Annotated in this window: 59 protein-coding genes (2 of these 59 cut by a window edge); 32 read left to right on the top strand and 27 right to left on the bottom strand. The window is 67.1% G+C overall.

Going from position 1 to position 56234, the window contains the following annotated elements; translation table 11 throughout:
• The 11 genes in view from ACN27E_RS00575 to ACN27E_RS00525 are tightly spaced (at most 12 nt apart) and all read right to left on the bottom strand, a layout consistent with a single transcriptional unit that may run on beyond the window.
• On the bottom strand, window positions 1-601 hold the 5' end (the start) of the coding sequence (locus ACN27E_RS00575) for an MCE family protein (RefSeq protein ID WP_422746067.1). It extends 782 nt beyond the left edge of the window; only the first 601 of its 1383 coding nucleotides appear in the window; it begins with the start codon at window positions 599-601; its stop codon lies beyond the left edge, outside the window.
• 5 nt (window positions 602-606) lie between these two features.
• Window positions 607-2154, bottom strand: a complete 1548-nt coding sequence (locus tag ACN27E_RS00570) for an MCE family protein (RefSeq protein ID WP_422746065.1) — start codon at window positions 2152-2154, stop codon at window positions 607-609.
• Window positions 2138-3241 (bottom strand): MCE family protein, encoded by a 1104-nt coding sequence (locus ACN27E_RS00565; RefSeq protein WP_422746064.1) that lies wholly within the window; start codon window positions 3239-3241, stop codon window positions 2138-2140. The genes ACN27E_RS00570 and ACN27E_RS00565 overlap by 17 nt, the downstream gene beginning before the upstream one ends.
• Entirely contained in the window at window positions 3241-4266 is a 1026-nt protein-coding gene (locus tag ACN27E_RS00560) for an MCE family protein (protein ID WP_422746062.1), read from the bottom strand. Before ACN27E_RS00560 ends, ACN27E_RS00565 begins: the two co-directional genes overlap by 1 nt.
• Window positions 4263-5456: an MCE family protein gene (locus ACN27E_RS00555; protein ID WP_422746060.1), complete on the bottom strand. Its 1194-nt coding sequence runs from the start codon at window positions 5454-5456 to the stop codon at window positions 4263-4265. Before ACN27E_RS00555 ends, ACN27E_RS00560 begins: the two co-directional genes overlap by 4 nt.
• Before the next feature lie 8 nt (window positions 5457-5464).
• Window positions 5465-6322 (bottom strand): MlaE family ABC transporter permease, encoded by an 858-nt coding sequence (locus ACN27E_RS00550; protein WP_422746058.1) that lies wholly within the window; start codon window positions 6320-6322, stop codon window positions 5465-5467.
• 10 nt (window positions 6323-6332) lie between these two features.
• Window positions 6333-7127 carry an MlaE family ABC transporter permease gene (locus ACN27E_RS00545; protein WP_422746056.1) on the bottom strand — a complete coding sequence of 265 codons (795 nt, stop codon included), beginning with the start codon at window positions 7125-7127 and terminating at the stop codon, window positions 6333-6335.
• Window positions 7117-8286: a thiolase C-terminal domain-containing protein gene (locus ACN27E_RS00540; protein ID WP_422746054.1), complete on the bottom strand. Its 1170-nt coding sequence runs from the start codon at window positions 8284-8286 to the stop codon at window positions 7117-7119. The genes ACN27E_RS00545 and ACN27E_RS00540 overlap by 11 nt, the downstream gene beginning before the upstream one ends.
• Entirely contained in the window at window positions 8283-9476 is a 1194-nt protein-coding gene (locus ACN27E_RS00535) for an OB-fold domain-containing protein (RefSeq protein ID WP_422746052.1), read from the bottom strand. The genes ACN27E_RS00540 and ACN27E_RS00535 overlap by 4 nt, the downstream gene beginning before the upstream one ends.
• Before the next feature lie 12 nt (window positions 9477-9488).
• Window positions 9489-10700, bottom strand: a complete 1212-nt coding sequence (locus tag ACN27E_RS00530) for a CaiB/BaiF CoA transferase family protein (RefSeq protein WP_422746051.1) — start codon at window positions 10698-10700, stop codon at window positions 9489-9491.
• Entirely contained in the window at window positions 10697-12202 is a 1506-nt protein-coding gene (locus tag ACN27E_RS00525) for an aldehyde dehydrogenase family protein (protein WP_422746049.1), read from the bottom strand. The genes ACN27E_RS00530 and ACN27E_RS00525 overlap by 4 nt, the downstream gene beginning before the upstream one ends.
• 252 nt (window positions 12203-12454) lie before the next feature.
• Here ACN27E_RS00525 and ACN27E_RS00520 point away from each other — a divergent pair, with 252 nt between their 5' ends.
• The 5 genes from ACN27E_RS00520 to ACN27E_RS00500 all read left to right on the top strand — a co-directional run bounded on the left by ACN27E_RS00520 (window position 12455) and on the right by ACN27E_RS00500 (window position 16302).
• A complete protein-coding gene (locus ACN27E_RS00520) occupies window positions 12455-13156 on the top strand; it encodes an SDR family NAD(P)-dependent oxidoreductase (protein ID WP_422746048.1) in 702 nt (233 codons plus the stop codon).
• 30 nt (window positions 13157-13186) lie between these two features.
• On the top strand, window positions 13187-14062 hold the full coding sequence (locus ACN27E_RS00515; protein WP_422746046.1) for a mycofactocin-coupled SDR family oxidoreductase: 876 nt from the start codon (window positions 13187-13189) through the stop codon (window positions 14060-14062).
• 61 nt (window positions 14063-14123) lie between these two features.
• Window positions 14124-14318, top strand: coding sequence for a ferredoxin (locus tag ACN27E_RS00510; RefSeq protein ID WP_422746044.1), 195 nt, complete (start codon window positions 14124-14126; stop codon window positions 14316-14318).
• A 40-nt stretch (window positions 14319-14358) separates the two neighbouring features.
• Window positions 14359-15732, top strand: a complete 1374-nt coding sequence (locus ACN27E_RS00505; protein ID WP_422746043.1) for a cytochrome P450 — start codon at window positions 14359-14361, stop codon at window positions 15730-15732.
• Between the two features lie 222 nt (window positions 15733-15954).
• Window positions 15955-16302, top strand: a complete 348-nt coding sequence (locus ACN27E_RS00500; protein ID WP_422746041.1) for a hemophore-related protein — start codon at window positions 15955-15957, stop codon at window positions 16300-16302.
• Window positions 16303-16333: 31 nt separating this feature from the next.
• On the opposite strand, the gene ACN27E_RS00495 is transcribed toward ACN27E_RS00500, so the two are convergent.
• Together ACN27E_RS00495 and ACN27E_RS00490 are read right to left on the bottom strand one after the other, a co-directional pair.
• The gene (locus tag ACN27E_RS00495; RefSeq protein WP_422746040.1) at window positions 16334-17509 is read right to left on the bottom strand and encodes an acyl-CoA dehydrogenase family protein; all 1176 of its coding nucleotides are present in this window, start codon (window positions 17507-17509) and stop codon (window positions 16334-16336) included.
• Window positions 17493-18491 carry an acyl-CoA dehydrogenase family protein gene (locus ACN27E_RS00490; RefSeq protein WP_422746038.1) on the bottom strand — a complete coding sequence of 333 codons (999 nt, stop codon included), beginning with the start codon at window positions 18489-18491 and terminating at the stop codon, window positions 17493-17495. Before ACN27E_RS00490 ends, ACN27E_RS00495 begins: the two co-directional genes overlap by 17 nt.
• 254 nt (window positions 18492-18745) lie before the next feature.
• On the opposite strand from ACN27E_RS00490, the gene ACN27E_RS00485 reads away from it, so the two are divergent.
• From ACN27E_RS00485 to ACN27E_RS00470, 4 genes are read left to right on the top strand one after another with little or no spacing between them, the layout of a single operon-like run.
• Window positions 18746-19834, top strand: coding sequence for an amidohydrolase family protein (locus ACN27E_RS00485; protein WP_422746036.1), 1089 nt, complete (start codon window positions 18746-18748; stop codon window positions 19832-19834).
• A gap of 53 nt (window positions 19835-19887) precedes the next feature.
• The gene (locus ACN27E_RS00480; RefSeq protein WP_422746035.1) at window positions 19888-21030 is read left to right on the top strand and encodes an amidohydrolase family protein; all 1143 of its coding nucleotides are present in this window, start codon (window positions 19888-19890) and stop codon (window positions 21028-21030) included.
• Between the two features lie 5 nt (window positions 21031-21035).
• Window positions 21036-21443 (top strand): Rieske (2Fe-2S) protein, encoded by a 408-nt coding sequence (locus ACN27E_RS00475; protein ID WP_422746033.1) that lies wholly within the window; start codon window positions 21036-21038, stop codon window positions 21441-21443.
• Complete coding sequence (locus ACN27E_RS00470) at window positions 21440-22348, top strand: alpha/beta fold hydrolase (RefSeq protein WP_422746032.1); 909 nt, start codon at window positions 21440-21442, stop codon at window positions 22346-22348. The genes ACN27E_RS00475 and ACN27E_RS00470 overlap by 4 nt, the downstream gene beginning before the upstream one ends.
• A gap of 7 nt (window positions 22349-22355) precedes the next feature.
• Here the strand turns inward: ACN27E_RS00470 and ACN27E_RS00465 are convergent, their stop codons facing one another.
• The gene (locus tag ACN27E_RS00465; protein ID WP_422746030.1) at window positions 22356-22829 is read right to left on the bottom strand and encodes a hypothetical protein; all 474 of its coding nucleotides are present in this window, start codon (window positions 22827-22829) and stop codon (window positions 22356-22358) included.
• Between the two features lie 39 nt (window positions 22830-22868).
• Here ACN27E_RS00465 and ACN27E_RS00460 point away from each other — a divergent pair, with 39 nt between their 5' ends.
• The 9 genes from ACN27E_RS00460 to ACN27E_RS00420 all read left to right on the top strand — a co-directional run bounded on the left by ACN27E_RS00460 (window position 22869) and on the right by ACN27E_RS00420 (window position 31444).
• The gene (locus tag ACN27E_RS00460) at window positions 22869-24176 is read left to right on the top strand and encodes an NADH-ubiquinone oxidoreductase-F iron-sulfur binding region domain-containing protein (protein WP_422746029.1); all 1308 of its coding nucleotides are present in this window, start codon (window positions 22869-22871) and stop codon (window positions 24174-24176) included.
• Window positions 24173-24499 (top strand): ferredoxin, encoded by a 327-nt coding sequence (locus tag ACN27E_RS00455; RefSeq protein ID WP_422746027.1) that lies wholly within the window; start codon window positions 24173-24175, stop codon window positions 24497-24499. The genes ACN27E_RS00460 and ACN27E_RS00455 overlap by 4 nt, the downstream gene beginning before the upstream one ends.
• Before the next feature lies 1 nt (window position 24500).
• Window positions 24501-26156, top strand: coding sequence for a thiolase C-terminal domain-containing protein (locus tag ACN27E_RS00450; protein WP_422746026.1), 1656 nt, complete (start codon window positions 24501-24503; stop codon window positions 26154-26156).
• Between the two features lie 56 nt (window positions 26157-26212).
• Complete coding sequence (locus tag ACN27E_RS00445; RefSeq protein ID WP_422750148.1) at window positions 26213-27052, top strand: alpha/beta fold hydrolase; 840 nt, start codon at window positions 26213-26215, stop codon at window positions 27050-27052.
• Window positions 27052-27870: an NAD(P)-dependent oxidoreductase gene (locus tag ACN27E_RS00440; protein ID WP_422746025.1), complete on the top strand. Its 819-nt coding sequence runs from the start codon at window positions 27052-27054 to the stop codon at window positions 27868-27870. Before ACN27E_RS00445 ends, ACN27E_RS00440 begins: the two co-directional genes overlap by 1 nt.
• Window positions 27871-27886: 16 nt before the next feature.
• Window positions 27887-28687, top strand: a complete 801-nt coding sequence (locus ACN27E_RS00435; protein WP_422746023.1) for an NAD(P)-dependent oxidoreductase — start codon at window positions 27887-27889, stop codon at window positions 28685-28687.
• Window positions 28688-28808: 121 nt separating this feature from the next.
• Complete coding sequence (locus tag ACN27E_RS00430; RefSeq protein ID WP_422746021.1) at window positions 28809-30011, top strand: cytochrome P450; 1203 nt, start codon at window positions 28809-28811, stop codon at window positions 30009-30011.
• 4 nt (window positions 30012-30015) lie between these two features.
• Window positions 30016-30216 (top strand): ferredoxin, encoded by a 201-nt coding sequence (locus ACN27E_RS00425; protein ID WP_422746019.1) that lies wholly within the window; start codon window positions 30016-30018, stop codon window positions 30214-30216.
• A 10-nt stretch (window positions 30217-30226) separates the two neighbouring features.
• Window positions 30227-31444, top strand: coding sequence for a cytochrome P450 (locus ACN27E_RS00420; RefSeq protein ID WP_422746017.1), 1218 nt, complete (start codon window positions 30227-30229; stop codon window positions 31442-31444).
• A gap of 25 nt (window positions 31445-31469) precedes the next feature.
• Here ACN27E_RS00420 and ACN27E_RS00415 read toward each other — a convergent pair whose 3' ends face one another.
• The 3 genes from ACN27E_RS00415 to ACN27E_RS00405 are packed head-to-tail and all read right to left on the bottom strand — an operon-like array spanning window position 31470 to window position 33258.
• Window positions 31470-31757: a DUF1330 domain-containing protein gene (locus ACN27E_RS00415; RefSeq protein WP_422746016.1), complete on the bottom strand. Its 288-nt coding sequence runs from the start codon at window positions 31755-31757 to the stop codon at window positions 31470-31472.
• Window positions 31758-31774: 17 nt separating this feature from the next.
• On the bottom strand, window positions 31775-31966 hold the full coding sequence (locus ACN27E_RS00410; RefSeq protein WP_422746014.1) for a ferredoxin: 192 nt from the start codon (window positions 31964-31966) through the stop codon (window positions 31775-31777).
• Complete coding sequence (locus ACN27E_RS00405) at window positions 31963-33258, bottom strand: cytochrome P450 (protein WP_422746012.1); 1296 nt, start codon at window positions 33256-33258, stop codon at window positions 31963-31965. The genes ACN27E_RS00410 and ACN27E_RS00405 overlap by 4 nt, the downstream gene beginning before the upstream one ends.
• A gap of 258 nt (window positions 33259-33516) precedes the next feature.
• On the opposite strand from ACN27E_RS00405, the gene ACN27E_RS00400 reads away from it, so the two are divergent.
• The 6 genes from ACN27E_RS00400 to ACN27E_RS00375 all read left to right on the top strand — a co-directional run bounded on the left by ACN27E_RS00400 (window position 33517) and on the right by ACN27E_RS00375 (window position 39393).
• Window positions 33517-34302, top strand: coding sequence for an emopamil-binding protein (locus ACN27E_RS00400; RefSeq protein WP_422750147.1), 786 nt, complete (start codon window positions 33517-33519; stop codon window positions 34300-34302).
• Between the two features lie 76 nt (window positions 34303-34378).
• Entirely contained in the window at window positions 34379-35278 is a 900-nt protein-coding gene (locus ACN27E_RS00395) for an NAD-dependent epimerase/dehydratase family protein (RefSeq protein WP_422746011.1), read from the top strand.
• 11 nt (window positions 35279-35289) lie between these two features.
• Window positions 35290-36030 carry a hypothetical protein gene (locus ACN27E_RS00390; protein WP_422746009.1) on the top strand — a complete coding sequence of 247 codons (741 nt, stop codon included), beginning with the start codon at window positions 35290-35292 and terminating at the stop codon, window positions 36028-36030.
• A gap of 65 nt (window positions 36031-36095) precedes the next feature.
• On the top strand, window positions 36096-37409 hold the full coding sequence (locus ACN27E_RS00385) for an acyl-CoA dehydrogenase family protein (RefSeq protein WP_422746007.1): 1314 nt from the start codon (window positions 36096-36098) through the stop codon (window positions 37407-37409).
• 32 nt (window positions 37410-37441) lie between these two features.
• A complete protein-coding gene (locus ACN27E_RS00380) occupies window positions 37442-38431 on the top strand; it encodes a phosphotransferase family protein (protein WP_422750145.1) in 990 nt (329 codons plus the stop codon).
• Complete coding sequence (locus tag ACN27E_RS00375; protein WP_422746006.1) at window positions 38428-39393, top strand: NADPH:quinone oxidoreductase family protein; 966 nt, start codon at window positions 38428-38430, stop codon at window positions 39391-39393. Before ACN27E_RS00380 ends, ACN27E_RS00375 begins: the two co-directional genes overlap by 4 nt.
• Here the strand turns inward: ACN27E_RS00375 and ACN27E_RS00370 are convergent.
• From ACN27E_RS00370 to ACN27E_RS00335, 8 genes are all read right to left on the bottom strand, one after another.
• Entirely contained in the window at window positions 39390-39902 is a 513-nt protein-coding gene (locus ACN27E_RS00370; protein ID WP_422746005.1) for a hypothetical protein, read from the bottom strand. The genes ACN27E_RS00375 and ACN27E_RS00370 overlap by 4 nt on opposite strands.
• Before the next feature lie 14 nt (window positions 39903-39916).
• Window positions 39917-40549, bottom strand: a complete 633-nt coding sequence (locus ACN27E_RS00365; RefSeq protein WP_422746004.1) for a TetR/AcrR family transcriptional regulator — start codon at window positions 40547-40549, stop codon at window positions 39917-39919.
• Window positions 40550-40683: 134 nt separating this feature from the next.
• The gene (locus tag ACN27E_RS00360; RefSeq protein ID WP_422746002.1) at window positions 40684-41832 is read right to left on the bottom strand and encodes an acyl-CoA dehydrogenase family protein; all 1149 of its coding nucleotides are present in this window, start codon (window positions 41830-41832) and stop codon (window positions 40684-40686) included.
• 36 nt (window positions 41833-41868) lie between these two features.
• Entirely contained in the window at window positions 41869-43017 is a 1149-nt protein-coding gene (locus ACN27E_RS00355; protein WP_422746001.1) for a thiolase family protein, read from the bottom strand.
• A gap of 19 nt (window positions 43018-43036) precedes the next feature.
• Complete coding sequence (locus ACN27E_RS00350; RefSeq protein ID WP_422745999.1) at window positions 43037-44245, bottom strand: CaiB/BaiF CoA transferase family protein; 1209 nt, start codon at window positions 44243-44245, stop codon at window positions 43037-43039.
• The gene (locus tag ACN27E_RS00345) at window positions 44245-45006 is read right to left on the bottom strand and encodes an SDR family oxidoreductase (protein WP_422745998.1); all 762 of its coding nucleotides are present in this window, start codon (window positions 45004-45006) and stop codon (window positions 44245-44247) included. Before ACN27E_RS00345 ends, ACN27E_RS00350 begins: the two co-directional genes overlap by 1 nt.
• An 8-nt stretch (window positions 45007-45014) precedes the next feature.
• Window positions 45015-46181: an acyl-CoA dehydrogenase family protein gene (locus ACN27E_RS00340; RefSeq protein ID WP_422745996.1), complete on the bottom strand. Its 1167-nt coding sequence runs from the start codon at window positions 46179-46181 to the stop codon at window positions 45015-45017.
• Between the two features lie 120 nt (window positions 46182-46301).
• A complete protein-coding gene (locus ACN27E_RS00335; RefSeq protein ID WP_422745995.1) occupies window positions 46302-47600 on the bottom strand; it encodes an amidohydrolase family protein in 1299 nt (432 codons plus the stop codon).
• A 260-nt stretch (window positions 47601-47860) separates the two neighbouring features.
• Here ACN27E_RS00335 and ACN27E_RS00330 point away from each other — a divergent pair, with 260 nt between their 5' ends.
• From ACN27E_RS00330 to ACN27E_RS00300, 7 genes are read left to right on the top strand one after another with little or no spacing between them, the layout of a single operon-like run.
• Complete coding sequence (locus ACN27E_RS00330; RefSeq protein WP_422745993.1) at window positions 47861-48388, top strand: carboxymuconolactone decarboxylase family protein; 528 nt, start codon at window positions 47861-47863, stop codon at window positions 48386-48388.
• A 20-nt stretch (window positions 48389-48408) separates the two neighbouring features.
• On the top strand, window positions 48409-49761 hold the full coding sequence (locus tag ACN27E_RS00325; RefSeq protein ID WP_422745991.1) for an aromatic ring-hydroxylating oxygenase subunit alpha: 1353 nt from the start codon (window positions 48409-48411) through the stop codon (window positions 49759-49761).
• The gene (locus ACN27E_RS00320; RefSeq protein ID WP_422745989.1) at window positions 49754-50083 is read left to right on the top strand and encodes a hypothetical protein; all 330 of its coding nucleotides are present in this window, start codon (window positions 49754-49756) and stop codon (window positions 50081-50083) included. Before ACN27E_RS00325 ends, ACN27E_RS00320 begins: the two co-directional genes overlap by 8 nt.
• A 1-nt stretch (window position 50084) precedes the next feature.
• A complete protein-coding gene (locus tag ACN27E_RS00315) occupies window positions 50085-51350 on the top strand; it encodes an amidohydrolase family protein (protein WP_422745987.1) in 1266 nt (421 codons plus the stop codon).
• Entirely contained in the window at window positions 51331-51762 is a 432-nt protein-coding gene (locus ACN27E_RS00310) for a nuclear transport factor 2 family protein (protein WP_422745985.1), read from the top strand. Before ACN27E_RS00315 ends, ACN27E_RS00310 begins: the two co-directional genes overlap by 20 nt.
• Entirely contained in the window at window positions 51759-52880 is a 1122-nt protein-coding gene (locus tag ACN27E_RS00305) for an acyl-CoA dehydrogenase family protein (RefSeq protein WP_422745983.1), read from the top strand. Before ACN27E_RS00310 ends, ACN27E_RS00305 begins: the two co-directional genes overlap by 4 nt.
• 2 nt (window positions 52881-52882) lie before the next feature.
• Window positions 52883-53695 (top strand): acyl-CoA dehydrogenase family protein, encoded by an 813-nt coding sequence (locus ACN27E_RS00300; RefSeq protein ID WP_422745981.1) that lies wholly within the window; start codon window positions 52883-52885, stop codon window positions 53693-53695.
• A gap of 81 nt (window positions 53696-53776) precedes the next feature.
• Here ACN27E_RS00300 and ACN27E_RS00295 read toward each other — a convergent pair whose 3' ends face one another.
• Together ACN27E_RS00295 and ACN27E_RS00290 are read right to left on the bottom strand one after the other, a co-directional pair.
• Window positions 53777-54559, bottom strand: coding sequence for an enoyl-CoA hydratase (locus tag ACN27E_RS00295; protein WP_422745979.1), 783 nt, complete (start codon window positions 54557-54559; stop codon window positions 53777-53779).
• 10 nt (window positions 54560-54569) lie between these two features.
• The gene (locus ACN27E_RS00290) at window positions 54570-55757 is read right to left on the bottom strand and encodes an acyl-CoA dehydrogenase family protein (RefSeq protein WP_422745978.1); all 1188 of its coding nucleotides are present in this window, start codon (window positions 55755-55757) and stop codon (window positions 54570-54572) included.
• Between the two features lie 118 nt (window positions 55758-55875).
• Between ACN27E_RS00290 and ACN27E_RS00285 the strand changes: the two genes are divergently transcribed.
• On the top strand, window positions 55876-56234 hold the 5' portion of the coding sequence (locus ACN27E_RS00285; RefSeq protein WP_422745977.1) for a TetR/AcrR family transcriptional regulator. The gene runs 358 nt beyond the window's last position; only the first 359 of its 717 coding nucleotides appear in the window; it begins with the start codon at window positions 55876-55878; its stop codon lies beyond the right edge, outside the window.

Here is a 56234-nt window from a genome sequence, read left to right as displayed (position 1 = left end):
CGCGTTGGGCATCGAGGGTGCCGACAAACCGATCCAGCCGGCCGAGCAGTTCGCGCGCGTCGCCCTCCCGCCCGCTCAGCGCGATGTTGAAGTTGTGGATGATGTCACCGAGCTGCCCGAGGCCGCCACCGTTGACAACCACCGACAGCGACGACAACGTCTGTTCGGTCGACGGATAGCTCATCGACCGGCTCAGCGGAATCGTGGTGTTCGGAGCGAGCCGCCCCTGCGGCTCCTCTCCCAGCGGCGGGTTGAGCGCCAGGTGCATCGAGCCCAGCAGGCTGGTCTGCCCCACCGTCGCCACGGCGTTCGCCGGCACCACGACGTCGGGCTGCACCGATACCTCGACCACGGCGTGCCAGTCCTGGACCGTCATCTTCCCGACGCTGCCGACGGCTACGTCGTCGATGAGGACCGGTGAATTCGATTCCAGCGTGCCGACGTTGGCCACCTCGACACGGTAGGTGACCGCGTCGGGGCCGCGGCCGTCGGCGCCCGGCAGCGGCAGTGAGTTGACGCCCTGGAACGAGCATCCCGTCACCGACGCCACCACACACGAGCCCACAACGACGAATGTGCGAGACCAGCTGTGCCACCTCATCCTCATCACGGTGTGCCTCCGGGCGGCGGTGCCGCTTCGGCGGGCAGCGGCGCCCCGGGCGGGGCGGGCGCGGCGCCGGGAGCCGGCGGCGGCAGGTGATCGACCGGCGGAGCCAACGGGGTGCCTGGCGCTCCCGGCGGCGGCAGCCCGGGCACCGACGCCGGCGGCAACAGCAGCTGATCCGACGTCGTGGGCACGTTCGGCGGCACGATGGCGGGCGCACCGGGAAGCAGTTGCTGCGCGCCGGGGGCCGGTTCGCCGGGCAGCCGTCCGGTGTACGGCTGCGGCGGCAGACCCGGCGCCGGATACGGATTGCCCTGGAATCCGGTATAGGCCGACGTGGCAGGCGGCGGTTCGGGCGGTTGCACGGGCCCGCGCCCGTCGGTGGGCCGCAAGCGCTCCTCGGAGTACTCGATGTCCTGGGGGCTGGCCGAGGGCATCAGGTACAGGTTGAGTGGCACCGGAACATAGTTGAAGTTGATCAGGCGCAGGGCGGGCCCGAGGTATTGCGCGCAGAGCTTGGCGGTCTCGGGGGCGGTGGTGTTCTCGATCGACCCGATCGCCGAGCAGATGAGCTGCACCGGGCTGGAGAAGTTGTTGATCACGAACGCGCCGAGCGCACTTCCCGTCGTCGGGTTGTAGATGTTGTAGCCGTTGGCGAACGCGTTCGGCGCCACATGCAGCACGTTGAGCAGATTCGTCTTGTTGTCGACCAGGTTCTGGGTGACGTTGCCCAGGCGCTGCACCTGTTCGGCCGTCTGGTTGCGGCTGCCCGCGACAAACCGCTGCACCTCGCCGACGGCCACCGACAGGTCATTGAGCGCCGCGTCGAGATCCGACCGGTTTCCGTCCACGACGCTGGTCAGGGTGGCCAGCCGGTTCTCGAACGCCACGATCTGTGCGCTGCTGTCGCGCAGGGCCGTCACGAAAGTCTGCAGGTTCTTGATGATGTCGACGATGTCGCCGCTGCCATTGGCGAGAATGCGCCCGACGCCGGACAGCTGAGCCAGTGTCTCGCGCAACTTCTTCCCGTTGCCGTCCATCGCGCTGGCCGCACTGTCGATGAAGCGGGCGACCGACGTGTCCGACACTCCCGCTTTGGGTCCCAGCTCCGATGCCAGCCGCATGAGCTGGTCCTTGACCTCGTCCCACTCCACCGGGACCGCGGTGCGGTCCAGCGGGATCACCGCCCCGTCGCCCAGCGTCGGCCCGGACGTCCGGTACGCCGGCGTCAGCTGGACATAGCGTGCCGCCACCAGATTCTGGGCGACGATGACGGCCTTGGCATCGGCCGGGATCGGCACCCCGTGGTCTACCTCGAGCACCATCTTGGTCTGGGTGCCCTCGGGCTCGATCGACTCGATCTTGCCGACCTCGACGCCGGATACCCGGACCTCGTCCCCGGGGTAGATCGCGGTTGCCGTCGTGAAGTAGGCCGTGATCGTCTTCGGCCCGAAGAAGGTCTGGTGCACCAGGAACGTCACGCCGGCGAATAGCACGACGGTCAGCACCACCGCAGTGATGCTGACGAGCCGCTTACGGGTTGCCATCATCGGGAAGATCTCCTGGTATCGGAATCCCGTTGTAAGGGAAGGGAATCTCGGCGCGCGGTCCGGCGTCGTCCGGCGGCTGCCCGGCGTCCACCCCGCGGCGGAAGCCGAAGGCATAGTCGAAGAACGGCTGGGTCAGCTCGGAAATGGTCAGATTGGGCACGAAGGCGTTGTAGTAGGCGCCGCTGGCCACCGTCTCGCCCTGGGTGATCTGATAGTTCTTGAAGCCGACCAGCGTGGTGCTGATGTTGTCGCGCTGGCGCTCCAGCATCTCGGTCACCCGGTTGAGTCGCTCCAGCGTCGGCGCGAGCTCCGCCTCGTTGTCGGCGACCAGCTGGGTCAGCTGTTGGGACACCGCCGAGGTGTTGGCGAGCAGGTCGACGATCGCCTGCCGGCGGTCGTTGAGCACCGCGAGCAGGTCGTTCGCGTTGAGCAGCAAGGCGTTGACCTGAGAGCTGCGTTCCGAGAGGATTCCCGACACGTCGCCGGCCGTGCGGAGCAGATTGGCGAGGTTCTCGTTTCGGCTGTTGAGCGATTTCGACAGGCGGCTCAACCCGTCGAACGTCGGCCCCAGCTGCGGGGCGATCTGATCGATGGTCTCCGACAGCGTGTCCAGCGACTGGTTCAGCGACTCGGTGTTGGTCTCGGCGGTATTGGCCGCCAGGTCGCCGACCGCGTCGGTGAGCGAATAAGGAGACGAGGTGCGCGACACCGGGATCGGCGTCGAGGAGTCCAACGACCCGCTTCCCGCGGACTCCAGCGTGAGGACCCGCTCGCCCAACAGGGTGCCGGTGCGGATGTGGGCAGTGGTCTGCGAGCCGAGGCGGTAGCGGCCGGCGATCGTGAAGTCGACCAGCGCATCGCCGTTCTGCAACCCGATCCCGCTGACCGATCCGACCTTGATACCCGAGAGCGTCACGTCGTTGCCCACGACCAGGCCGCCCGCCTCGGAGAAGAGCGCCTGATAGCGAATGGCCGTCGCCCACTGGGCGAGCTTGTCCGGCGACAAGCCGACGGCGATGACCAGCATCGCAAGCACGACACCGATGAATCCGGCTTTGACGAGATGGGTTCCGCGGTACTTCAGCATCAGGGCTCCATGCACCTTCCGGATTCCTGCTTGATCCAGGGGAACACCGCGGTGCGGCCCTCCAGATCGGTGACGCGCAGCGACAGTCCGCAGATGTAGTACATGATCCAACTGCCGTAGGCGCCGAGCCGGCGCAGCTTCTTGTAGTTGTCCGGCGCCTTGTTCAGCGCGGTCTCCAGGCTTGCCTTGTCGGAGTCCAGCAGCACTGCCAGCCGGTTGAGCTGATCGACGCTGCCGGCCAGCGGCGGCCGCGCCTCGTCGAGTAGGTCGGCGATCGATGCGGTGCCGTTGTCCAGAGAGGTGATGGCCTCACCGATCGGATCCCGGTCGGCGGACAATCCGCTCACCAGCTGTTCGAGGCGGTCCACCGTGCCGGAGAACCGCTCGCCGTCTCTGGAGAGCGTGTCGATGGTGGTGTTCAGGTTGTCGATGAGCTGTTCGACCACCTGCCCGTTGTCGGCCAGGGCGTTGGTGAACGAGGAGGTCTTGGACAGTAGCGAGTCGAGCGTGCCGCCCTGCCCCTGGAAGATCTGGATGAGAGACCCGGTGAGTGCGTTGACATCCTGCGGATTGAGGCCCTGGATGACGGGCTTGAGGCCCCCGAGCAGCAGATCGAGGTCGAGAGCCGGTTGGGTGCGCTCGACCGGGATCTGCGCGCCCTTACCCAGGAGCCGTGTCGAGCCCGGCGCGTCGCTGAGTTCCAGATAGCGGTCGCCGACCAGGTTGAGGTACCGGACCGCTGCGGTGGTGCCCGTCGTCAGCGCCACCGACCGGTCGGTGTCGAATTCGACCAGCACCGTGTTGTCGTCGCGCAGACTCACCGAGTCGACGGTGCCGACCCGGATGCCGGCCACCCGGACCGAATCGCCGGATTTCAGCCGCGACGCATCCTTGAAAACCGCCGAATAACCCTCGGTCGACCCGCCGCGGTACTCGCCAAAGACCATGAACAGGAAGCCGGTCAACACGAGCATGATGACGGCGAACGAGCCGATCTTGGCCAGGGTCTTGGGCAGGCTGCTCATCCGGGCTGTCCGATCTGCGAGGTGTTGCGCGGTGGCCCGGCGATGGGTCCGAACAACAGCTGCTTGAGGCCGTCCGAGTTCAGCAGGATGCCCTGATTCCCGTATTTCCAGGGATTGGTACCGGTGTCGGTCACGAGGTAGGGCGGCCGGGATTCGAACGGCAGCTTGGGCAGACCCTGGCTTTTGCAGTGCGGTCCGCCGGTCGCCGCGACCTTGGGCAGATCCGTGGGATACCGATAGCGTTCGACGCCCATGGTGAAGCTGACGTTCACCGCGACGCCGGGATCGGCGGCCGGCGGCTGCTTCAGCTGCACGAGCATCCCGAGCAGGCTGCAGGTGATGCCCTCGTTGTACTCGTTGAGCAGGTCGGTGGTCGGCGTCAGCTGGTGCACCACGTCGGTCAGCGCCGCCCGGTTGCTGCTCACCACGTCGTTGCCGATGTCCGCCAGGCCGATGCCGCTGATCAGGAACGCGTCGAGCTCCTGCTGCTGGTCGACGACCGTCTGGCTCAATCGAGTGGTGTTCTCGAACGTCCGCATCAGATCCGGCGCCGCGTCGGCATAGGCGGTGAACACCGGTGTCGAGTACTCGACGTCGCGCGTGAGGTTGGGCAGACTCGGTTCGATCTCGGCGAGGAACGCGTTGAAGTCGGTCAGCGTCTGGCCGATCTTCTCGCCGCGGCCGTTGAACGCGTTGGCGATCGCGCCGAGCGTCTCGTTCAGCTTCTGCGGCTCGATGCTGGTCAGCACCGAATTCAGCTGCTGGAACACGGTGTTGATCTCGACGGTGACGTGGTCGCCCTGCAGAATCTGGCCGGCCCGCAGCGGCTCCGACGAGGGGTCGACGGGCGCAGCGAGCTGCACGAACTTCGCGCCGAACACCGTCGATGACGCGATGTCGACCTCGACGTTGCCGGGAATCAGCCTCATCTGATCGGGGTTCATTGCCAGCGTGAGCTCGGCGGTGCCGTCGGGGCGGTAGGCGATGTTGTCGACGCGGCCGACCTCGACGCCCCGCATCTGCACCTTCGCGTCCGGGTTCATCACCAAACCGGCCCGCTGGGAGATCACCGTCACCGGAACGGTGGGGGTGAAGCTGCCCCGGAACAGGGCGACGGCAAGGACGAGGACCAAGACCAGAACCGCCAGGGTAGCGAGCCCGGTGACGGGGCGAATATAACTGCGCGACAACGGAACTCCTATCCCGACAGGTTGAAGTTGCCGTTGGAGCCGTAGACGGACAGCGAGACCAGCAGGGTGACCGACACCACGATGATCAACGACGTACGCACGGCGTTGCCCACAGCCACGCCCACCCCCGACGGCCCGCCGGCGGCGAAGTAGCCGAAGTACGTGTGCACCAACAGAATCGTGATGGCCATCAACACCGCTTGCAGGAATGACCACAGCAGGTCGATCGGATTGAGGAAGGTGTCGAAGTAGTGGTCGTAGAGGCCGCCGGACTGGCCGAAGATCACAGTGGTGGTGAATTGGCTGGCCACGAAAGACAGGATTACCGCGATCGAGTACAGCGGTGTGATCGCGAGCATCCCCGCCACGATGCGGGTGCTCACCAGGTACTCGATCGGCGGGATACCCATCGACTCGAGCGCGTCGACCTCCTCGTTGATCCGCATGGCACCCAGCTGGGCGGTGACGCCCGCACCGAAGGTGGCGGCCAGCCCGATGCCGGCGACCACCGGCGCGAGGATGCGCACGTTGATGAAGGCGGCGAGGAAGCCGGTCAGCGCCTCGATCCCGATGTTGCCCAGCGAGCTGTACCCCTGGACGGCCAAGGTGCCACCGGCGGCGAGAGTGAAGAAGCCGACGATCACGACGGTGCCGCCGATCATCGCCAGCGTTCCAGCACCCATGGAGATCTCCGCGACCAACCGGATGATCTCCTTGCGGAAGTGAACCGCGGCGTGCGGCGTTCCGCGGAGCGCCCGCAGATAGAAGAGCGTGTGGTCGCCGAGACGGCCGAGGAAGTCGACCGGCCGCCCCGCGTAGCGCACCGCCCGTGGGAAGCGGGACTTGAGGATCGTGGTGGTACCCATGCCGCCCCGCCTAGCCCGTCGTCATCCGGATGCCGATGGCCGTGACGATCACGTTGATCGCGAACAACGCCATGAATGCGTACACCACGGTCTCGTTGACGGCGTTGCCGACCGCTTTCGCGCCGCCACCGGTGATGTTCAGTCCGCGATAGCAGGCCACCAGACCTGCGATCAGACCGAACAGGGCGGCCTTCACACACGAGATGACGACCTCGGGCACGCCGGTGAGCAGGGTGATGCCGGCCGCGAACGCCCCGGGGTTGACGTCCTGGATGAAGACCGAGAACGTGTAGCCGCCGAGGATTCCGATGATCACCACCAGGCTGTTGAGTAACAGCGCGACCAGTCCTGAGGCGAGCATGCGCGGTGTGACCAGGCGTTGCACCGGATTGATGCCGAGCACCTCCATGGCGTCGATCTCCTCGCGGATGGTGCGCGAACCGAGGTCCGCGCACATCGCCGTAGCGCCCGCGCCGGCGACGATGAGCACGGTCACCAGCGGGCCCACCTGGGTGACCGCACCGAACGCCGCGCCCGCGCCGGAAAGGTCGGCCGCTCCGAGTTCGCGCAGCAGGATGTTGAGGGTGAAGCTCACCAGCACGGTGAACGGAATGGCCACCAGCACCGTGGGCGCCAGGGACACCTTCGCGACGAACCAGGACTGCTCGAGGAACTCCCGCCACTGGAAGGGTCGCCGGAAGACGAACCGGACGGCGTCGAGCGACATCGAGAACAGACCCCCGACAGCCTGCATCGGCTTGCTGCCGCGGCCCAGCGAGATGCCGGCCGACCACCTATCGGCCATCGGTCCCACTCCCCTCGAGAATCGTGACCGCCGCGACCGCAGTCGGGCCGCCGACGTTGTGCGCCAAGCCGACCCGGGCACCGTCGACCTGATTGACCGCCTCACCGCGCAGCTGTCCGAACAACTCGACGCACTGCGCGACCCCCGTCGCGCCCGGCGGATGGCCCTTGGCCTTCAGGCCGCCGCTCGGGTTGACCGGCAGCGCGCCCCCGACGCTGGTCGCCTCCGTCTCGACCAGCTTGTAGGCGCCGAAGCGTTCGGCGAAGCCGAGATCCTCGTAGCTGATCAGCTCGATGCCGGTGAAGTAGTCGTGCACCTCGGCGACGTCGATGTCCGACGGCGTCATCCCCGCCATGGCGAACGCCCGCCGGGCCGCCCGCACAGTGGCCGGGAACGTCGTCATGTCCGGCTTGTGTTGATGCATCACTGCATCCAGGCCCAGTCCGACGCCGCGAATCCAGACGGGGCGATCGGTGAACCGGTCGACCACCTCGTGGCCGGCCAGGATCAGCGCCGCCGCGCCGTCGCTCTGCGGCGCACAGTCGTAGAAGCCGAACGGGTCGGCGACGATGGGCGCGCTGAGTGCCTGCTCGACGGTGATCTCGAAGCGCAGCCGGGCCTTCGGGTTGTTGACCGCGTGCCGGTGGTTCTTGACCGCGATCATCGCCAGGTGTTCACGGGTGGCCGGCGACTCGTGCAGATAACGGCGGACGTGCAGCGCAAAGCCGGCCGGCGCCACCAGCCCGAGCGGGTAATCCCAGGCCATGTCGCGCGCGGTGGTCTCCCACCCCCACAACATGTCCTTGGTCGCCACTTCGCGCAGCTTGTCCGCGCCCATCACCAGCGCCACGTCGACCGCACCGGAGGCGATCCCGTACACCGCGTTGCGTACGGCGTCATTGCCGGTGGCACAAGAATTCTCGATGTGGGTCACCGGACGGTCCGGCAAACCGAGGGTGTCGGCGAGCACACCGGAGGGAAATCCATCGGTCGTACCCATCGCACCGAACCAGACCGCGTCGATGTCGGATTTCGCCAGGCCCTTGTCCACGCTGGCGGCGCATTCGGCGAACGCGACGGGCAGCAGGTCCTTGATGCCGAGGGCGAAATGCTCGGCGAACGGCGTCATCCCCGCGCCGACGACCGCGACACTCCTCATGCGGCCGCGTCCGCATCCGCTGCCGCGGCGAACGGCTCGAAGGCATACCCGTAATCCGGAACACCTGAGCGGATGGCAATGCGGCGCAACACCATCCGGCCCCGGTCCCCGATCCGTACCGAACCGGGCTCGGCACCGGTCACCTTGACCAGCGCGCGCACGTCCACACCGTCGAGCTCGACGATCGCCAACGAGTAGGGCGATCGCAGACCGGGCACCGGGATCTGGACGGTCACCTCGGTGTACACGGTTCCGGTGCGGGGCAGGGGAACCAGCTCGTAGTCGGTGTCCAGGGTGCAGTCGGCACGCACCTGGTAGCGCGGCGGGTAATGCAGGGCGTCACTCCCGGCATGCCGGCCCGCCTCCCACCGCACCTTGGCCTCGAAGGCCCGCTCGTACGCGGCCAGGGAGATCGGTAGATCCGCACCCGGGGTGAGCGTGCCATCCGGAACCGGGCGGGCCGCGGGTTCGAGCCGTTTCACCTGAGCGTCGCCGTGTGCGACTGCGATACCCGACAAACTCGCCTGCTCGACGGCAACCAGTGGGCCGATGGTGTTCGACTCCGCGAGGCTCGCGAGGGCGAAGAGACCCGCACTCGCCCCGTCGGTCGGCAGCCGCGTCGGTGTGCCCGCGCACAGCTCGACGACCTTGTCGTGATCGACACCGGCGACCTGCACGGGGGTGTCCAGCCAGGCCGCCGACAGCGACGCCAGCAGACCCCGCTCGTGCAGCAGGCGGGGATCCCCGTAGTCGTGGACGACACCCACTGAGTTGCGGGTGCGCACCGGCAGACTGCGTGCGACGCGTGCCGCGGTCCGCACCTGCTTGCCGTGGTCGGAGGTCAGGATCGCCGCGGCCCCGGCTGGGTCGATGTCCACCCCGATGACGAGCGAGCGCGGACGCGCCGAGCTCACGGCGTCCAACGTCGCCGGCGCGCCGCCGAGGCGCTCGTCGACCTCGAGTTCGGGGTCCAGTCCGAGTCCGGCCAGCAGCACTGCGGCATTGCTGCTCTCGGTCAACGGCAGATCCCGGCTGACCAGCACCACCCGCTCGACCGAACCGCCGGCCGTCAGCGCCGCGCGACCGGCTTCGACGGCGAGGGTGATGGCGTCCTCGTCGTCGCCGGTGGTCCGGTGATGTGGTGTGCCCCAGCACGGGAGATAGGTCCCGATCGAAGCGATGAACGGCATGGGTGGGTCCTGTCAGGTGACGGCGCCGGCCGTCTTGAGCTCGATGATGCGGTCCCAGTCCAGTCCGAGTTCGACGAGGATGTCGTCGGTCTGCTCGGCGAAGCCGGGCGCCGGTCCGGCACTCGGCGCGGTGACGTCGAATTGCACCGGATTGGCCACGAGCTCGAGTTGGCCTGCCGTGACGAGGTATTCGTTGGCACGCACCTGGGAGTCCTGCGCCGCCTGCAGGGTGTCCTGCACCGGCGCCCACGGGCCGGCCAGCGTCGCGAAGCGCTCGCTCCACTCGGGCAGCGTTCGCTTCTGCATCGCCTGGGTGAGGATTTCGTTGGCAGTCGCGGTGTTCTCGGCGATCGACTCCGCCGTGGCGAAGCGCGGGTCATCGGCCAATTCGTCGAGGTCCATGTGCCTGCAGACGTCCGCCCAGAACTTGGTGGGCTGCATCATCACGAAGGAGATGTAGCGGTCGTCGGCGGTGGGATACAGCCCGACCAGCGGATTGAGCGGTGAACCCTGAGTGCCCGGAGGGAATGCCTCCATCCGCTGATTCAGGTGGTTGGTCAGTGCCACCGTGTGGCCCATCGACCACAGGCCGCTGCCCAGCAGCGAGACGTCGACGACCGACGGTTCGCCGGTGCGCTCGCGTTTGAGCAGGGCGGCCGCGATCCCCCCGGCCAGGTTGGTGCCGGAGATGGTGTCGCCGTAGGCCGGCCCGGGTGGGCCGATCATGCCCGGCATGTCGGGCGGGGTGATCGTGCGCGCCGTGCCCGCCCGGCACCAGAACGCCGTCATGTCATAGCCCCCCTTCACCGACTCCTCGCCGCGCGGTCCCAACGCGCTCCCCCTGGCATAGATGATGGACCGGTTGACCGCCCGGATGTCGTCGATATCAATCCCGAATTTCTTACGGTGTCCGGGCAGGAAGCTGGTCAGGAAGACGTCGGCGCGGCGCGCCAGTTCGAGCAACACCTCGCGGCCCTCGGGCACCGACATGTCCAGTCCGATGCTGCGTTTGCCGCGGTTGGCATGCTCGATGTTGGGGTTGGGGTCGCCCTCGACGCGCAACAGACCGGTCTGGCGCAGACCGCGCTGGGGATCTCCGGTGACCGCATGTTCGACCTTGATCACGTCGGCGCCCCATTCGCGGAGGACCGCACCGGCGGACGGGACGAATCCGTACATCGCGACCTCGAGGACCCGGATCCCCTCCAGCGGACCCGAGCTCATGAGCTGACCACCGTCGCGAACGTCTTCGACTCCAGGAACTCCTCGAGTCCGGCCGTGCCCATCTCCCGGCCGATCCCCGACTGCTTGTAGCCGCCGAACGGGGTGTCGGGGCTGAAGTAGTTACCGCCGTTGATCGAGAACGTGCCGGTCCGGATCCGCCGGGCCACGGCCACCGCCCGGTCCTCGCTGCCGAAAACGGCACCGGACAGGCCGTAGATCGAGTTGTTGGCGATGCGGACGGCGTCGTCGTCGTCGGTGTAGGTGATCACCACCAGCACCGGCCCGAACACCTCCTCCTGGGCGATCTCGCTGTCGGGGTCGACATCGGCCAGCAGCGTCGGCGTGTAGAAGTAGCCGGGTCCGACCTTTTCCCCACCGGTGACCAGCGTGGCGCCGGCCTCGACCGCGCGCTTGACCATGCCGTCGACCTTGTCCCGCTGCTTCTCGCTGATCAGCGGGCCCATGTAGGTCTTCGGATCGGCCGGATCGCCGTAACGAACCAGGCCGAAGTTGTTCTTGATCAGCTCGACGATCTGCTCCTTGTGCTGTGCGGGCACCAGCAATCGCGAGGTGAGCGCGCAGCCCTGTCCCGCATGGGTCACCATCGAGAACGCCGAGAACAAGGCCGCGGTGTTGAAGTCGGCGTCATCGAGCACGATCGCCGCGGACTTCCCGCCGAGCTCGAGGAACACCTTCTTCAGCGTCTCGCTGGCGGCGGCCATGATCCGCCGGCCCGTCGGAGTGGATCCGGTGAAGGTCACCATGTCCACGTCGGGGCTCGTGGTCAGCACGGCACCCACCTCGGGATCGGCTCCGGAGAGAATGTTGACGACCCCGTCCGGAATGTCGGTGTGGGCGGCGATCAACTCGCCGAGGGCCAGCGTGATCAGCGGCGTGTCGGGCGCCGCCTTGAGTACCACGGTGCAGCCGGCGGCCAGCGCCGGGGCGAGCTTGGCCAGCGCGAGTTGATTCGGATAGTTGTAGGCGATGATCGCGGCGACGACGCCGGCCGCCTCTTTCTCGACCCACCGGTGATGCTGCATGCCTCGGCTCTCGATGTTGCCGAGGTCCTCGGTCATCGGATAGGTGCGCAGCAGGTCGGCGTAGTAGCGCACGATGCCGATCGGCTGATCGAGTTGCGCGCCCTGACACAGCGCCTCGGTCGCGCCGACCTCGGCGATGGTCAGGGCGGCCAGCTCGGCCCGATGCTCGACGAGGGCGCTGTGCAGCTGGTCCAGGCAACGGATGCGCAGCTCGGTGTTGGTGGACCAATCCGTGTCGTCGAAGGCGCGGCGGGCGGCGGCGACCGCCGCTTCGGCGTCGGCGACCGAGGCGTCGGGGGCATGCCCCAGTACCTCGCCCGTGGCGGGATTCAGCGACGGATAGCTGCGCCGGGCACCGCGCAGTTCGCCGCCGATGAGCAGGCGACGGTCGACCGCCGGATCCGTGGACGCGGTGTCGGCCGGGGCTGGGTTGTCTGTCGCTGCGGGCGCCTGTCCCATCATCCTCCTTGATGTGATGGAAATTGCATTCTCATCAGAGGCGAATCATACATTCGACAGATGAGAACTCAACCAACCGGAGATCAGCTCGTCGTGGGCTCACGACACCGCTGTGGAGCATAGGACGGCGGTAGCGCGCCGCGGCTGAAATCTTGCAGAATCACGCGTAACGAGATTATCGTTCTCATATTCGGAAGGAAGATTCTTGATCCCTGGAACGGCCGCGATGCCGCCAACGGCGGAAGGTGCCAAGTGAAGAACGCAGTCGTCACCGGCGGTGGCTCGGGCATCGGGCTGGCCATCGTCGAACGCCTTCGCGCCGACGGACTACACGTCGCCACCATCGATCTCCACCCCGGCGACGACGAGTTCGGCCATGCCGCCGATGTCACCGATCGAGCGGCTGTCGATGCTGCCTTCACGGCGATCCGGGCTCAGCTGGGGCCGGTCAGCGTGCTGGTCAACGCCGCCGGCCTGGACTGCTTCAAGCGCTTCACCGATGTCTCCTTCGAGCGTTGGCAGAAGATCATCGACGTCAACCTCAACGGTGTCTTCCACACCATCCAGGCGGTGCTGCCCGAGATGATCGAGGCGGGCTGGGGCCGCATCGTCAACATTTCGTCGTCGAGCACCCACTCGGGCGCGCAGTTCATGACGCCCTACGTCGCCGCCAAGTCCGCGGTGAACGGTCTGACGAAATCGCTGGCCCTGGAGTACGGGGAGTACGGCATCACCGTCAACGCCGTCCCACCGGGTTTCATCGACACCCCGATGCTCCGGGCCGCCGCGGAGCGCGGCTACCTCGGTGACATCGAGAAGAACATCGCGGCCACGCCGGTGCGGCGCATGGGCAGACCCGAGGACATCGCTGCGGCGTGCTCCTTCCTGGTCTCCGAGGACGCCGGGTACATCACCGGTCAGATCCTCGGCGTCAACGGCGGCCGAAACACTTGATGGACAACCGGATATACGAGAGGACACGCTGTGGGAAACGCTGAGGGACGCGTCAAGGGAAAGGTCGCCTTCGTCACCGGCGCCGCACGCGGGCAGGGCCGCAGCCATGCGATCCGGTTGGCCGAGGAAGGTGCCGACATCATCGCCGTGGACATCTGCCGCGATATCGACAGCATCGGCTACCCGATGGCCACCCCCGAAGATCTCGAGGAGACAGCACAGTTCGTCGAGAAGACCGGGCAGCGCGCCTTTACCGCGCAGGCCGACGTGCGCGAAGCCGGCCAGCTGCGCGAAGCGTTGGAGAACGGCATGGCCGAGCTCGGCGACCGGCTCGACATCGTGGTCGCCCAGGCAGGTGTCGCCGGCATGAAGGGCAAACCACCGCTGCAGGCGTGGATCGACGTCATCAACACCAATCTGATCGGCACCATCAACGCCATTCAGGTCGCACTGCCACACCTCAAGGAGGGTGCATCGATCATCGCCACGGGATCCACCGCGGCCCTGATGGACACCAGCAAGAAGGACAACCCCGGCAACGACCCGGGCGGAATGGCCTACGTGCACTCCAAGCGGGCCCTGTCGAACTTCGTCCACGACCTCGCCACCGAGCTGACTGCGCGCGGTATCCGGGCCAATGTCGTGCACCCGACCAACTGCAACACCAACATGCTGCAGAGCGAACCGATGTACCGCTCGTTCCGGCCCGACCTCGAGCATCCGCAACAGGCCGACGCCGAGCCGGTGTTCTACGTCCAGCAGGCGATGAAGGTGCCGTGGGTGGAACCCGAGGACATCAGCAACGCCGTCTTGTGGCTGGCATCCGACGAGTCCCGCTTCGTCACCGGTGCGCAGTTGCGCATCGACGCCGGCGGATACCTCAAGTGGTACGACTACCAGAAGTGACGAATGTCGCGGCCCTACAACGCATCAGGTTCGCGAATCCACCTCGGGAGGGGCTGCAGCAGTGAAGGTCCGGGTAGACAGCCAGCGGTGCCAGGGGCACACGCTGTGCTCGATGATCGCGCCGGAGTCGTTCGAACTCGACGATGTCGACGGCACGGCGTCACCGGCCAACGACGTGGTGCCGGCGGATCAGGAGGACGCGGTGCGCGAAGCCGTGCACTCCTGCCCCGAACAGGCGATCTCGATCGACGACTGACCGCCGTCCGGGCGACCAGAGTGCAGAACGGAGAGGACATTTGAGCACCGTCGACGGCCTCCGCGGCGATCCGGCAGACAGCGAGCGCAAAAAGAATCGCTACCACTTCGACCGGCACACCCCGGAATACCGGATGCAGTTCGAGAAGATCACCGAGGAGATGCAGTCCAGATGCCCGATGGCGTGGACGGACGTCTACGACGGCCATTGGGTGGCCGCGGACAGTAAGCACGTCTTCGAGCTCGCCCGCTGTCCGGTGGTGTCCAACCATCACGACATCAGCGGTGAGACGCCCTTTCAAGGCATCACGATCCCGAAGGCCAGCCGCGCCACCGTCGTCCGCGGCGGCATCCTCGAGATGGACGAACCCGAACACAGCATCTACCGCGGTGCGCTGAATCCGTATCTGTCGCCCGCGGCGATCAAGCGCTGGGTGCCCTTCGTCGACGAGATCACCCGCGCTGCCCTCGACGAGCACATCGCCTCCGGCCACATCGACTTCGTCGAGCATCTGGCCAACGTCGTGCCCGCCGTGTTCACCCTGGCGATGATGGGCATCGACCTGAAGAAGTGGAACGTCTACAGCGAGCCGACCCACGCTTCGGTCTACACCCCCGAGCACGCCCCGGAACGCGAGAAGATCAACGAGCAACACCGTGAGATGGGCATCGACCTCATCACCAACATGATGGAGATCCGCGAGAACCCACGTCCCGGACTGGTCAACGCGCTGCTGCAGCTGCGGATCGACGGCGAACCCGCGCCAGACATGGAGATCCTGGGCAACCTGGGGCTGATCATCGGTGGCGGATTCGACACGACCACAGCGCTGACCGCTCACGCACTCGAATGGCTCGGCGAACATCCCGACCAGCGGGAGCGGCTCAGCTGTGAACGTGACACGCTCCTGCATCCCGCCACCGAGGAATTCCTGCGCTACTTCACCCCCGCCCCCGGGGACGGTCGAACGTTCGCCGAGGACGTCGAGGTCGAGGGCCATCGCTTCAAGCAGTTCGAGCGGTTGTGGCTGTCCTGGGCGATGGCCAACCGCGATCCCGCCGTCTTCGAGGACCCGAACGAGATCATTCTGGATCGGAAGGGCAATCGGCACTTCAGCTTCGGCATCGGGATGCACCGCTGCGTCGGCTCCAACGTCGCACGCACGGTGTTCAAGTCCATGCTCACCGCGGTGCTCGACCGGATGCCCGACTATGTCTGCGACCCCGAAGGCGCCGTGCACTACGACACCATCGGGGTGATCCAGGGCATGCGCAACCTGCCCGCCACGTTCACCCCGGGCCGACCCCTGGGCCCTGGGCTGGACGAGACGCTGGAGAAGCTGCAGCGCATCTGCGACGAGCAGGAACTGGCCCGGCCGATCACCGAGCGCAAGGACGTTGCGGTCATCCCCTGACGCCGCCGCCGCGTTGAGTTTGCTCACAGATCGTCCGAATCGCCAACCCCGCGATCTGTGGGCAGAGTCAACGCTCCGCGCGTTCGCTTCTGGCTGAGCCGCGTTTGTCGGAAGGACTATTTGGTAACAGTCCGGTTGTTAATCTCGACGTATTGATCACCGGGGTGAGTGCTGCCCGGAATGCGAGTCCGAGAACGTCGTCGAAAAGCTAGGGGAAAACACATGCGCAAGCTGTCGCGTACCACTTTGGCCGTCACGCTCGGCGGCTTCGCCGCGGCGCTGCCGATGTCCATGTTCGTCTCGGCGGGCGCTGCGTCCGCCCAGGATCTGAGCCCGATCGTCAACACCACCTGCAGCTACGAGCAGGTCGTCGCGGCGCTCAACGATCAGCAGCCCGCCCTGGCCAACCAGCTGGCGGCCCAGCCGACCAGCCAGGCCATGCTGCGCAGCTTCCTGGCCTCGCCGCCGCCGCAGCGCCAGGCCACGGCCACCCAGCTCGCCGGCTACCCGGGCGCGCAGTCGGTCATCGGGCCGCTGCTCGGCATCGCCGGTTCCTGCAACAACTACTGATCCGCGGTGTGCCGGGGTTGCCGCAGGGTGCTCACCCCCGCGGCAACCCCAGCACCTGTGTGGCGATGATGTTGCGCTGGATCTCCGACGTGCCGCCGGCGATGGTGCCCGAGAAGCTGCGGGCGTAGCGCTCGAACCAGCTGGCGAAGTAGTGGTCGAGATTCATGTGCTCGTACCGTCCGGTGGTCGACGGATGCACCAGCCCCGCTGAGCCGGCGGCGGTCAGAGCCGTGTCCGCGGCCCGCATCTCGGCCTCGGACCCGAACAGCTTGAGCACCGACACCGATGCGGTGTCCATCTCCCCGCGGGCCGCCCGCGACAACGCGACCGAACCCATGGCGCGCAGCGCGTGATAATCCATCACCGTCGACGCGTACTGATCGCGTTCGAGCTCGGAGTCCGGCCGGAAGTCGGCGATCATGTTGTCGATCCGGTCGGCGAAGCCCAGCCACATCATCGTGCGCTCGTGGCCCAGCGAGCCGTTGATGACCTTCCAGCCACCATTGAGCGGCCCGACCAGGTTCTCGCCGGGCACCCGCACGTCGGTGAAGAACACCTCGTTGAAGTCCTTGTTCTCCTCGCCGCACAGGTCGGCGAACGGGCGGCACACCACACCGGGCAGATCGGTCGGGATGATGAGCGCGCTGATGCCCTTGTGCTTGGGAGCGTCGGGATCGGTCCGCACGAACGCCAGCAGGAAGTCGGCGTCGTGGGCGCCCGAGGTCCACACCTTCTGACCGTTGACCACGAACTCATCCCCGTCGCGGGTGGCTCGGGTGCGCAGCGATGCGAGATCGGAGCCGGCACTCGGCTCGCTCATCCCGAGCGACGCCGTGCGCTCGCCACGCAGCACCGGCACCGCCCATCGATGCTTCTGTTCGTCGGAACCGAACGAGATCAGGGATGCCGCAACAATGTTCACCCCTTGCGGGTTGAAGCTGTGGTAGATCCGTCTGCGGCAGAGTTCGTCGAGGTGCACGAATGTCTGCAGGACATTGGCGTTGCGACCGCCGAACTCCGGCGGCTGAGCGGGCAGCAGCCAGCCGTTGTCGAACAGCAACCGCTGCCAGTCCCGCGCCCACTGCGGCATGTGTGACACCGACCGTGGCCGTTCCTGCGTGGCGGTCTCCGGCGGCAGGTGTTCGTCGAGGAACGCCGAGAACTCGGCCCGGAACTGCTCGACCTCGCTGTCAAAAGTCAGCTGCATGAAACTCCTCCGCGATGACGGCGCGATGTTCGGCGGCGCCACCGAGCAACAGCTCGCCGGCCTTGGCCCGCTTGAGTGCGAACTGCAGATCGTTCTCCCAGGTGAAGCCCATGGCGCCGAAGAGTTGCAGGCCGTGGCGGAACACCAGCGACTGGCACTCCCCCGCGGCCGCTTTGGCCATCCGGGCGGCCAGTCGCCGGCGCGGATCGTCGGCGGCGATCGTCAGCGCGGCGAAGTAGCACAGCGCGCGGGCACGTTCGGTCGCCACGTGCATGTCCACGGCCTTGTGCTGCACGGCCTGGAAGGACCCGATCGGCACGCCGAACTGCTGGCGCTGTTTGACGTGGTCCAGCGCCAGATCCAGGATGCGCTGGCAGGCGCCGACCATGGTGATCGCCATTCCGGTCAGGGCCAGGTGATGCGCGCGTTCGGTGTCGGTGGCCACCCGGTCGGCATCGGACACCACCGCCCCATCGAAGGACACCTCGCCGACGTGCAGCACCGGATCGAAGATCGGGCTGCGCCGGGTGCGGGCCGCCGTCGCCTCGACGACGAACACCCCGGCGTCGGTGACGACCGCCAGCCTTTCAGCGCGGTCGGCGTCGAGCACGAAGCGCGACGTTCCGTCGAGCACCCAGCCGTCGGCGACCCGGTGTGCCGTCACCCCGGAGTGGACCGCGGTGCCGGACTGCTGGGCGTCGTAGCGGTCGCCGGCCAGCGGTGCGTACTGGGTCAGGGTGGCCAGAAACGGTGTCGGGTCGGTCGCCCGGCCCATCTCCTCGAGCACGATGGCCAGTTCGACGGCGTTCTCGGGATCGCTGAGTTCGGTCCACCCGGCGTCGAGGTAGCCCTGCCACAGTGGCATCGGATCGGCCCCGTTCTCCGCGATGTCGCGTATCAGCGAGGCTGGACACTGTTTGGCGACCGCGTCGCGGACCGTCTCCTGCCACAACCGCTGGTCAGCATCGAACTCGAGCAGCATTGCGCGCCTCCTGGGTGCGATGTCCGGCGCGTGGGCTCCGGCCCCGCGCCCGAACGAGAATAGCATTCTCGATAAGCGGCGACAGATTCTCTTCGAGCGACGGACGGATTACCGGAGCCACCCGCTGCGCGACTGACCAGCAAACACGTTCACCTGGGCAGATGCCGGGACACCCGATCGAGAACGAAATTCTTGAAATCGAAGAATCAGGACATACACTCAGGATCACCGGACTTCGGAGGTCAGCTTTGGTCATGCAGCATCCGGACGGGAGCACCACACCCGTCATCGACGCAAGCGTGCACATCTTCAGCACGTCCAACAAGGACCTGCGCAAGACCTTCATGCGTGAACCGTTCCGCAGCCGCGGCTTCCCGGATTACGAGATGGACTGGTACGGCGCACCGGGCGGTGAATACGCCCCAGGGACCCAGGGTCCCGACGGTCAGTATCCGGGTTCGGCCCCTGAGGCGGTCGCCCGCGACCTCTTCGACCGCCGCGGCGTGGACGTCGCGATCCTGCACCCGATGACGCGCGGCGTCATGCCGGACCGGCATCTGGGCACCGCCATCGCGTCGGCGCACAACGACATGATGGTGACGCGCTGGCTCGACCACCCCGAGTTCGGCGAGCGCTTCCGCGGAACTCTGCGCGTCAATCCCGACGACATCAGCGGTGCGCTGCGCGAGATCGACCGGTACCGCGACCACCCGCGCATCGTGCAGCTGGGCATCCCGCTGCAGACTCGAGAGCTCTACGGGAAGCCGCAGTTCTGGCCCTTGTGGGAGGCGGCGGTCGAGGCCGGACTGCCGGTGGCCGTGCACTTCGAGGTGGGGTCGGGGGTGATGCTGCCGCCGACGCCCAACGGCGTCACCCGCACCTACGAGCAATTCGTCGGGTTCACCGCCCTGAACTACCTCTACCACCTGATGAACATGATCGCCGAGGGCGTGTTCGAGAGGCTGCCCCAGCTCAAGTTCGTCTGGGCCGACGGAGCCGCCGATCTGCTCACCCCGTTCATGTGGCGGATGGACTGCTTCGGCCGGCCGCATCTCGAGCAAACCCCGTGGGCGCCCAGGATGCCCAGCGATTACCTGCCGGATCACGTGTACTTCGTCGAAGGCATGCTCGACGGCCCCGGCGACGTCGAATTCGCCGGCGAATGGGCGGGATTCACCGGCAAGGACGACATGGTCATGTTCGGTTCGAGTTATCCGCACTGGCAGCTCAACGAGGTGTCGGTGCCCGGCGCGTACAGCGCCGAGCAACGCGACAAGTACTGCTGGCGCAACGCCGCCGAGCTCTACGGCATCGACGTCGGCGCCGGTGTGCCGACGGTATAGCCGCACAGTCCACCGAATCCGGCACGAGACGAGCACGAGACGAGAAGGCCACGATGACTGTCACAGCCACAGAACGTAAGCCGGCCACCGAGCGCGTCGCGGTCCGGTGCGTCGATTCCGACGTCCACCCCGCTCCGCGCACCGGTGAGCTCGGCCAGTACCTGCCCGAGCCGTGGCGCAGCAGGTACTTCGGCACTCACAAGGTGGGCGATCAGATCTATTACGATGCACCGGACTACGCACACTCCTACGCGATGCGCATCGACGCCTTCCCGCCGGATGGCGAATTCGCTTGCAGTGATCCCGATCTGGCGTTCAAGCAGCTGATCATGGAGGCGGGCGCCGACATCGCGATTCTCGAACCCGCGGCCTATCCGGCGCGGATTCCCGAGGCGCAGCACGCCATGTCGGCCGCACTCAACGACTGGCAGGCCAATCATTGGCTGGACAGCCACAACAACTGGCACGAACGCTGGCGCGGGTCGATCTGCCTGGCGGTCGAGACGCCGCAGGAGAGCGTCGCCGAGATCGAACGCTGGGCCGGACATCCGTACATGGCCCAGATCCTGATCAAGGCCGAACCCCGCCCGGCGTGGGGGAATCCGAAATACGACCCGATCTGGGCCGCGGCGACCAAACACGACATCACGGTGAGCTGCCACCTGTCGCGCAGCCACTACGACGAACTGCCGATGCCGCCGGTCGGGTGGCCCAGCTACAACCACGACTTCATGGTCACGTACTCCCTGCTGGCGGCGAACCAGGTGATGAGCCTGATCTTCGACGGCACCTTCGACCGCCATCCCGACCTGCGGATCGTGTTCGTCGAGCACGCGTTCACCTGGATCCTGCCGTTGATGTGGCGGATGGACCGGCTCTACGAGGCGCGCAAGTCGTGGCTGGACATCAAGCGCAAGCCCAGCGAGTACGTCAAGGACCACATCAAATTCACCACCCAGCCCCTGGACTACCCCGAGGACAAGACCGAACTGTCCCGGGCGTTCGAGTGGATGGAGTGCGAGAAGATTCTGCTGTTCTCCAGCGATTACCCGCACTGGACGTTCGACGACCCCCGCTGGCTGGTCAAGCATCTTCCCGAGCATGCCCGTGAGGCCATCATGTTCCGCAACGGCATCGCGACCTACCATCTCCCCGAGACCGTGCCGGCTCTCGAGGGACAGGTCCGGGTGTTCTGACATCCATGACCGAGAACACCGAGGTGACCTCGACAGGTCCGAAGCGACTGGCCCAGGGACGTGAACACGTCGTCGCCACCGTCGACGAGATCCCGCCGGGTTCGCACAAACTCGTGCCCATCGGACGTCACGGCGTCGGCGTCTACAACGTCAACGGCACCTTCTACGCCATCGCGAACTACTGCCCCCATGAAGGGGGTCCGCTGTGTTCGGGACGGGCCCGTGGCCGCAACATCGTCGATTCCAGCGTGCCCGGTGACGCGGTGATGGTGCGCGACAAGGAGTACATCTTCTGCCCCTGGCACCAGTGGGGTTTCGAGTTGGCCACCGGGACCACGGCGGTCAAACCGGAGTGGAGCATCCGCACCTACCCGGTGCGGGTGGTCGGCGGCGATGTCCTGGTGATGGCATGACCACCACCGAGTCGCCAGGGCCCAAACTCAAACGCGGCGAGAAGTCCATCGAGATCAACGGTGGCAGGGTCGTCTACGAAATCTTGGGCACCGAAGGCGATTACATCGCGCTGACACCGGGCGGCCGGTTCAGCAAAGACATCCCCGGATTGCGGCCACTGGCCCAGGCACTGACCAAGGGCGGTTACCGGGTATTGCTCTGGGACCGGCCCAACTGCGGCAAGTCCGACGTGCAGTTCCACGGCCAGAGCGAATCCCACATGCGCGCCGATACGCTCTATCGGCTGGTCACCGAACTCGGTATCGGACCGTGCATCCTGGCCGGCGGTTCCGGCGGGGCGCGCGACTCGATGCTGACCACCATGCTGCACCCGGAGATCGTGACCAAGCTCGTCGTGTGGAACATCGTCGGCGGGGTCTACGGATCGTTCGTCCTCGGCTCGTACTACATCGTTCCGAGCATCCTCGCGGTCCGCGGCGCCGGCATGAAGGGCGTCGCGAATGTGTCCGAGTGGCGCGAGCGCATCGAGGAGAATCCGGCCAACGAGGCGCGGATCCTCGACCAGGATCCCGGAATGTTTCTCAAACTGATGTTGCGCTGGCTCAACGCCTTCGTCCCCAAGCCCGGGCAGACCATCCCCGGTGTCGAGGACGAGATGTTCGACAACATCACCGTGTCGACCCTGATCATTCGCGGCGGGGAGAACGACCTGGACCACCCCAAACGGACCTCGCTGGAGGTCAGCTGCCTGATCAAGAATTCGACGCTGATCGACCCGCCGTGGCCCGAGGACGCCTGGGAACGCGCCAGCGAGAAGCGAGCACAGGGAAAGGTGAAGCGGTTCAACATGTTCGACACCTGGGTACAGGCCGCCCCGCCGATCCTGGATTTCTTGAAATCGTGACGCCGCCTCACCGGAGCACGATGCGCACCTCACAGTTGAGTGAGGCCTCCAATGCGGTGTGGATGCGGCTCTCGGGAATCCGCTCGAGATCGCCGCGGTCGAGCGTGACCTCGACGATGTCCCAGCCTTGCTCACCGGGGCGGCGATCGATGTCGCCGGTGATGCCGAAGCCGGCGAGTACGCCGAGAGCGTCGTCGTCGGTACCGCGGCTGATGAAGGTGACCACCCCGGGCGCCGGCCGGGTTCCGAACGCCTCTGCGCACATCGTGGCGGCGATGCGGATGAGTTCCGTGGCGTCGTCACCGGTCAGCAGCACTTCCACCTCGCGACGGGCGGGCGGCAACCCCGCCAGGTCGCTGGCCACCACGTCGGCACCCGCGCCGCGGGCGCGCTCGCGCAGCGCCGCCACCCCGTCGGTCAGTTGTGCGGCGGTCAGCTCTCCGGTCGGGTCGACGGCCATGCGCACCACCGCGGTTCTCATGCCGGCCAGCCTATCGGCGGGCCGAGAGGAGAGGCACCCGTGAAAACAACCGCAGCACCAGTCGAACTCACCGTCGCCGTGTGGCCGGGCATCGAGGGCCGGCTGCTGCGCCCCGATCTGCACACCGGGACCGAGGGCATCACCGACTACCTGGCGGGCGGCGGCTATCAGGAGCTCCCTGATCCCGACGCCCTGCTCGAGCAGATCGACCTGGCCGGCCTGACCGGTCGAGGCGGCGCGGCGTTCCCGATGGCGGTCAAGCTCCGCACCGTGCGGGACAACGGCGTCCGAACCGGTGGCGCGTTCATAGTGGCCAATGGTGAAGAGGGCGAACCCGCGTCGGTCAAGGATCGCTGGCTGCTGCGGCACCGGCCCCATCTCGTGCTCGATGGGTTGCGGCTGGCCGGACGCATCGTCGGCGCCGACCGCGCCTACCTGTACATCTCCGATCAGCGCGCCGCGCAGACGGCCAGTGATGCGCTGCGGGAGACCACCGGGCGGTTCGACGGTCCGCCGGTCACGGTGGTTGTCGTCGACCCCGGCTATGTCGCCGGGGAGGAATCCGCCGCGGTGCGGGTCATCAACGGCGGACCGGCCAAACCGACCGACAAGCCACCCCGGACCTTCGAGCATGGCGTGGCCGCGCTCCCGACTGCGGTGAGCAACGTCGAGACGCTCGCCCATCTGCCCTATCTGCTCCGGCACGGCGCGCAGACCTACCGCCGCGTGGGTACGTCCACCTCCCCTGGTACCTTCCTGGCCACCGTCACCGGTGGCGGTCGACCGGCAGCACTCTACGAGTTGCCCTACGGCACATCGTTTCCCGAGCTGCTCGACCGCTACGGCATATCTCGCGAGAACCTTCGAGGCGTGCTGATGGGCGGCTACTTCGCCGGATTGATGAACAGCGAGGTGCTCGACACCACACTCGACCACGAGACCATGCGCCGCCTCGGCAGCGGGCTGGGGTGCGGGGCGATCGCCCTGATCACCGACGAGTGCCCGATCGCCGTCGCCGCCGCGGTGATGGCGTACTTCGACCGCGAGAATGCCGGGCAGTGCGGATCGTGCTTCAACGGCACCGCCGCCATGGCCGCGGTGACCGGCGCATTGCGCGACGGAGCCGCGACCGCCGAGGATCTCACCCGGCTCGAACGCTGGTCGGTGATCCTGCGCGGCCGGGGCGCCTGCGCAACCCTTGACGCCGCCACCAACGTCGCGGCCACGCTGCTGCGTAGCTTTCCTCAGGAGGTGGCACGCCACCTCGAGAACACCTGCAGCGCGTGCGCATCCTCGGTGTACAGCGCGAGCCGGCCCTACGAGGTGGAGGCGGTGATGGCACCGTGAGGGTCCGGCTGGATCGCACGATGTGCGACGGGTTCGGTATCTGCGCGCGGCACGCGTCGGCCTACTTCTCCCTCGACGACTGGGGCTACGCCGCTCTGGTCGGCAACGGCACGGTCCCACCGGCCGACGAACCCGCCGTCCGGCGCGCACTGCTGGACTGTCCGGTGCACGCGATCATCGAGATGGCAGAAGACGACTCCGGATCGGCCCGACCGCTGCAGCCGCCATCGGGCGACGACCGGCGCCGCGACGACGACGGCCATGACCGGGGACTCGATCACGCCGAGGCCCGCCGTGAGGCCCAGATGATGCCGGGAATGTGACATGACAACACCGGGACGCCCGCTCCCGCAGCTCACCGCACTCAACGAATTCTTCTGGAATGCAGGCGCGGACGGCGAACTGCGGCTGCAGCAGTGCCAGGACTGCGAGGCGCTGATCCATCCGCCGCAGCCGATCTGCCGCTACTGCCGCAGCCACGATCTGAAACCGCATGCGGTGTCGGGTAAGGGCACGATCGCCGGGTTCAGCGTCAATCACCGGTTCGGCTTTCCCGCGCTGCCGCCGCCCTACGTGGTCGCCGAGGTCGCCATCCTCGAGGATCCGCGCGTCCGATTGACCACCAACATCATCGACTGCGATCACGAGCAGATCGCGATCGGCCAGCCGGTCGAAGTGGTGTTCGAACCGCTCGAAGACGTGTGGTTGCCGCTGTTCACACCGGCCGCCGACCCGACGCAGCCGACGGCACTGCCCGAGGACCAGATCGCGCCACAGGACTTCACCCGCCACGTGCGCCCGATGTTGACGCGCGACAAGTTCGAGGACCACAGCGCGATCACCGGCGTCGGGGCGTCGCGCCTGGGACGGCGGCTGATGGTGCCGCCGTTGTCGCTGACCATCGAAGCCTGTGAGGCGGCGATCGCCGACGCGGGCCTGACCTTCGACGATATCGACGGGCTGTCGACCTACCCGGGGCTCGATGTCGCCGGGATGGGCGAAGGCGGCGTCAGCGCACTCGAGGGCGCGCTGGGTTTGCGTCCGACCTGGATCAACGGCGGCATGGACACCTTCGGCCCGGGCGGTTCGGTCATCGCGGCCATGATGGCCGTCGCCACCGGCATGGCTCGTCACGTGCTGTGTTTCCGCACGCTGTGGGAGGCGACCTTCGGCCAGCTGATGAAAGAGGGGCGGATGTCACCGCCCGGGGGCTCCCGGACCAGCAGTTGGCAGCTGCCGTTCGGGGCCACCTCCGCCGCGCACACCCTGGCACAGAACGCCCACCGCCACTTCGACCGCTACGGCACCACGCGTGAGACGCTGGGCTGGATCGCGCTCAACCAGCGCGCCAACGCGGCACTGAACCCGACGGCCATCTACCGCGATCCGATGACGATGGACGACTATCTGTCCGCGCGGATGATCACCACCCCGTTCGGCTTGTACGACTGCGACGTGCCGTGCGACGGCGCGGTCGCCGTGGTGGTCTCCGCGGTCGATGCGGCGGCCGACGCACCGAAACCGCCGGTGTATGTCGAAGCGGTGGGCACCCAGATCCTCGAGCGCACGGACTGGGATCAGACCACCCTCACCCACGAGCCACAGGTGCTCGGCCAGTCCGCACATCTGTGGACCCGAACCTCGTTGCGGCCCAGCGACGTCGACGTCGCCGAACTCTACGACGGGTTCAGCTTCAACTGCTTGTCGTGGCTGGAGGCCCTGGGCTTCTGCGGGATCGGTGAGGCCAAGGACTTCCTCGACGGCGGCCACAACATCGCCCGCGACGGGGTGATCCCGCTCAATACGCACGGCGGCCAACTCTCGCACGGGCGCACCCACGGCATGGGCCTGATCCACGAGGCCGTCACGCAGTTGCGCGGGGAAGCCGGCGAGCGGCAGGTGCCCGGTGCGCGCGTCGCGGTGACCAGCAGCGGCGGTCTGACCCCCAGCGGCGTGATGCTGCTGCGGAGCGACGCGTGAACCCCGCTCCCCGGCCCCGCGTGGTGCTGGTCGACAGCCCCGATGGACCCGTGCCGATGTCCGGGTTGAGCGCCGTGGTCGAGCAGCCTCGCGCGGTCATCGTCGCCCTGCACGGCGGGGCCAGCACCGCAGCCTATTTCGACTGCCCCGGTCACCCCGAGCTCTCCCTGCTGCGCCTGGGCGCCGAGCTCGGTTACACAGTGCTGGCACTGGACCGGCCCGGCTACGGCAGCTCCGCCCCCTACGCCGACCGGACGTTCGATCCGGTGCAGCGCACCGCACTGGCCTACGGCGCAGTCGACAAGATGCTGGGTGGCCGGCCCCGCGGTGCCGGACTGTTCCTGTTCGCCCACTCCAACGGCTGCGAGCTGGCGCTGCGCATGGCGACCGACGACACCGCCGAGTGCCGGGTCGTCGGACTCGAACTCGCCGGCACCGGAATGCATTACGACCCCTTCGCGCAGGAGATCCTCGATCGCGCCACTGAGACTCACAGGCCGCCGGGCCTACGGGCACTGCTGTGGGAACCCGCCCAGTTCTACCCGGCCAATGTGCTGACGGGGATCACGAACTCGTCGACCGGCGCGCCGTACGAGGCGACGATGGTCAGGGACTGGCCGCAGACCGACTTCCCGGCGCTGGCCGCGCGGGTCCGGGTGCCCGTGCACTTCAGCCACGCCGAACACGAACGCGTCTGGCGATCCGATCCCGACGCATTGGCCGAGATCGGAGATGCGTTCCGCGCCGCGCCTCGCTTCGTCACCGATTCGGTGGCCGATGCGGGCCACAACCTCAGCCTCGGCCACAGTGCCGAGACGTATCACCGCACGGTGCTGGCATTCGTCGATCAGTGTGTGGCCGCGGGTGGCCCCGCAGCCGGATTGGAGGCAGGGTGATGCGGGTCGGATTCATCGGGCTGGGAAGCCAGGGCGCACCGATGGCGCGGCGCATCGTCGAGGGTGGATACGAGCTGACGCTGTGGGCTCGCCGACCTGCCTCCGTCGAACCGTATGCCGACACCGCCGCCCGGATCGCGGACACCCCGGCAGAACTCGGCGCGGCCAGCGACCTGGTCTGCCTGTGCGTCGTGGGGGACGACGATGTGCGCCAGGTGCTCGATGGTGACACCGGTGTGCTGGCCGGACTGTCGCCCGGCGGCATCGTGGCAATCCACAGCACCGTGCACCCGGACACCTGTCGCGAGATCGCCGAACAGGCCGCGCAGCGGGGGGTGACGGTCATCGACGCCCCGGTCAGCGGCGGTGGGCCGGCCGCCGCCGAGGGCACCCTGCTGGTCATGGTCGGTGGTGAGGCGGACGCCGTGGACCGCACCCGTCCGGTCTTCGCGACCTACGCCGATCCGGTCGTGCACCTCGGCGCGCTGGGCAGCGGGCAGGTCGCCAAGATTCTCAACAACCTGCTGTTCAGCGCCAACCTCGGCGCCGCACTGTCGGCGCTCGAACTCGGTGACGCACTGGGCGTGGCCCGCGACCGGCTGTGCGAGGTGTTGGCCCGCGGGTCGGCGACGAGCAAGGCGGTCAACAGCATCTCGATGTTCGGCGGCACCGTGGAGGGGCTGGCGCCCATCGCCGGGGCGCTGTTGCAGAAGGACGTTCGGCACGCCGCGAGCCTGGCCGCGGCCGCGGAGTCCGCCGAGGGCTCGGTCTTCACCGCGGCCGACACCGCACTGACGTCCATGGAGCATCCGCGATGAACAGCAGAGGGCACCGGTGACCCGGGTCGGATTCGTCGGGGCGGGCCGGATGGGCGCGCCGATGGTGCGGCGGCTCACCGGTGAAGGTCACCACGTGACCGTGTTGGGGCGCACCGCGGAGAAACGCACTGCCGCAGCCAGTCTCGGCGCCACAGCGGCAGCGTCGGTGACCGAGACGGTCACCGATGCCGCGATCGTGATGATCTGCGTGTTCACCGACGAACAGGTGCGCCGGGTATGCGTCGAGGACGGTCTGCTCGACGCGATGCGGCCCGGTTCGGTGCTCGTCATCCACACCACCGGCAGCCCGGACACCGCCCGCTCACTCGCCGCGGCGGCGGCGCGCCGCGGGGTCCGCGTACTCGACGCCCCGGTCAGTGGAGGCCCGCACGACATCGCTGCGGGCACGTTGACGGTCTTCGCGGGCGGCCCGGCCGACGCGCTGACCCAGGCTCGGCCGACGCTCGAGAGTTACGCGAATCCGCTGCTGCACGTCGGGGACCCGGGTGCGGGACAGAGCGTGAAGCTGGTCAACAATGCGCTGTTCGCCGCCCAGATCGGCGCATTGCGCGAAGCCGTACGACTCGGTGCCGAACTCGGCGTGGCCGAGGCGGATCTGCTGGCCGCCCTCCCCCACGGCAGCGCTTCGAGCCGGGTGCTGCACCTGATCGGCGGCCGAGGGGCGGTGTCGGACTTCATTGCCACGGCCGGCCCGTTCGTGGGCAAGGACGTCGAGGTGGTGCGCAGCATCGTTGCCGGGGCGGGCACGGACCTCGGCCTGCTCGACGGTTTGGTGGACGCCGGGGTGCGTTCGTGACGCATCGGCGTTCGCCCGATTCGGCTGAATTCCCAGCCGAATTGCCGCATACTGTACTCGTTACAGTATTACCGCCTTCCGTAAAGTTTCCGGCTCCGAGCTCCACGCCGAGGAGGACGTCATGACCACGCCCGAGCTCGTCTTCGATCCCGTATCCCAGGACTATTTCGACAATCCGTACGAGATCTACCGGAGGATGCGCGACGAGGCGCCGCTGTACTACGACGAACGCGAGGACTTCTACGCCCTGACCCGGCACGAGGACGTCGCGGCGTCCCTGAAGGATCACGAGGCGTTCTCCTCCTCGCGCGGCTGCGATCTCGCGATGGTCCGGTCCGAGGAGCCTCCACAGAAGTCGATCATCTTCATGGATCCACCGGAGCACCGGCACATGCGCAGTCTGCTCAACAAGGCGTTCACCCCGCGGGCGATCCAATCCCAACGCGAGACCATCACCGAACTCGTCGACCACTATCTGGCGCAGGCCGACCCCGACCACTTCGACGTGGTGCAGGACTTCTCGGGGCCGTTCCCGGTAGAGGTGATCACCAGGATGGCGGGCGTTCCTGAGGACTTCCGTCAGCAGGTCCGCACCTGGATCGACGCCAGCCTCGAACGCAAACCCGGTCAGCTCCGGATCAGCGACGCCAACATGCAGGCCACCATCGATTCGGGCATGTACTACTACGGGCTGGTGCAGGAGCGGCGACAGAATCCGCAAGACGACATGATCAGCCGGTTGATCGCCGCGGAGATCCCCGATAATTCCGGCCGGATGCGCAAGCTCGACGACGTGGAGATCACCGGCTTCACCCTGTTGCTCGGTGGCGCGGGCGCCGAGACGGTCACCAAGCTCGTGGGCAGCGCCGTCGTCGAATTCGCCCGGCACCCCGAACAGTGGCAGCTGTTGCTCGACAACCGCAGCTTGGTTCCGGCCGCCGTCGAGGAGTTGCTGCGTTACGTCGGGCCGGTGCAGTACAACGTGCGGTACACCCTGCGCGAGACCGCAGTTCCCAGCGGAGTGATCCCCGCGCACAAGCCGGTGTTCCTGATGAACGCCGCCGCCAACCGCGACCCGCGGGCATTCACCGCGGCGGAGACCTTCGACATCACCCGCGACCGCACCGAGGCCCAGAACCTCGGCCTCGGCTACGGCATCCACAGCTGCCTGGGCGCCGCGCTGGCCCGGCTGGAGACCCAGATCGCCCTGGACCGCCTGCTGGACTTCATGCCGCGCTACGAGGTGGATTTCGATGGCCTGCGGCGGGTTTCGATGCAGAACGTCGCGGGTTACCACCACGTGCCGGTCCGGGTGCTGAGGTGAACGCATGAGCCAGAAGATCGAGGTCGACTTCGGCCTCTGCGAGAGCAACGGGGTGTGCATGGGCATCATCCCGGAGGTGTTCGACCTCGACGACGAGGATTATCTGCACGTCCTGACCGACGAGGTCACGCCCGAGAACGAGAACCAGGTCAGGGAAGCGGTCAGACAGTGTCCGCGGCAGGCCATAGCCATCCGCGACGAATGACGGGAATTCGATGACCACGTCCCAGACGAACTCCGATCTGGTGTTCGATCCCTTCTCCCAGGAGTACTTCAACCATCCCTGGGAGATCTACCGGCGCATGCGGGACGAGGCGCCGGTGTACTACAACGAGGAGCTGGACTTCTACGCACTGTCGCGGCACGCCGACGTCGCGGCCGCCTTCAAGGACTACGAGACGTTCTCGTCGGCGTACGGCCTGGATCTGTCGATGGTGAAGACCGGGGAACCGGCGCCGTTCAAGATGATCATCCTGATGGACCCGCCGGAGCACCGGCAGATGCGCAGCCTGGTCAACAAGGTCTTCACCCCCCGCCAGATCGCGAAGCTGCAGCCGATGGTCGAGGAGACCATCGACTCCTGCTTCCGCGCCGCCGACCCGCGGTACTTCGACGTCGTGCAGGAGTTCGCCGCATTCTTCCCGGTGGAGGTGATCACCCGGATGCTCGGCGTTCCGGAGGACCGCCGCCAGCAGGTCCGCCAGTGGGTGGACACCTCACTGCATCGCGAACCCGGCCAGGAGGAGATGTCCCCGGAGGGGATGCAGGCCATCGCCGAGGCCATGGGCCTGTATTTCGAGCTGATCGCTGCGCGCCGGGAGAACCCGCAGGACGATATGTTCACTCGCCTCGTCCAGGCGGAGATCGAACGTGAGGACGGCCGCATGGAGCGGCTCGACGACCTCGAGATCGCTGGTTTCGCCACGCTTCTCGGCGGCGCGGGCGCCGAGACGGTGACCAAGCTGATCGGCAACGCGGCGGTCACGTTCGCCCGCAATCCCGACCAGTGGCAGAAGCTGCTCGAGGACCGCAGCAAGATCCCCGCCGCGGTCGAGGAGCTGCTGCGCTACGAGGCGCCGGCGCAGTACAACGTCCGGCGCTCGATGAAGGACGTGACGATCCACGGGGTGACCATTCCGGCCGGCAAACCGGTGTTCCTGCTGGGCGGTTCGGCCAACCGCGATCCGGAGGCGTTCACCGACGCCGACACGTTCGACATCGACCGCGACCGCACCGAGGCGCAGAACCTCGGCTTCGGGTACGGGGTGCACAGTTGCCTGGGGGCCGCGCTGGCGCGGATGGAGAGCGCGATCGCACTGGAGCGGCTGCTCGACTTCATGCCCCGCTACGAGGTGCGGTGGGACGAATGTGAGCGGGTGGCGATGCAGAATGTGGCGGGCTGGTCCCACGTGCCCGTACGGGTGCTCAGGTAGCGCAAGGCGATTGCGCGGGCTGTACCTAGCTCAGCCCGTGCAGGATCACTCCGTGGCAGTCGGCTGCGGACTGACGCAGTTTCAGCGCCTCCTGGTAGGCGTCGGAGTAGTACCACTGCCTGGCGGCTTCCTCGGACTCGAATTCGATGAGCACCGTTTGGGTGCCGTGCCACTGCCCTTCGATCACCTCGGGTTTGGCATCGAACGACAGCAGTGTCGAACCCGCCATCGTCTGCGCGGCGAGCTTGCCGTACTCCGCCATCCCGGCCGGATCCCTCACGTCCTCGGTGATGAGGATGTACGCCTTGGGCACTCTTGACTCCCTGTCGTTCAGTCGATTTCGCGGATTGCGTTCTCCGGGCAGTTGGCCACGGCATCGCGCGCCGCGTTCTCCAGCCCAGGCGGGATAAGTTCCGGATCGGCGACCGCCCATCCGTCGTCGGTCATGTCGAACACCTCGGGACACATCGTCAGACACATGCCGTGGCCGGCGCAGCGGTCCTCGTCGACGCGCAGCTTCACAGCGTCTCGCCCGTCACGTCGAACTCCAGGTGCAGCTCGGTGAGACCGCGCAGGATGTAGGTCGGAATGTAGGAGTAGCGGCGCTCCCCCGCCGGTCCGTGCTCGGCCTGCGAGATGCGGATGTCGGTGGTGCGGTCCAGGAGCCGCTCCAAACCGACGCGCGTCTCCGCGCGGGCCAGCGGGGCGCCCGGGCAGCTGTGGATGCCGCGGCCGAATGCCAGATGCTGCCGGGCGTTCTTGCGCTCGGGGTCGAACGCGTCGGGATTCTCGAAGCGCCTCGGATCCCGGTTGGCCGCACCGTTGATCACCATCAGCGTCGAGCCGGCGGCGAGCTGCTCCTCGCCGACCTTCACCGGCACCCGCGACAACCGGAAGTCGCCCTTGACCGGGCTCTCGATCCGCAGGCACTCCTCGATGAAGTTCGGCAGCAGGCTGCGGTCGGCCCGCAGCTTCTGCTGGACCTCGGGCTGGTCACCGAGCACCTTGAGCGCGGTGGAGAGCAGCCGCACCGTGGTCTCCTGGCCCGCCGAAAACACGTTGGTCGCCACCCGGACGACGTCGCCGACCTCGGGCATCGTCCCGTCCGGGAACGTCGCGGTGGCCAGTCCGGTCAGCACGTCGTCGCGCGGTTCACGCCTGCGGTCCTCGACGTAGGTGGCGAAGACGTCGTAGAGGTACTCCAGCGGGGTCTTGGTCAGCGTCTTGTCGGCGTTGCCCAGACCGCTGCCGTGGGTGCCGCGGGCCAGCCGTTCGATGAGATCGTCGCGGTCCTCCTCCGGCACCCCGAGCAGATCGGCGATCACGCGCAGGGTGAACGGCGCGGCGAACCCCTTGATGAATTCGCCGCGACCGGGCGCCAGGTATTCGTCGAGGATGTCGTCGGCCAGCGCCCACATCGCGTCCTCGTTCTCCTTGAGGCGCTTCGGGGTGATCAGCCGCATCAGCAACCCGCGATGGTTGGTGTGCGTCGGCGGGTCGAGCGTCGGCAGCTGGTCACTGAAGGGGATCTCGTCGCGGTGCTCGACGATGAGGTCGGTGACGTCGTCACCCTCCAGCGGGACGGGGAACCCCGGGAACGGGCCCGTGACCGAGATGCACGACGAAAACGTCTCGGCGTCGTTGTAGACGTCGACCGCCTCCTGCCAGCCGGTCACCATCGTCACGCCGTAGTGGTCCTCGCGGCTGACCGGGCACTTGTTCCGCAGCGCCTCGTAGAACGGATACGGGTCATCCAGCACTCGGCTGTCCCGGAAGAAATCGACCGCAATGCGATCCTCGGCGGGACCAGCCATACATCACTCCGTTCGCGCTATGAGAACGTAATTCTCGGTTAGTGCGTATTAGGTTTCCATACCCGCTGAGCGGCGTCAACGAGGCACCCGCAGGCCGACCGGCCGACTCGGCCGATCGGTTCGACACCGAACCCCGCGGAGCCCCGACTCTTCACCGCAGAGTACGGATCTTGGGCAAACGCCCAAGATCCGTCGGCGCGCCAGATAACCTTCGCGAATCAGCAAGCAGTTGGTATCGGAGGGGTGCGCGGCGTGACGATGGTCGGCGAACGGGAGACGGACTTCGCGCAGCCATGGGCGCCGCATCGGCTCCGGATCTACACCTGGACCGGCGGTTTCACCTTTGCCGTCTTTCTTCTGGTCACCATCGGTGTCGCCTTCGGAGTCATCGAGCCCAACTTCACCACCGACGTCGTGGTGAACCTGATCTTCGGTGTTCCGGTGATGGTGCTGCCGTTCGTGATCTTCTGGAACGCTCCCGGCGAGAGGCGCACGAGGCTGGACAAAGCCGTCGAACTCTCGCTGTTCTACCTGCCCTACACCGCGGGCAGCCAGATCGGCTATGAGCTGATGTTCCTCGTCGGCCACCCGCTGGGCCTGTGGGCGCCGACCGACGACCCCGGCTGGAAATGGTTGTGGTGGCAGTACGCCCTTGCCGACACCCGATACGTCAGCGGCAATCCGTGGATCTTCGCGCTCGAAGTCGTCGGTGTCATCACCGGGATCACCGTCTTCGTCATGTGGACCCGCCTCATCCGCCGCGACCTCGCGCCCGAGGATCGCATCAAGGCGCTGTGGGTCGCGTTCGCCGGCTGCGCCATCCTGATGAGCAGCACCGCGGTCTATTTCCTGGCGGAGGTGGGCGCCGGCTTCGACAACATCGGACAGGGCGCCTTCGGCCTGTGGTTCAAATTCATCGGGGAGAACGTCCCGTTCATCGTGCTGCCACCGTTCGTCCTGTACTCGATCCATCTGCAGATCGACCACCTGACCCGGCGCGCGGGTGCGGTCGGCATCGAATCCGGGGGTCCCGTTCGCCGGTGAACACGCCGAACGGCTGCTTCCGCTGCGACACCTCAACTACTCAACATTTCGCGTCACGTGCGCTAAGACTGATGGGATGCTCGAGTCGGAGAAGATCCTCGTCACCGGGGCCACGGGCAAGATCGCGTTCCCGATCGCCCGGGCGCTTGCCGCACACAACGAGGTCTGGGGCGCTGCGCGACTCCGTGATCCGGCGGACCGGCGGAAGTTGACCGATGCCGGCATCACGCCGCTGACCCTCGATATGAGCACCGGCAACTTCTCCACACTGCCTGACGACTTCACCTATGTGTTCCATGCCGCCGTCGACACCGGGACCTCTGACTGGCACCGGTGCGTCGACACCAACGCGCAGAAGTCCGGCGATCTGCTCTACCACTGCCGCACGGCAAAGGGGTTCGTGCTCTGTTCCACCGGTTCGATCTACGGCTACCAAGGACAGCGGCCGCTGCGCGAGGACGATCCGCCGGGGGTGCCATCGCGCGCCAACTACAGTTTCTCCAAGGTGGCCGCCGAGGCGGTCTGCACCTGGATCGCCCGGCGACACTCGATACCGCTGACCATCATCCGGATCTGCTCCACCTACGGCCCGCAGGGCGGAGCACCCGCAGATCGGCTCGCGATGATGCTGGCCCACAAACCGATTCGGCTCTACCCGGGCGGCCCCAACTACTACAACCCGATCTACGAGGACGACTACGTCGACCTCGGCATCCGGGCCATGGAAGTGGCCGCCGCGCCGCCGATCGTGGTGAACTGGGCGGGCAGCGAGACGGTCAGTGTCGAGGACTACTGCGCCTACATGGGCGAACTCGTCGGCGTGGACCCGACCTTCGTCTACACCCCTGACGCTCACACCCCGTTGTGGCCGGACGTGACGTACATGCACCAGATCCTCGGTCGGACCAGAGTGCCGTGGCGCGTGGGCTTCCGACGCATGATCGAGGCCCGACATCCCGAGATCGTGCTGGCGTGAGAGGACATGTCGTGCAGTTACCCGGCACCCCCTCCGACGAGGTCCCCGCCGTCCTGGACGAGGGCCGAGGCGACATCACGACGTTGTTCGTGTCCATGGCGACCCGGCATCCCGACGGCGCGGATGCCGACTATCTGCGGTGGCACACCCTCGATCACCGGCCCGAACAACACCGCTTGAGCGCTGTGCGGGCGTCACTGCGTCTGGTCTCCACACCGCGCTGCCGCGCGGCCAGGGCCATCAGCGCGGATGCCCTCGATGCCGTCGACCACGTGATGACCTACTTCTTCACCGATCCCGCGGGAATGGAGCCGTTTCTGGCGCTGTTCAAGGCACTCGGCGATGCCGGACGAAACCTCGCGCTCCTGCCGCCGGTCGAGCGGGGTGTCTACCACGTCGATCGCCGCACGGCGGCGCCCAGGATCAAGGTGGGCGCCGATGTGCTGCCCTGGTGGCCGGTGCGCGGCGTCTACCTCCTGCTTGAACGCGGGAGCCGGCCGACGAACCAGCTTCTCGACGTCGAGGGAGTCGCGGGGATCTGGTCGGCGACGTCGCTCGGGGTGAGCCCGCGCCTGGCGAGCGCGCCCGCCGGACAGACCATCTCGTACCTGTTCCTCGACGAGGATCCCGTGGAGGTTGCCGGACGGCTGAGCCCGGTGCTCACCCAGCGATGGAGCGGTCGGATCGACCCGCTGTTCGCTGCACCGTTCTATCCGGTCGTGCCGCACGAATGGAACCGACATGTGCCGTGACCGGCGGTCCCGTTGAGAGTCGCTAGGGCTGACCGACGCCCACGATGAGCTGAGAGGAGCCCGCCATGTCCTGGGACTTCGAGACCGATCCCGAGTACCAGCGCGTGCTCGACTGGGCCGACGAGTTCGTCCGGGAGGAGGTCGAGCCGCTGGATCTCGCGTTCCCGCACCAGCAGTTCGTCCCGCTCGACGGTGGGCGGCGCGACGCCGTCGACCCGCTCAAGGAGCAGGTCCGGCAGCGGGGACTGTGGGCCACCCATCTCGGGCCGGAGCTCGGCGGCCAGGGATACGGTCAGCTGAAACTGGCCCTGCTCAACGAGATCCTGGGCCGCTCCCAGTGGGCGCCGATCGTCTTCGGATGCCAGGCGCCCGATACCGGGAACGCCGAGATCATCGCGCACTACGGGACCGACGAACAGAAGGAGCGCTATCTGCGGCCCCTGCTCGACGGGGAGTTGTTCTCCTGCTACTCGATGACCGAACCGCATGCGGGTGCCGATCCGACGTTGTTCACCACCCGCGCCGTCCGCGACGGGGACGACTGGATCATCAATGGCCAGAAGTTCTTCTCGTCCAACGCCGCCACGGCCGCATTCCTCATCGTGATGGTGGTGACCGATCCCGATGTCAGCCCATATCAGGGCATGTCGATGTTCCTCGTCCCGACCGACACCCCCGGCGTGCGAATCGCCCGCAACGTCGGTCTGTACGGGGAAGCCGAGAACCAGGGCAGCCATGCGCTGATCCACTACGACAATGTGCGGGTGCCCGCCGAGGCGCTGCTCGGCGGTGAGGGGCAGGCGTTCGTCATCGCGCAGACCCGCCTCGGCGGTGGCCGCATCCATCATGCGATGCGCACGATCGGCCTGGCCCGCAAGGCGCTCGACATGATGTGCGAACGTGCGCTCAGCCGGCAGACACAGGGAAGTCTGTTGTCGGACAAGCAATTCGTCCAGGGCTACATCGCCGACTCCTACGCCCAGCTGCTGCAATTCCGCCTGATGGTGCTCTACACGGCCTGGGAGATCGACAAGTACAACGACTACAGGAAGGTGCGCAAGGACATCGCCGCCGTCAAGGTCGTGATGCCCACCGTCTTGCACGACATCGCCTGGCGTGCCATGCAGGTCCACGGCGCGCTCGGGGTGACCAACGAGATGCCATTCCTCGGAATGGTCACCGGCGCCGCGGTGATGGGACTCGCCGATGGACCCACCGAGGTGCACAAGACCACCGTCGCCAAACAGGTCCTGCGCGACCACCGCGCCACCGACGGCATGTGGCCGAGCGAGTGGATCCCCGGTAAGCGGGAGTCGGCGCGTGCCAAATTCGCCGAGCACCTCGACGCCACCATCGAACGCACCGTGGGGAACCTGTGAGCGGGATCGACACCGCCCGGCTCGCCGCCTGGATGGACCGCGAAGCGCTTCCCGGCGCGGGCGCACCGCTGCACACCCGGTTCCTCTCCGGCGGTACGCAGAACGTCATCTACGAGCTCCGGCGCGGCGATGAACGCTGCGTCCTGCGGATGCCCCCGCCCGGAGCGCCGCCGGACCGTGACAAGGGCATCCTGCGCGAGTGGCGCATCATCGACGCGCTGGACGGCACCGAGGTGCCGCACACCGCGGCGGTCGCAGTGTGTGCCGACCCAACCGTGCTGGGCCGCCCGTTCTATCTGATGGGCTTCGTCGACGGGTGGTCGCCGATGGACGTCGGCGGCCGGTGGCCGGAGCCCTTCGACAGCGACGTAGCGGCTCGGGCGGGGCTCAGTTACCAACTCGCCGAGGGCATCGCGCTGCTGTCGAGGGTGGACTGGCGAGCGCGCGGCCTGTCAGATCTCGGGCGCCCCGAGGGGTACCACGAGCGCCAGGTCGATCGATGGACCGGATTCTTCGAGCGGATCAAGGGCCGCGAGCTCGACGGGCTGGACGCGGCCACCGTATGGTTGCGCACCCACCGGCCGCTGGACTTCATCCCGGGCCTGATGCACGGGGACTACCAGTTCGCCAACGTGATGTACCGCCACGGCGCTCCGGCCGAACTGGCCGCGATCGTCGATTGGGAGATGGGCACGGTCGGCGATCCGAAACTCGACCTGGCGTGGATGGTGCAGAGTTGGCCTGCCGACACCTCGGCGCCCGGCCCTGACGAGATGTCGTACGTGGACATGGCCGGAATGCCCTCGCGCGATCAAGTGGTGGCGCATTACGCCGATGTCTCCGGTCGTCAGGTCGATGATCTGGACTACTACCTGGTGCTGGCCCGCTGGAAACTCGCGATCGTGCTGGAGCAGGGCTTCCAGCGCGCGGGCGACGACGAGAAGCTCCAGGCGTTCGGCCCGATCGTGCCTGCACTGATGCGCTCGGCGGCCGAACTCGCCGAATCCACCGACTACCGATGAAGGCCGCGGTCTGCCCCGTCCACGGTCCGCCGGAGGTGGTGCAGGTGCGGGAGCTGCCCGCACCGGATCTGACTGCGGGCACAGTGCGGGTGCGGGTCAGCGCCGCCGCGGTGAACCATCCCGACGTGCTGCTGATCGCCGATCGTTACCAGGTCAGGGTCGCCCCGCCGTTCGTACCGGGCAGCGAGTTCGCCGGTGAAATCGTCGAGACGAACTCCCCTGCAGCTGGATTCGAGGTCGGGGACCGCGTCACCGGGACCGCAATGTACGGCGCGTTCGCCCAGGAGGTGGTCGTCGATCCCGCCGCTCTGATCCGTATCCCGGCCGGGGTGGACGATCGGGCGGCGGCCGCGTTCGGCGTGGCCCACCGCACCGCGTACCACGCCCTGCGGTCGGTCGCGCGGATCGGTCCGGGTGACGACGTGGTGGTGCTCGGCGCCGGCGGCGGGGTGGGGCTGGCGGCCGTGCAGCTCGCCACCATCCTCGGCGCGGACGTCACCGCCGTCGCGTCGGCGCCAGAGAAGCTGGCGGTCGCGGCGTCATACGGTGCGCGCCATCTGGTCGACCGGTGCGAGGAACCCCTCCGGGAGGCGCTCAGGGCGGCGGTCCCGGACGGAGCGGACGCGGTGATCGACCCGATCGGCGGGGAATCATCCGAACCGGCGATACGGTCGATGCGCCGGGGCGGCCGGTTCGTCACCGTCGGCTACGCCTCCGGCGCCATACCCCGTATCCCGCTCAACCTCGTACTCATCAAAGGCATTGTGCTGCAGGGATTCCAGTTCGGCGACATCGAGCCGGCTGAATTCTTGCGCAACGAGCGCGAACTGTCCGCGCTGCTGAGTTCCGGGCAGGTGCGGCCGCATGTCGGTGCGGTCTACCCCCTCGACGACGCGGTGGCTGCGCTGCGTTTGGTCGCCGACGGGCGCGCGGTCGGCAAGGTCGTGGTCGATCTGGCCTAACTGGCGGGGACGAGGTCGGTGGCCACCGAGCGGCGCGTCATCATGCCGCAACGGAAGATCTCGACCGCACGGTCGGCCGTGGGGTCGTGTCGGCCGACGGCGGCCAGGGCCTGTGACTTGAAGGCGCGGGCGGCCGCGCTGAGTTCGTGGTGGACGGCGTCGACATCGCGGTCCAGCTCGGGCGGACAGGGGTCACCCCACAAGGTCACTTCGGTGAGCCCGTGGTCGAGGGCGTTGCGGACGTGCCGTCGGACGCGCTCGTCGTTCTCGAAGAGATGCGCCGAGACCGATACGGTTTGCGGGTGCGGACGCTCGGCCCAGGACTCGAGCACCGTCTCGAGGTCGAGTACGCAGGCACCCAGGATCTCCAGCGGACGGATGTCATCGCCGGAAGCCGGAATCAGCACGGTGACGTCCCAACCGGCCATCGCCCGGTCGAAGAGCCAGCCTCCGGCGAAGGTGACGGCATCGGCGACGGAGGGGCTGACGACGTCGAATCGGTATCGCATGTCGGTCTCCGGGTTCATCGTGCGGGCGGTTGCGGAGGTGTCGTATTCGGGTCGAAGTCGCGGGCCAGCGACTCCGCGTACTGCTGGAAGACCTCGGCGAGCGGGATTGTGGGGTCGAGCAGCCATGAGGTCTCCATTCCGTTGACGAAGGCGAGGATCTCCACAGCTTTGAGAGCTGCGTCGATCTCCTGGCGGTACCGACCGGCGACCTGACCGCGTCGGATGATCTCGGTGACAATGTCGACGGCCGCCCGCTGACGCATGAGTAGCCGCTCGTGCAGGGGTGCATCCTCGGCGATGTTCTCGACGAGCAGCACGGTGAAGGTGCCGACGAGTTCGGGGGCCCGCTCGAAGCGTTCGGCCACCTTCGAGATCTGCTCGAACAGATCACCCGAGCGGTCGGCGTGGGTGTCGTCGTCCATGTCGCGGGCGTCGAGCACCGCGTTGAGCAGCTGTTCCTTCGATTCGAAGTGATGAAGCAGACCCGCCGGTGTGACCCCCGCTTCGCGGGCGATCTGCGCGAGCGAGGTGCTGCGCCAGCCGTTGCGGGCCAAGAGCCGCTCCGCGACGTGCAGGATCCGTTGCCGACGGTCTTCGCCCTTGGCGAAGAGGGCCGCATAGGGCCGTGGCGACTGCACTGCGGACACTGAACCCCTTTGTTCGCACCAACGTTAAACCAACCTAGTGAACACACAGTAGGTTGGTTACCAGTGATGTGACAAGGGTCTCAGCGCAGAAATGTTTGGACGCCCGTCACACCGCTGGTCAGGCGGGAATTTCGCTACAGACCGAGAGATTTCGCGATGATCACCTTCATCACCTCCGACGTCCCCGCGTAGATGCGGGCGACGCGGGCGTCGTTGTACAGCCGGGCGATCGGATACTCCATCATGTAGCCGTAGCCGCCGAAAAGCTGCAGACAGCGATCCACGGCGCGGGCCTGCACCTCGCTGCAGAACAGCTTCACGCGGGCGGCGTCCTCCCGGGACAGCACACCGTCGACGTGGTCGGCCACCGCCCGGTCGAGCATCGCCTGAGCCGCCTCGATCTCCGTCGACACCGCGGCCAGTTCGAACTTCGTGTTCTGAAACGACGCCACCGGCGTGCCGAACGCCTTGCGATCTCTGACGTAGTCGATGGTGGCGTGCAGCGCTGAGCGAGCCTGCGCGACCGACCCGACGGCCACGGTCAGGCGTTCCTGCGGCAGGTTGTGGCCGAGGTAGCCGAACGCCTCGCCCTCCTCCCCCAGCTGGTTGGCCACCGGGACACGGACGTCGGTGAACGACAGCTCCGCGGTGTCCTGCACCTTGCAGCCCATCTTCTCCAGTTCGCGGCCCCGCTCGAAGCCGGGCATGCCCTCCTCGACCACCAGCAGCGTCAGGCCGCGTCGGCGGTTGTCGGGATCGGTCGACGTGCGTGCCACCACCACGACCAGGTCGGCCTGGATGCCGCCGGTGATGAATGTTTTGGCGCCGTTGAGGACCCACTCGTCACCGTCGCGCACCGCGGTGGTGCGCATCCCCGCGAGATCCGATCCGGTGCCGGGTTCGGTCATCGCGACTGCGGTGAGCAGTGTGCCCGCGGCCAGTCCGGGGAACCAGCGCCGCCGCTGCTCGTCGTTGGCGTAATGCAGGAAGTACGGGAGGATCACCTCGAGTTGGGTGCGGACGGTGGACAGCGTCACCAGAGCCCGGGCCGCCTCCTCCTGGAGGACGACGTTGTAGCGGTAGTCGTCGATCCCGGCGCCGCCGTACTCCTCGGGGATGGCCATGCCGAGCATGCCGAGCGCGCCCATCTGCTTGAAGACGTCGCGCGGCATGCGGCCGGCCTTCTCCCATTGCGGGTACTGCGGAACCACCTCCTTGTCGATGAAGTCGCGGGCCAGCTCGCGGAAGGCCTCGTGATCCTCGGTGAAGAGCTCTCGACGCACAGCGCCTCCTCGGTGGCGGTCGGGAACGGTGGCGGTCTAGGTGACGAGCTCGACCACGGTGGCGTTGGCGGTTCCCCCGCCCTCGCACATGGTCTGCAGCCCGTAGCGAATTCCGTTGTCGCGCATGTGATGGATCATGCGGGTCATCAAGACGGCCCCCGACGCGCCGAGGGGGTGGCCGAGCGCGATCGCACCGCCGAGCGGATTGAGCCGCTGCTCATCGGCGCCGGTCTCGGCCAGCCATGCCAGCGGTACCGGGGCGAACGCCTCGTTGACCTCGAAGACGCCGATGTCGTCGACCCCGAGACCCGCCTTGCTCAGTACCTTCTCGGTCGCCGGGATCGGGCCGGTCAGCATGAGCACCGGATCGGCGCCGGCGACCGCCCCCGCGCGATAGCGGGCGATCGGTGTGAGTCCGCGGCGTGCGGCCTCGTCGGCGGTCATCACCAGCAGCGCCGCCGCGCCGTCGGAGATCTGCGAGGAGTTGCCCGCGTGGATCACGCCGTCGTCGGCGAAGGCCGGCTTGAGGCCGGCGAGTTTCTCGACGGTGGTGCCACGGCGGATTCCTTCGTCGGCGGTGACCGGCGCCCCGTCGTCGGGTGAGACCGGGATGATCTGCGCGTCGAACGCCCCGGCGTCCTGCGCCGCGGCCGCGAGTTCGTGCGAGCGGGCCGAGTATTCGTCGAGCCGGGTGCGCGAGAAGCCCCATTTCTCCGCGATGCGCTCCGCGGAGATGCCCTGGTTGAACGAGAAACCGTCGTAGCGCTCGAGCACCTTGGGCCCGTACGGCATCCCGGTCGCGCGCGCTGCGCCCAGCGGCACCCGACTCATCACCTCGACACCGCCGGCCACCACGACGTCCTGCTGACCTGACATCACTGCCTGCGCGGCGAAGTCGAGCGCCTGCTGGCTGGACCCGCAGGCGCGGTTGACCGTCGTACCGGGGATGCGTTCCGGCCAGCCCGCCGCCAGAACCGCCCACCGGCCGATGTTGCTCGACTGGTCGCCGACCTGCGAGACGCACCCCCAGACGACATCGTCGACGATGTCGGGATCGGTCCCGGCCCGCGCCATCAGCTCGTTGAGCACGACGGCCGACAGGTCGGCGGCGTGCGTTCCGGCCAGTCCGCCGTTGCGTTTGCCGACGGGCGTTCGCACGGCCTCGACGATCACGGTCTCGCGCATCGCTGTTCTCCTGTTCTGCTCACGTGTGCGCCGGGCCGATCGCGCCCTGCTCGCGCAGTGCGGCGATCTCCGTCTCCGACATCCCCAACCCGGCCAGTATCGCGTCGGTGTGCTGGCCGAGCCCGGGTACCGCCCGCATGGGCTGTTCGTATCCCTCGATCACCGGCGGCGGCAGCAGCGCGGAGATCTCGCCATTCGGCGTCTGGACGGCCCGCCACCGGTCGCGGGCGCTCAGCTGCGGATGCCGGACGACCTCGCTGGGCCGGTTGAAGCGGGAGTTTCCGATCCCGGCATCGTCGGCCGTCTTCTGAATGTGCGCGAGATCGTGCTGGGCACACCAGGATCCGATCGCCTCGTTGAGTTGGTCGCGGCGCGCGACGCGGTCGGCGTTGCCCGCGTACGCGGGATCGTCGGCGAGATCGGGCCGTTCGATGATTTCGCGAGCCAGCCGCTGCCACTCCCGGTCGTTGGTGGTGCCCAGGACCACCGTCTGGCCGTCGCGGGTCGCGAAGGCCCCGTACGGCGCGACCGCCGGTGAACTCATTCCGAGTGGTTGCTGGTCCACACCCGAGTGCTGGGTGTAGGTGAGCTGGTAGCCCATGATGTCGGTCATGGTGTCGAAGAGGCTGACCGCGACCGCCGGTGCGGCCCCGGTCGCACCACGGGCGTCCCGGGCGTAGAGCAGGCTGATGATCGACAGCGCGGCATACAGGCCGGTGGAGATGTCGGCCACGGGCGGTCCGGGTTTGGCCGGCATGTCGGGATGCCCGGTGACCGCGCAGGCGCCCGACTCGGCCTGGATCAGCAGATCGTAGGCGCGCTTGTGAGAGATCGGGCCGCCGGCGCCGTAGCCGTCGATCTCGACCGGAATCACCTGCGGGTGGCGGCTTTTCAGATCCGCCGGCGCGATGCCGATACGCGCGGTGGCTCCCGGGGCGAGGTTGGACACCAACACGTCGGCGCCGTCGAGCAGCCGGTGCAGGACTTCGACGCCTGCCGGTGACTTCAGATCGAGGCTCAGCGACTCCTTGTTGCGGTTCGCCCACACGAAATGTGCGGCCTGGCCGCTGACGACGTCGTCGTAGTGACGCGCGAAGTCACCGCCGTCGGGGTTCTCCACCTTGATCACGCGCGCGCCGAAGTCGGCCAGCACCCGGGTGCACATGGGCGCCGACACGGCCTGCTCGAGGGTGACCACGGTGATCCCGGCAAGCGGAGATGGTGTCATCACATCACCATGCCACCATCCACCGGCAGCACCTGTCCGGTGATGTAGGACGCGGCGTCCGACGCCATGAACACGAAGGCCCCGGCGATCTCGACCGGATCGGCCCATCGCTTGAGCGGGATGCGGTTCATCATGGTGGCCGCGAACTTCTCGTTGGTCCTGATGGTCTCGGTCATCGGTGTGGCGGCCAACGGAGCCAGCGCGTTGACGAGGATGTTCTTGGCGGCGAGCTCGCGCGCCAGCGATTTGGTGAAGCCGATGATTCCCGCTTTCGCCGCCGAGTAGTTGACCTGGCCGAGCGTGCCGGTCAGCCCGGCCGCCGAGGTGACGTTGATGACCCGTCCGGTGCCGTCGGTCGGGAGGTAGGGCAGCGCCGCCTGGGTGACGTTGAAGGCGCCCATCACATGGATGTCGAACAGCAGCCGGAACGACTCGGGGCTGGTCTTGGCGAACATCGCCGGCCGGGTGACGCCGGCGTTGTTGACGACGATGTGCAGAGCGCCGCCGGCCAGTGCGGCAGCCTGCTCGGCCGCGGCGTCGGCCGAATCGCGGTCGGCGACGTCGAGTGCCGCCGCGGCGGCTGTCGCGCCCTGCGCCGAGATCTTCGCGGCCACAGCCGTCGCGGCGTCCTCGTGGAGATCGGTCACCAGCACCGCGGCTCCGGCGGCCGCGAGGGCTCCGGCGACCGCGGATCCGATACCGCCCGCGGCGCCGGTGACGAGCGCCGACCTACCGCTGAGGTCGAAATATCCGTTGGGCACCTGTTCTCCTAGTAGCTCTTCGGCAGACCGAGGACGTTCGACCCGAGGAAGTTGAGAATCATCTCCTGGCTGATCGGCGCGATCTTCATCAGCCGAGACTCGCGGAAGAACCGCGAGATGTTGTACTCCTCCGAATAGCCCATGCCGCCATGGGTCTGCAGCGCCCGGTCCGCCGCGTCGAATCCGGCATCCGCGCACAGGTATTTGGCCATGTTGGCCTCGCGCCCGCAGGACATGCCGTTGTCGTAGAGCCACGTCGCCTTGCGCAGCACCAGTTCCGCGGCGTCCAGGCGGGCCAGCGAGTCGGCCAGCGGGAACTGAATGCCCTGGTTCATGCCGATCGGCCGGTTGAAGACGTGGCGCTCGTTGCCGTATCTGACCGCGCGGTCCAGCGCGACGCGGCCGATCCCCAGTGCCTCGGCGGCGATCAGCATGCGCTCGGGGTTGAGGCCGTCGAGGATGTAGAAGAAGCCCCTGCCCTCCTCGCCGACGCGATCTTCGACCGGGATGCGCAGATCGTCGATGAACAGCTCGTTGGAGCTGACGGCGTTGCGGCCCATCTTCGGGATGGGGCGGATATCGACGTGGGCGCGGTCCAGATCGGTCATGAACAGCGTCATGCCGTCGGTCTTCTTGGTGACCTCGTCGTAGGGGGTGGTGCGGGTCAGCAGCAGGATCTTCTCCGACTCCTGCGCTTTGGAGATCCACACCTTGCGGCCATTGACCACATAGTGGTCACCGTCGCGCTTGGCATAGGTGGTGATGCGTGAGGTGTCCAGTCCCGCACCGGGTTCGGTGACACCGAAACAGACGTGCAGGTCCCCGCTCGCGATGCGGGGCAGGGTGCGTTCCTTGAGCTCGTCGGAGCCGTGCTTGATCACCGGGTGCATCCCGAAGATCGACATGTGAATCGAGCTGGCGGCGTTCATTCCGCCGCCCGAGCGCGCGACCGCCTCGGCGAGCAGCGTGGCCTCGGTGATCCCCAGGCCGTGGCCGCCGTACGCCTCGGGGATGGTCATTCCCAGCCAGCCACCGCCGGCGATGGCGTCATAGAACTCGGTGGGGAACTCGTGCGCCAGGTCTTTCTGCATCCAGTAGTGGTCGTCGAACTTCGAGGCGAGTTCGCCGACGGACGTATAGATCAGCTGCTGATCCTCGGTCAGCTCGAAACTCATCCCGGCAGACACTGCCCTCTCCTCTGCTCGTTGCATCATGGGTGTTTCACCACGGTTCACCGGAGCGACGGTGGACCGTCACCCGGCGAATCGTGGTACCGGCGAACTGTGGCACCGGGGTCAGTCGCGTGCGCCGCTGACCGCCTTGGCGTTGGCCTGGAAATCGGCGAAGCTGGTCTTGTCACCCTGCCGCTCGTGGCTCAGCGCCCGGATGGACACGTCGTGCCCCTCGGCGGCCTTACGCAGTGCGCCGACCGTGGCCTGTTCCTTCGGTACGTGCGTGAACGGCTCGAACTGGTACCAGCGCATGGCGTTCTCGTGGGTGATCTTGTTGATCTCGTCGTCGGGAACCTCGTAGGTGTCGAACACCGCGCCGAGTTCCTCCGGAGCACCCGGCCACATCGAGTCCGAGTGCGGGTAATCCATCTCCCAGCAGATGTTGTCGATGCCGATCATGTGCCGGTTCTTCACTCCGACCGGATCGGAGATGAAACAGGTGAGGAAGTGCTCGCGGAACACCTCGGACGGCAACTTGCCGCCGAAGTTCTGATGCGTCCACGTGGAGTGCATGTCATACGTGCGGTCCACCCGGTCGAGGAAATACGGGATCCAGCCCGTGCCGCCCTCGGACAGGGCGATCTTCAGCGTGGGAAACTCCTTGATCGGCGCCGACCACAGCAGGTCCGCAGCCGCCTGCACGATGTTCATCGGCTGCAGCGTGATCATCACGTCCATCGGGGCATCCGGTGCGGTGATGGCCAGTTTGCCCGACGAGCCGATGTGGACGTTCATGATCGTCTCGGTCTCGACCAGCGCCTCCCACAGCGGCCGCCAGTGCTCCAGATCGTGGAACGACGGATACCCCAGTGTCGAGGGGTTCTCGGTGAAGGTCAGCGAGTGCACACCCTTCTCCGAGACGCGACGGACCTCCTGGGCGCACAGGTCGGGGTCCCAGATCGCCGGGATCGCCATCGGGATGAAGCGTCCCGGGTTGCTGCCGCACCATTCGTCGATGTGCCAGTCGTTGTAGGCCTGCACCAGCGCCAGCGAGAAGTCGGCGTCCTCGGTGGCGAACAGCCGCGCGGCGAAGCCGGGGAACGACGGGAAGTTCATGGTGGCCAGCACCCCGCCGGCGTTCATGTCCTTGACCCGCTCGTCGGGGTCGTAACAGCCCTTGCGGATCTCGTCGAGGCCCTGGGGCTCCAGCCCGTACTCCTCCTTGGGCCGGCCGGCCACCGCGTTGAGTGCGACGTTCGGGATGACGGTGTCGCGGAACTGCCAGGTGTCCGAACCGTCCGCGTTGTGGACGAGCCGGGGCGCGTCGTCGCGGTACTTGGCGGGCAGGTGGTTCTTGAACATGCCGGGTGGCTCGATGATGTGGTCGTCCACACTGATCAAGATCATGTCTTCGTGCTTCACGGCGTTCCTTTCGAGCGGATGTCCGGCATCGCGCCACCCGGATGTTCTCCAAACTAGGAAACTATCTTCTCCGTCTGAGAGAATCAACGCAGCGGATCGCTTCTGCCTGCATTTTCACTACCGCTCGGGCGCGCAGGCGCCGCATCGGGACGGCGTCTATTGACCGCCGACGCAGATGTGTGGAAATCTGTTAGTCGAAAACGAGAACCTGATTCTCGCAGCTGAGAATCGGCGCAATGCGGCCTCGAGAGGAGACGCCTGTGCGGTTGGCCCCCCTAACGGCCGATCAGTGGGACGACGACGTGCGGCGCGGCCTGTCGGTGATGCTCCCGGAGGACCGGCAGAACCCGCAGGCGGCGGGCAACCTGCTGGCGACCCTGGCCCGGCACCCGAAGCTCACGCGGGCCTTCCTGCGCTTCAACGTGCACCTGCTGTTCGACTCGACGCTCCCGCCGCGGCTGCGCGAGCTGGCGGTGTTGCGCGTCGCTCACCTCCTCGATTCCGAGTACGAGTGGCGCCACCACGTCCACATGGGCCGCGACGTCGGCCTGACCGACGAGCAGATCGACGGCGCGGCTCGCGGCGAAGCCGTCGACGAACTCGACCAGGCGGTGCTCACAGCGGCCAACGAGCTGCAGGCCAAGGCCAACGTGAGCGACCGGACATGGGACATCCTGAGCGCCCACCTCGACGAGCAGCAACTCATGGACCTCATCTTCACCATCGGTTGCTATGGCGCCCTGGCCATGGCGATCAACACATTCGGCGTCGAACCCGACCCCACCTGACGCAGAGAGGCAACACCACCGTGGCGTTTTTCAAGAAGCCCGACGTCGGCAGCTGGACCGAGAACTGGCCCGAGCTCGGCACTGCACCGGTCAACTACGAGGACTCGATCGACCCCGAGCAGTGGAAGCTCGAGCAGCAGGCGATCTTCCGCAAGACCTGGCTGCAGATGGGTCGCATCGAACTCATCCCCAAGAAGGGCAGCTACATCACCCGCGAACTCCCGTCGGTGGGCCCGGGAACGTCCATCGTCATCGTGAACGACGGAGAACAGGTCCGCGCCTTTTACAACATGTGCCGCCACCGCGGAAACAAGTTGGTGTGGAACGACTATCCCGGCGAGGAGGTGTCCGGCACCTGCCGCCAGTTCGTCTGCAAGTACCACGCCTGGCGCTACAACCTCAAGGGCGACCTGACGTTCGTGCAGCAGGAACAGGAATTCTTCGACCTCGACAAGCAGGACTACCCGCTCAAGGCGGTGCGCTGCGAGGTCTGGGAGGGCTTCATCTTCGTCAACTTCGATGATGACGCGGTCTCGCTGGAGGAGTACCTGGGCGAATTCGGCCAAGGCCTGAAGGGCTACCCGTTCCACGAGATGACCGAGCACTACAGCTACCGCTCCGAGGTCAAAGCGAACTGGAAGCTGTTCATCGACGCGTTCGTCGAGTTCTACCACGCGCCGATCCTGCACATGAAGCAGGCGGAGAAGGAGGAGGCCGAGAAGCTGGCCAAGTTCGGCTTCGAGGCGCTGCACTACGACATCAAGGGCGATCACTCGATGATCTCGTCCTGGGGCGGGATGAGCCCGCCCAAGGACCTCAAGATGGTGAAGCCGATCGAGCGGATCCTGCACAGCGGCCTGTTCGGCCCCTGGGACCGGCCCGACATCAAAGGCATTCTGCCCGACGAGTTGCCGCCGGCGATCAACCCCGGACGCCACAAGACCTGGGGCCAGGATTCCTTCGAGTTCTTCCCGAACTTCACCCTGCTTTTTTGGGTGCCCGGCTGGTACCTGACCTACAACTACTGGCCGACCGGCGTGGACAGCCACATCTTCGAGGCCGATCTGTACTTCGTGCCCCCGAAGAACCTGCGCGAGCGGCTGTCCCAGGAACTCGCCGCGGTGACCTTCAAGGAGTACGCATTCCAGGACGCGAACACTCTGGAGGCCACGCAGACCCAGATCGGTACGCGCGCGGTCCTCGACTTCCCGCTGTGCGACCAGGAGATCCTGCTGCGCCACCTGCACCACACCGCGCACAAGTACGTGGACCGCTACAAGGAAGGGCAGGCGAACGGCAACGGTACCGCCGCAAACGGCAAGCACGCCGCCAGTGACGACAAGTCCCAGAGGAAGGACGAGGTGAATGTCTAAGCTGCCCGAGGAATTCGCGGATCTGGAACGGTTCTCTGACTGGTGCCTGCCCACCGAGGAGGAGCGCTACCAGAAGCGGCTGAACTCCACCATGGAGGAGATGCAGGAGCTCTACGATGCCGGAATGGCGCGCCTCGAGGACATCATGGTCTACGTCGACGCCCGCTTCCCGCTTGCCGGTATGCCCGACGATGCGAAGGCGCTGGTGCATCTGGGACAGTCGATCGTCATGGTGAGTTTCCCGATCGAGGTGTGGAAGCAGCCGCGGGTGCTCGACAGCGGCGCAGCCTACATCCAACTGGTCAAGGAGCCGGTGGTCTGAGTTGTCTGCTCTTCGCGCGAGCGGCTCATCGCCGGGTGCCGTCACCCTCAGAGCTGCAGGACTTCTCGACGTCGACGCCGGGAAGATCGTCCGGCCGGGCGTCCTCACGATCGACGACGGCCGGATCGTCGAGGTCGGCGGCGAGGTGCCCGCCGGCGCGGAGGTGATCGACCTCGGCGACTCGATTCTGCTGCCCGGCCTGATGGACATGGAGGTCAACCTGCTCATGGGCGGCCGGGGCGAGAACCCCGGGCTGTCCCAGGTACAGGATGACCCGCCGACCCGCGTGCTGCGTGCGGTCGGCAACGCCCGGCGGACCCTGCGGGCCGGTTTCACCACCGTGCGCAACCTCGGTCTGTTCGTCAAGACCGGCGGCTACCTGCTCGACGTCGCGCTCGGCAAGGCCATCGACGCCGGCTGGATCGACGGCCCCCGTGTGGTGCCGGCCGGGCACGCGATCACGCCGACCGGCGGCCACCTCGATCCGACGATGTTCGCCGCGTTCATGCCCGGCGCGCTGGAGCTGACCATCGAGGAGGGCATCGCCAACGGTGTCGACGAGATCCGAAAGGCGGTGCGCTACCAGATCAAACACGGCGCCCAGCTGATCAAGGTCTGCGTGTCCGGCGGCGTGATGTCGCTGACCGGAGAGGCCGGCGCCCAACACTATTCGGATGAGGAGCTGCGGGCGATCGTCGACGAGGCGCACCGGCGGGGACTGCGTGTCGCCGCGCACACCCACGGCGCCGAAGCAGTCAAGCACGCGGTGGCGTGCGGAATCGATTGCATCGAGCACGGCTTCCTCATGGATGACGAGGCGATCCAGATGCTCGTCGACAACGACCGTTTCCTGGTCACCACCCGCCGGCTGGCCCAGGCCATGGACGTCTCGAGGGCGCCGAAAGAGCTGCAGGACAAGGCGGCCGAGATGTTCCCGAAGGCCGAGACCTCGATCAAGGCCGCCTACGAGGCCGGGGTGAAGATCGCCGTCGGCACCGACGCACCGGCCATCCCCCACGGCCGCAACGCCGACGAGCTGGTCACGCTGGTCGAATGGGGTATGCCGCCGGATGCGGTGCTGCGCGCCGCGACCACCGTCGCCGCCGACCTGATCAACGTCACCGACCGGGGACGGCTCGCCAAGGGACAGCTGGCCGACGTCATCGCCGTGCCCGGTGACCCCCTGGCCGACATCACCGTTACACAGCGAGTCAACTTCGTAATGAAGGGCGGTAGGGTCTTCAAGAATGACGCCAACACGAACTGAGGACCTGGTCGACATCCAGCAACTCCTCGCGAAGTACGCGGTGACCATCACCCAGGGCGACATCGACGGGCTGATCAGTGTGTTCACTCCCGACGGCACCTACAGCGCGTTCGGTGAGACCTATACGCTCAACCGGTTCCCCGTGCTGGTCGATGCAGCCCCCAAGGGCCTGTTCCTGACCGGCACGGCGCTGGTGGACCTCACCGAGGGCGCGGACACCGCCTCGGGCACGCAGCCCCTGTGCTTCATCGAGCACTCGCAGCACGATATGCGCATCGGCTACTACCGCGACACCTACCTTCGGACCGAGGGCGGCTGGCGGTTGAAGACGCGGGCGATGACGTTCATCCGCCGCAGCGGCGACCACGACCACGGTCGGCCGCACGCCATTGGAAGGCCCGAAGCCGGATGACCGACCTGCACGAGCCTGCCGCGTTCCGTGCCGCGCTGCGAGAGTGGCTCTCGCACAACGATCTGACCCCGCCGCGGGACCAGTCGCTGCAGGGCCACCTGCAACAGTTCGCCCGCGTCCAGCGGGCGCTCTACGACGCCGGGTGGAGCCGCTACGGCTGGCCGGTGCAGGCCGGTGGTCTGGGTGGACCGGATCTGCTGCGGGCCATCGTCGGTGAAGAGGTCGTCGGGAGAAGACTCGTCGAGCCGGGTCCGTACTCGATGCTCGACGTGCTGGCGCCGACGATGATCGACTATGCGTCACCCGAACTCGCCGCCGAAATGGTGCCCCGACTGCTCAGCGGCGAGGAACAGTGGTGCCAGGGCTTCTCCGAACCGGGGTCGGGCAGCGACCTCGCGTCGCTGACAACGCGGGCCGTCCAGCAGGGTGACACCTGGGTGATCAACGGCCAGAAGGTGTGGACCAGCTTCGCCCAGTTCTCGCGCCGGTGCATCCTGCTGACCCGCACCGGCGACGCGGACACGCCGAATCACGAGTCGATCACCGCATTCTTCGTCGATCTGGACACCCCGGGGATCTCGGTGCGGCCGTTGCGGACCATGCACGGCGTCGACGAGTTCTGCGAGGTGTACTTCGACGATGTCGCGGTCGACGGAGCTCGCATGCTCGGTCAACCCGGAGACGGCTGGCGCCTGGCGATGGACCTGCTGCCCTACGAACGCTCGACGTGCTTCTGGCAGCGCATCGCCTACCTGTACTCGCGATTCGACGCGCTGGTCGAGGGGGTCAAACGGCAAGGCCAGGTCGTGGACACGGACATGGGCGAGGCCTACCTCGCGCTGCACACGCTGCGCTGCCGCTCGCGAGCCACCCAGCACCGGCTGGCCGAGGGACACAAGCTGGGACCGGACACCTCGATCGACAAGGTGCTGCTCGCGACCGCCGAACAACGCCTCTACGACACGGTCCGCGATCTACTGCCGGGAGCCGTCGAACTCGACGACACCGAGTGGCGCACCGAATACCTGTACTCACGGGCGGCGACGATCTACGGCGGCACCGCCGAAGTGCAACGCAACATCATCGCGCGGCGTCTGCTGGACCTCGGAAAGGAGTGACAATGACCTCCATCCTGGACAAGGCCTCACTCGACATGCTCGAAACTGCACTGCGCAAGACCATGTCGTCGACCTCCGGACCTGATCTCGACGCCGCACTCACTCAACTCGGCTGGGCCGACATGCTCGCCGAGGCACCGGAGTCGGCTATCCCACTCTATTTTCGGCTCCTCGGCGAAACCGGTTCGCATGCGTCCATTCTCGTCGATGTGGTGCTGCACGCCACTGGGAACGCGATCGGCGACACTGTGGAGCTTCCGCTGCCCTATGCCGGTAACGCCTGGGTGGTGTGGGACCGGATCAGCCCGGCCAGCCAGGACCCGACACTCGGGGGCCTGCCACTGCGGCGGGAAGACGAGGGTTATCCGATCCGGGTGGCCGAGGCACGGCTGGCCGTCGGCTGGTGGCTCGTCGGATCGGCGCGAGCAATGCTGGCGCTGGCCCGCCGCCATGCCGTGGACCGGGTGCAGTTCGGCAAGCCCATCGCCGGCTTCCAGGCCGTCCGGCATCGGCTGGCCGAGACCTTGGTGGCCATCGAGGGCGCCGAAGCGACGCTGAACCTGCCCGGTGCGGACAACCCCGATCTGATAGCGCTGCTCGCCAAGGCGGCCGCCGGAAAGGCCGCGCTGACGGCGGCCAAGCATTGCCAGCAGGTGCTCGGCGGCATCGGTTTCACCGAAGAACATGACCTGCAACACCACATCAAGCGGGCCTTGGTTCTGGACGGATTACTCGGCAGCTCACGGGAACTCACCCGCAGGGCCGGCGCGGGACTGCGGGCCCGCGGTTCGGCACCGCGCCTCGCCGTGCTCTAGTCACCTCCCCTGCGAGCAGACGCAAAAGACCCGCGACACACCGCGCGGCGGGGCACTTTGCGTCTGCTCGCAAGAGGTCGGCTACGTGACGTTCGACTTCATCTGGTCCAGGTCCACCAGCACCGGCCAGCCGCCGACGCTCAGCGCGTTGCCGTGGCCGGTCTGGTGCACGTCGAAGACCGACTGGATGGCCGCGTAGAACCCCTGTACGTCGAGGGTCTGGTTCACCGCGCGCTTGGCCTGCCGCAGGGCGAACGGCGGCATGGTGGCGATCCGCTCGGCCAGTGCCCGGGTCTCGGCGTCGAGGTCCGCACGCGGCACCACCCGGTTCACCATGCCGGTGCGCTCGGCCTCCTGCGCGGTCACCGGCCGCCCGGTGAACAGAATCTCCTTGGCTTTGCGCGCGCCCAGTTCCCAGGTGTGACCGTGGTATTCGACGCCACCGATGCCCATGAGGGCGACCGGGTCCGAGAACAGCGCGTCGTCGGCGGCCAGGATGAGATCACACGGCCAGCACAGCATCAGACCACCCGAGATGCAGCGGCCCTGCACCGCGGCGATCGACGGCTTGGGCACGTTGCGCCACCGCAGCGTGTACTCCAGATAGCGCTTGGATTCGTGGGCGATGATCAGCTCGAGGGTGACCTTGTCGGGGACCGGCTCACCGCTGCGCAGATCGTGTCCGGCCGAGAAGTGTTTTCCGTTGGCGCGCAAAACGATCACCACGACCTCGGGATCCTCCGCTGCGCGGGTCCAGGCAGCGTCCAGTTCGTCGAGCAGCGCGGTGTTCTGGGCGTTGGCCGCATCCGGGCGGTTCAGCGAGATGGTCGCGATCGAATCCGCGACCTCGTAGTCGATGTACACGTGGTGCCTTTCAATTCCTGGGCAGGCCGAGCAGCCGCTGGGCGATGATGTTGCGCTGGATCTCGGAGGTGCCGCCGGCGATCGTGCCGGCGAAGCTGCGCAGATACCGCTCGAACCAGCCGCATGAGTGGGCGTCCAGGTTCAGCGGCGTCCACGGGCCGATGATCGCGGGGTGGGTGAGGCCGTGGGCCCCGACGGCCGACAACGCATGTTCGGCCGCTATCTGCCCGGTCTCCGAGCCCAGCAATTTGAGTATCGACAGCGCGGCGGGATCCTCGTCGCCACGCGCCGCGCGCGCCAGCGCCACCGATCCGAGCAGCCGCAGCGCGGTCACGTCCATCGCCATCGTGGCGTAGCGATCCCGATCCAACGTGGTCTGCGGGACGAAGTCGTCGACGAGATCCTGCAGCCGGTCGGCGTAACTGAGCCACAACATGTTCCGTTCGTGGCCGAGCGATCCGTTGGCCACCCGCCAACCGTCGTTCTCGGGCCCGACCAGGTTCTCCGCCGGCACCTCGACGTCGTTGAAGAACACCTCGTTGAAGTCGACGTCCTCGCTGTCACACACCGACGGGAAGGGTCGTCGCACGACGCCGGGCAGGTCGGTCGGGATCATCAGCACGCTGATCCCCCGGTGTTTGGCCGCCTCGGGATCGGTGCGCACGAAGGTCAGGATGACGTCGGCGTCGTGTGCGCCCGAGGTCCACACCTTCTGGCCGTTGACGACGTAGCGGTCGCCCCGCGCATCGGAGGTGCGGACGGCGCGTGTGCGCAACGACGCCAGATCTGAACCGGCCCCTGGTTCGCTCATGCCCAGGGCCGCTGTCAGTTCCGCACGCAGGATGGGGATGGCCCACCGCCGCTGCTGTTCTTCGGTGCCGAAAGAGATCAGCGAGGCCGCGATGATGCCGACGCCCTGGGGGTTGAAACTCTGGTAGATCCGCCGTCGCGAAAGCTCCACCTGGTGCACGTACTGCTGCAGGATCGTCGCGTTACGTCCACCGAACTCGGGCGGCTGGCCGGGGAGCAACCAACCGTTGTCGAACAGCAGACGCTGCCAGCGGCGAGCCCACTCCGGAAGGTGCGCCGTCGAGCGCGGACGCTCTCCGGCAGCGGTCGAATCCGGCTGATGCGCGTCGAGGAAGTCGACGAATTCAGCCCGGAAAGCCTCGACGTCGGCGTCGAAGGTGAGTCGCACGGCACTCCAGTCGGTTCTCGACGAAAGGCTTCTCTAATTCCCAGTATGAGAATAGTATTCTCATCGTGAGAAAGTTACAATCTCAGACACGCTGGGTGCGAGGGGGCCTAGCCCAGCGATGCCAAGGCGTTCTCCGGTACAGTTCATCCATGCTCTCCCCCATCGGCCAGGCCACGAGCACCCGGTGACCACCCCCAGCGAAGAGCCGGCCTGGAAGCAACGGGCCGTCGAACGGTCGATCAAGACCGCGAAGTTGCGCGCCGCTCAGCGCGTGCAGCGCTTCCTCGATGCCGCCCAGGCCATCATCATCGAAAAGGGCAGCACCGATTTCACCGTTCAGGAGGTCGTCGACCGCTCGCGGCAGTCGCTGCGCAGCTTCTACCTCCAGTTCGACGGAAAGCACGAACTCCTGCTCGCCCTGTTCGAAGATGCGCTCAGCCGCTCGGCCGACCAGATCCGGGCCGCGACCGCCAGCCA

This window comes from Mycobacterium sp. WMMD1722 (assembly GCF_049315205.1).
Lineage (GTDB): Bacteria > Actinomycetota > Actinomycetes > Mycobacteriales > Mycobacteriaceae > Mycobacterium.
This window is presented reverse-complemented; position numbering and strand designations above follow the sequence as displayed.

What these genes read in the sequence shown, in the direction of transcription:
- ACN27E_RS00570 (WP_422746065.1), bottom strand. Translation starts at nt 2,154, where the DNA reads ATGATGGCAACCCGTAAGCGGCTCGTCAGCATCACTGCGGTGGTGCTG.
- ACN27E_RS00565 (WP_422746064.1), bottom strand. Translation starts at nt 3,241, where the DNA reads ATGCTGAAGTACCGCGGAACCCATCTCGTCAAAGCCGGATTCATCGGT.
- ACN27E_RS00560 (WP_422746062.1), bottom strand. Translation starts at nt 4,266, where the DNA reads ATGAGCAGCCTGCCCAAGACCCTGGCCAAGATCGGCTCGTTCGCCGTC.
- ACN27E_RS00550 (WP_422746058.1), bottom strand. Translation starts at nt 6,322, where the DNA reads ATGGGTACCACCACGATCCTCAAGTCCCGCTTCCCACGGGCGGTGCGC.
- ACN27E_RS00545 (WP_422746056.1), bottom strand. Translation starts at nt 7,127, where the DNA reads ATGGCCGATAGGTGGTCGGCCGGCATCTCGCTGGGCCGCGGCAGCAAG.
- ACN27E_RS00540 (WP_422746054.1), bottom strand. Translation starts at nt 8,286, where the DNA reads ATGAGGAGTGTCGCGGTCGTCGGCGCGGGGATGACGCCGTTCGCCGAG.
- ACN27E_RS00535 (WP_422746052.1), bottom strand. Translation starts at nt 9,476, where the DNA reads ATGCCGTTCATCGCTTCGATCGGGACCTATCTCCCGTGCTGGGGCACA.
- ACN27E_RS00530 (WP_422746051.1), bottom strand. Translation starts at nt 10,700, where the DNA reads ATGAGCTCGGGTCCGCTGGAGGGGATCCGGGTCCTCGAGGTCGCGATG.
- ACN27E_RS00525 (WP_422746049.1), bottom strand. Translation starts at nt 12,202, where the DNA reads ATGGGACAGGCGCCCGCAGCGACAGACAACCCAGCCCCGGCCGACACC.
- ACN27E_RS00500 (WP_422746041.1), top strand. Translation starts at nt 15,955, where the DNA reads ATGCGCAAGCTGTCGCGTACCACTTTGGCCGTCACGCTCGGCGGCTTC.
- ACN27E_RS00495 (WP_422746040.1), bottom strand. Translation starts at nt 17,509, where the DNA reads ATGCAGCTGACTTTTGACAGCGAGGTCGAGCAGTTCCGGGCCGAGTTC.
- ACN27E_RS00490 (WP_422746038.1), bottom strand. Translation starts at nt 18,491, where the DNA reads ATGCTGCTCGAGTTCGATGCTGACCAGCGGTTGTGGCAGGAGACGGTC.
- ACN27E_RS00485 (WP_422746036.1), top strand. Translation starts at nt 18,746, where the DNA reads ATGCAGCATCCGGACGGGAGCACCACACCCGTCATCGACGCAAGCGTG.
- ACN27E_RS00480 (WP_422746035.1), top strand. Translation starts at nt 19,888, where the DNA reads ATGACTGTCACAGCCACAGAACGTAAGCCGGCCACCGAGCGCGTCGCG.
- ACN27E_RS00475 (WP_422746033.1), top strand. Translation starts at nt 21,036, where the DNA reads ATGACCGAGAACACCGAGGTGACCTCGACAGGTCCGAAGCGACTGGCC.
- ACN27E_RS00470 (WP_422746032.1), top strand. Translation starts at nt 21,440, where the DNA reads ATGACCACCACCGAGTCGCCAGGGCCCAAACTCAAACGCGGCGAGAAG.
- ACN27E_RS00465 (WP_422746030.1), bottom strand. Translation starts at nt 22,829, where the DNA reads ATGAGAACCGCGGTGGTGCGCATGGCCGTCGACCCGACCGGAGAGCTG.
- ACN27E_RS00450 (WP_422746026.1), top strand. Translation starts at nt 24,501, where the DNA reads ATGACAACACCGGGACGCCCGCTCCCGCAGCTCACCGCACTCAACGAA.
- ACN27E_RS00445 (WP_422750148.1), top strand. Translation starts at nt 26,213, where the DNA reads ATGTCCGGGTTGAGCGCCGTGGTCGAGCAGCCTCGCGCGGTCATCGTC.
- ACN27E_RS00440 (WP_422746025.1), top strand. Translation starts at nt 27,052, where the DNA reads ATGCGGGTCGGATTCATCGGGCTGGGAAGCCAGGGCGCACCGATGGCG.
- ACN27E_RS00430 (WP_422746021.1), top strand. Translation starts at nt 28,809, where the DNA reads ATGACCACGCCCGAGCTCGTCTTCGATCCCGTATCCCAGGACTATTTC.
- ACN27E_RS00425 (WP_422746019.1), top strand. Translation starts at nt 30,016, where the DNA reads ATGAGCCAGAAGATCGAGGTCGACTTCGGCCTCTGCGAGAGCAACGGG.
- ACN27E_RS00420 (WP_422746017.1), top strand. Translation starts at nt 30,227, where the DNA reads ATGACCACGTCCCAGACGAACTCCGATCTGGTGTTCGATCCCTTCTCC.
- ACN27E_RS00405 (WP_422746012.1), bottom strand. Translation starts at nt 33,258, where the DNA reads ATGGCTGGTCCCGCCGAGGATCGCATTGCGGTCGATTTCTTCCGGGAC.
- ACN27E_RS00400 (WP_422750147.1), top strand. Translation starts at nt 33,517, where the DNA reads ATGGTCGGCGAACGGGAGACGGACTTCGCGCAGCCATGGGCGCCGCAT.
- ACN27E_RS00395 (WP_422746011.1), top strand. Translation starts at nt 34,379, where the DNA reads ATGCTCGAGTCGGAGAAGATCCTCGTCACCGGGGCCACGGGCAAGATC.
- ACN27E_RS00385 (WP_422746007.1), top strand. Translation starts at nt 36,096, where the DNA reads ATGTCCTGGGACTTCGAGACCGATCCCGAGTACCAGCGCGTGCTCGAC.
- ACN27E_RS00380 (WP_422750145.1), top strand. Translation starts at nt 37,442, where the DNA reads ATGGACCGCGAAGCGCTTCCCGGCGCGGGCGCACCGCTGCACACCCGG.
- ACN27E_RS00375 (WP_422746006.1), top strand. Translation starts at nt 38,428, where the DNA reads ATGAAGGCCGCGGTCTGCCCCGTCCACGGTCCGCCGGAGGTGGTGCAG.
- ACN27E_RS00370 (WP_422746005.1), bottom strand. Translation starts at nt 39,902, where the DNA reads ATGCGATACCGATTCGACGTCGTCAGCCCCTCCGTCGCCGATGCCGTC.
- ACN27E_RS00355 (WP_422746001.1), bottom strand. Translation starts at nt 43,017, where the DNA reads ATGCGCGAGACCGTGATCGTCGAGGCCGTGCGAACGCCCGTCGGCAAA.
- ACN27E_RS00350 (WP_422745999.1), bottom strand. Translation starts at nt 44,245, where the DNA reads ATGACACCATCTCCGCTTGCCGGGATCACCGTGGTCACCCTCGAGCAG.
- ACN27E_RS00340 (WP_422745996.1), bottom strand. Translation starts at nt 46,181, where the DNA reads ATGAGTTTCGAGCTGACCGAGGATCAGCAGCTGATCTATACGTCCGTC.
- ACN27E_RS00320 (WP_422745989.1), top strand. Translation starts at nt 49,754, where the DNA reads ATGTCTAAGCTGCCCGAGGAATTCGCGGATCTGGAACGGTTCTCTGAC.
- ACN27E_RS00310 (WP_422745985.1), top strand. Translation starts at nt 51,331, where the DNA reads ATGACGCCAACACGAACTGAGGACCTGGTCGACATCCAGCAACTCCTC.
- ACN27E_RS00305 (WP_422745983.1), top strand. Translation starts at nt 51,759, where the DNA reads ATGACCGACCTGCACGAGCCTGCCGCGTTCCGTGCCGCGCTGCGAGAG.
- ACN27E_RS00300 (WP_422745981.1), top strand. Translation starts at nt 52,883, where the DNA reads ATGACCTCCATCCTGGACAAGGCCTCACTCGACATGCTCGAAACTGCA.